Origin of the sequence: uncultured Pseudoflavonifractor sp., assembly GCA_904419835.1 — a bacterium.
Classification (GTDB): Bacteria; Bacillota; Clostridia; order Oscillospirales; family Oscillospiraceae; genus Pseudoflavonifractor.
Map to the genome: position 1 here is coordinate 1 of CAJFTA010000018.1, position 53,361 is coordinate 53,361.

General features: G+C 63.3%; 49 protein-coding genes and 1 other annotated feature. Of the genes, 16 read left to right on the forward strand and 33 right to left on the reverse strand.

What is annotated here, in order from left to right; all coding sequences use genetic code 11:
• Positions 1–227: 227 nt before the first annotated feature.
• The 21 genes from QZY67_RS05025 to QZY67_RS05125 all read right to left on the reverse strand — a co-directional run bounded on the left by QZY67_RS05025 (position 228) and on the right by QZY67_RS05125 (position 24,476).
• Positions 228–2,378: a polyribonucleotide nucleotidyltransferase gene (locus QZY67_RS05025; RefSeq protein ID WP_295368839.1), complete on the reverse strand. Its 2,151-nt coding sequence runs from the start codon at positions 2,376–2,378 to the stop codon at positions 228–230.
• Between the two features lie 212 nt (positions 2,379–2,590).
• On the reverse strand, positions 2,591–2,857 hold the full coding sequence (rpsO, locus tag QZY67_RS05030) for a 30S ribosomal protein S15 (protein WP_006571894.1): 267 nt from the start codon (positions 2,855–2,857) through the stop codon (positions 2,591–2,593).
• Between the two features lie 205 nt (positions 2,858–3,062).
• Positions 3,063–3,845, reverse strand: a complete 783-nt coding sequence (locus tag QZY67_RS05035; RefSeq protein WP_295368840.1) for a putative ABC transporter permease — start codon at positions 3,843–3,845, stop codon at positions 3,063–3,065.
• 217 nt (positions 3,846–4,062) lie between these two features.
• A complete protein-coding gene (locus QZY67_RS05040) occupies positions 4,063–5,682 on the reverse strand; it encodes a hypothetical protein (protein WP_295368841.1) in 1,620 nt (539 codons plus the stop codon).
• A complete protein-coding gene (locus tag QZY67_RS05045) occupies positions 5,675–6,388 on the reverse strand; it encodes an ABC transporter ATP-binding protein (RefSeq protein WP_295368842.1) in 714 nt (237 codons plus the stop codon). Before QZY67_RS05045 ends, QZY67_RS05040 begins: the two co-directional genes overlap by 8 nt.
• 43 nt (positions 6,389–6,431) lie before the next feature.
• A complete protein-coding gene (locus QZY67_RS05050; RefSeq protein WP_295368843.1) occupies positions 6,432–6,869 on the reverse strand; it encodes a hypothetical protein in 438 nt (145 codons plus the stop codon).
• Positions 6,847–7,053: a helix-turn-helix transcriptional regulator gene (locus QZY67_RS05055; protein WP_040646466.1), complete on the reverse strand. Its 207-nt coding sequence runs from the start codon at positions 7,051–7,053 to the stop codon at positions 6,847–6,849. The genes QZY67_RS05050 and QZY67_RS05055 overlap by 23 nt, the downstream gene beginning before the upstream one ends.
• A gap of 166 nt (positions 7,054–7,219) precedes the next feature.
• Entirely contained in the window at positions 7,220–10,042 is a 2,823-nt protein-coding gene (ileS, locus tag QZY67_RS05060; protein ID WP_295368844.1) for an isoleucine--tRNA ligase, read from the reverse strand.
• A gap of 36 nt (positions 10,043–10,078) precedes the next feature.
• Positions 10,079–10,345, reverse strand: a complete 267-nt coding sequence (sepF, locus tag QZY67_RS05065) for a cell division protein SepF (RefSeq protein WP_295368845.1) — start codon at positions 10,343–10,345, stop codon at positions 10,079–10,081.
• 49 nt (positions 10,346–10,394) lie between these two features.
• Positions 10,395–10,624: a binding site (T-box leader), on the reverse strand.
• Between the two features lie 86 nt (positions 10,625–10,710).
• The gene (locus tag QZY67_RS05070) at positions 10,711–11,520 is read right to left on the reverse strand and encodes a DivIVA domain-containing protein (RefSeq protein WP_295368846.1); all 810 of its coding nucleotides are present in this window, start codon (positions 11,518–11,520) and stop codon (positions 10,711–10,713) included.
• 261 nt (positions 11,521–11,781) lie between these two features.
• Entirely contained in the window at positions 11,782–12,267 is a 486-nt protein-coding gene (locus QZY67_RS05075) for a cell division protein SepF (protein WP_006571878.1), read from the reverse strand.
• A 19-nt stretch (positions 12,268–12,286) separates the two neighbouring features.
• On the reverse strand, positions 12,287–13,003 hold the full coding sequence (locus tag QZY67_RS05080) for a YggS family pyridoxal phosphate-dependent enzyme (RefSeq protein WP_295368847.1): 717 nt from the start codon (positions 13,001–13,003) through the stop codon (positions 12,287–12,289).
• A gap of 32 nt (positions 13,004–13,035) precedes the next feature.
• Positions 13,036–14,292 carry an HlyD family efflux transporter periplasmic adaptor subunit gene (locus QZY67_RS05085; RefSeq protein WP_295368848.1) on the reverse strand — a complete coding sequence of 419 codons (1,257 nt, stop codon included), beginning with the start codon at positions 14,290–14,292 and terminating at the stop codon, positions 13,036–13,038.
• 876 nt (positions 14,293–15,168) lie between these two features.
• Positions 15,169–15,402, reverse strand: a complete 234-nt coding sequence (gene hfq / locus QZY67_RS05090) for an RNA chaperone Hfq (RefSeq protein WP_294536407.1) — start codon at positions 15,400–15,402, stop codon at positions 15,169–15,171.
• A gap of 48 nt (positions 15,403–15,450) precedes the next feature.
• On the reverse strand, positions 15,451–16,386 hold the full coding sequence (gene miaA / locus QZY67_RS05095) for a tRNA (adenosine(37)-N6)-dimethylallyltransferase MiaA (RefSeq protein ID WP_295368849.1): 936 nt from the start codon (positions 16,384–16,386) through the stop codon (positions 15,451–15,453).
• 25 nt (positions 16,387–16,411) lie between these two features.
• On the reverse strand, positions 16,412–16,669 hold the full coding sequence (locus QZY67_RS05100) for a hypothetical protein (RefSeq protein ID WP_295368850.1): 258 nt from the start codon (positions 16,667–16,669) through the stop codon (positions 16,412–16,414).
• 13 nt (positions 16,670–16,682) lie between these two features.
• Positions 16,683–18,689 carry a DNA mismatch repair endonuclease MutL gene (gene mutL / locus QZY67_RS05105; protein ID WP_295368851.1) on the reverse strand — a complete coding sequence of 669 codons (2,007 nt, stop codon included), beginning with the start codon at positions 18,687–18,689 and terminating at the stop codon, positions 16,683–16,685.
• Between the two features lie 17 nt (positions 18,690–18,706).
• Positions 18,707–19,417 carry a CPBP family intramembrane glutamic endopeptidase gene (locus QZY67_RS05110; protein WP_295368852.1) on the reverse strand — a complete coding sequence of 237 codons (711 nt, stop codon included), beginning with the start codon at positions 19,415–19,417 and terminating at the stop codon, positions 18,707–18,709.
• Between the two features lie 27 nt (positions 19,418–19,444).
• Positions 19,445–22,054, reverse strand: coding sequence for a DNA mismatch repair protein MutS (mutS, locus tag QZY67_RS05115; protein WP_295368853.1), 2,610 nt, complete (start codon positions 22,052–22,054; stop codon positions 19,445–19,447).
• Positions 22,055–22,263: 209 nt separating this feature from the next.
• Positions 22,264–23,679 (reverse strand): tRNA (N6-isopentenyl adenosine(37)-C2)-methylthiotransferase MiaB, encoded by a 1,416-nt coding sequence (gene miaB / locus QZY67_RS05120; RefSeq protein WP_295368854.1) that lies wholly within the window; start codon positions 23,677–23,679, stop codon positions 22,264–22,266.
• Between the two features lie 161 nt (positions 23,680–23,840).
• Positions 23,841–24,476 (reverse strand): hypothetical protein, encoded by a 636-nt coding sequence (locus tag QZY67_RS05125; RefSeq protein ID WP_295368855.1) that lies wholly within the window; start codon positions 24,474–24,476, stop codon positions 23,841–23,843.
• 194 nt (positions 24,477–24,670) lie between these two features.
• Between QZY67_RS05125 and QZY67_RS05130 the strand changes: the two genes are divergently transcribed.
• From QZY67_RS05130 to QZY67_RS05155, 6 genes are all read left to right on the forward strand, one after another.
• Positions 24,671–25,738 (forward strand): alanine racemase, encoded by a 1,068-nt coding sequence (locus QZY67_RS05130; protein ID WP_295368856.1) that lies wholly within the window; start codon positions 24,671–24,673, stop codon positions 25,736–25,738.
• Between the two features lie 29 nt (positions 25,739–25,767).
• The gene (dtd, locus tag QZY67_RS05135; protein ID WP_295368857.1) at positions 25,768–26,211 is read left to right on the forward strand and encodes a D-aminoacyl-tRNA deacylase; all 444 of its coding nucleotides are present in this window, start codon (positions 25,768–25,770) and stop codon (positions 26,209–26,211) included.
• Between the two features lie 30 nt (positions 26,212–26,241).
• Entirely contained in the window at positions 26,242–26,847 is a 606-nt protein-coding gene (locus QZY67_RS05140) for an MBL fold metallo-hydrolase (RefSeq protein WP_295368858.1), read from the forward strand.
• 28 nt (positions 26,848–26,875) lie between these two features.
• Positions 26,876–28,360, forward strand: coding sequence for a coproporphyrinogen dehydrogenase HemZ (hemZ, locus tag QZY67_RS05145; protein WP_295368859.1), 1,485 nt, complete (start codon positions 26,876–26,878; stop codon positions 28,358–28,360).
• Between the two features lie 2 nt (positions 28,361–28,362).
• Positions 28,363–29,301 carry a nucleoside kinase gene (locus QZY67_RS05150; protein ID WP_295368860.1) on the forward strand — a complete coding sequence of 313 codons (939 nt, stop codon included), beginning with the start codon at positions 28,363–28,365 and terminating at the stop codon, positions 29,299–29,301.
• Between the two features lie 78 nt (positions 29,302–29,379).
• Positions 29,380–30,201, forward strand: a complete 822-nt coding sequence (locus QZY67_RS05155) for an Mrp/NBP35 family ATP-binding protein (RefSeq protein ID WP_294536446.1) — start codon at positions 29,380–29,382, stop codon at positions 30,199–30,201.
• Positions 30,202–30,420: 219 nt separating this feature from the next.
• Here the strand turns inward: QZY67_RS05155 and QZY67_RS05160 are convergent, their stop codons facing one another.
• Genes QZY67_RS05160 through QZY67_RS05170 form a run of 3 tightly spaced genes read right to left on the reverse strand, consistent with a single transcriptional unit; the run spans position 30,421 to position 31,617 of the window.
• Positions 30,421–31,173 (reverse strand): exodeoxyribonuclease III, encoded by a 753-nt coding sequence (locus QZY67_RS05160; protein WP_295368861.1) that lies wholly within the window; start codon positions 31,171–31,173, stop codon positions 30,421–30,423.
• Complete coding sequence (locus tag QZY67_RS05165) at positions 31,170–31,382, reverse strand: DUF6440 family protein (protein WP_295368862.1); 213 nt, start codon at positions 31,380–31,382, stop codon at positions 31,170–31,172. The genes QZY67_RS05160 and QZY67_RS05165 overlap by 4 nt, the downstream gene beginning before the upstream one ends.
• Positions 31,383–31,386: 4 nt before the next feature.
• The gene (locus tag QZY67_RS05170; RefSeq protein ID WP_295368863.1) at positions 31,387–31,617 is read right to left on the reverse strand and encodes a permease of phosphate ABC transporter; all 231 of its coding nucleotides are present in this window, start codon (positions 31,615–31,617) and stop codon (positions 31,387–31,389) included.
• 371 nt (positions 31,618–31,988) lie between these two features.
• On the opposite strand from QZY67_RS05170, the gene QZY67_RS05175 reads away from it, so the two are divergent.
• Complete coding sequence (locus tag QZY67_RS05175; RefSeq protein WP_295368864.1) at positions 31,989–32,966, forward strand: alpha/beta hydrolase-fold protein; 978 nt, start codon at positions 31,989–31,991, stop codon at positions 32,964–32,966.
• An 85-nt stretch (positions 32,967–33,051) separates the two neighbouring features.
• Here QZY67_RS05175 and lexA read toward each other — a convergent pair whose 3' ends face one another.
• The 3 genes from lexA to ytvI form a co-directional block, all read right to left on the reverse strand.
• Positions 33,052–33,669 carry a transcriptional repressor LexA gene (gene lexA, locus QZY67_RS05180; RefSeq protein ID WP_294536436.1) on the reverse strand — a complete coding sequence of 206 codons (618 nt, stop codon included), beginning with the start codon at positions 33,667–33,669 and terminating at the stop codon, positions 33,052–33,054.
• Positions 33,670–34,238: 569 nt separating this feature from the next.
• Positions 34,239–35,576: a trypsin-like peptidase domain-containing protein gene (locus tag QZY67_RS05185; RefSeq protein ID WP_295368865.1), complete on the reverse strand. Its 1,338-nt coding sequence runs from the start codon at positions 35,574–35,576 to the stop codon at positions 34,239–34,241.
• 214 nt (positions 35,577–35,790) lie between these two features.
• On the reverse strand, positions 35,791–36,978 hold the full coding sequence (ytvI, locus tag QZY67_RS05190) for a sporulation integral membrane protein YtvI (protein WP_295368866.1): 1,188 nt from the start codon (positions 36,976–36,978) through the stop codon (positions 35,791–35,793).
• A gap of 460 nt (positions 36,979–37,438) precedes the next feature.
• Here ytvI and QZY67_RS05195 point away from each other — a divergent pair, with 460 nt between their 5' ends.
• The gene (locus QZY67_RS05195) at positions 37,439–38,221 is read left to right on the forward strand and encodes an SDR family oxidoreductase (RefSeq protein ID WP_294537023.1); all 783 of its coding nucleotides are present in this window, start codon (positions 37,439–37,441) and stop codon (positions 38,219–38,221) included.
• 16 nt (positions 38,222–38,237) lie between these two features.
• Entirely contained in the window at positions 38,238–38,567 is a 330-nt protein-coding gene (locus QZY67_RS05200) for a hypothetical protein (RefSeq protein WP_294537021.1), read from the forward strand.
• 242 nt (positions 38,568–38,809) lie between these two features.
• On the opposite strand, the gene QZY67_RS05205 is transcribed toward QZY67_RS05200, so the two are convergent.
• Entirely contained in the window at positions 38,810–39,454 is a 645-nt protein-coding gene (locus QZY67_RS05205; protein ID WP_295368867.1) for a DUF1847 domain-containing protein, read from the reverse strand.
• A gap of 147 nt (positions 39,455–39,601) precedes the next feature.
• On the opposite strand from QZY67_RS05205, the gene QZY67_RS05210 reads away from it, so the two are divergent.
• The gene (locus tag QZY67_RS05210) at positions 39,602–39,991 is read left to right on the forward strand and encodes a hypothetical protein (protein ID WP_295368868.1); all 390 of its coding nucleotides are present in this window, start codon (positions 39,602–39,604) and stop codon (positions 39,989–39,991) included.
• Positions 39,992–40,240: 249 nt separating this feature from the next.
• On the opposite strand, the gene QZY67_RS05215 is transcribed toward QZY67_RS05210, so the two are convergent.
• Complete coding sequence (locus tag QZY67_RS05215; protein ID WP_295368869.1) at positions 40,241–41,443, reverse strand: DEAD/DEAH box helicase; 1,203 nt, start codon at positions 41,441–41,443, stop codon at positions 40,241–40,243.
• A gap of 264 nt (positions 41,444–41,707) precedes the next feature.
• On the opposite strand from QZY67_RS05215, the gene QZY67_RS05220 reads away from it, so the two are divergent.
• The 3 genes from QZY67_RS05220 to QZY67_RS05230 are packed head-to-tail and all read left to right on the forward strand — an operon-like array spanning position 41,708 to position 44,522.
• A complete protein-coding gene (locus tag QZY67_RS05220; RefSeq protein WP_295368870.1) occupies positions 41,708–42,406 on the forward strand; it encodes a glycosyltransferase in 699 nt (232 codons plus the stop codon).
• 8 nt (positions 42,407–42,414) lie between these two features.
• Positions 42,415–44,031 carry a hypothetical protein gene (locus tag QZY67_RS05225; protein WP_295368871.1) on the forward strand — a complete coding sequence of 539 codons (1,617 nt, stop codon included), beginning with the start codon at positions 42,415–42,417 and terminating at the stop codon, positions 44,029–44,031.
• An 8-nt stretch (positions 44,032–44,039) separates the two neighbouring features.
• Complete coding sequence (locus QZY67_RS05230) at positions 44,040–44,522, forward strand: GtrA family protein (protein ID WP_295368872.1); 483 nt, start codon at positions 44,040–44,042, stop codon at positions 44,520–44,522.
• A 54-nt stretch (positions 44,523–44,576) separates the two neighbouring features.
• Here the strand turns inward: QZY67_RS05230 and QZY67_RS05235 are convergent, their stop codons facing one another.
• Positions 44,577–46,190, reverse strand: coding sequence for a CocE/NonD family hydrolase (locus tag QZY67_RS05235; RefSeq protein ID WP_295368873.1), 1,614 nt, complete (start codon positions 46,188–46,190; stop codon positions 44,577–44,579).
• Between the two features lie 402 nt (positions 46,191–46,592).
• Between QZY67_RS05235 and QZY67_RS05240 the strand changes: the two genes are divergently transcribed.
• The gene (locus tag QZY67_RS05240; RefSeq protein WP_295368874.1) at positions 46,593–47,180 is read left to right on the forward strand and encodes a TetR/AcrR family transcriptional regulator; all 588 of its coding nucleotides are present in this window, start codon (positions 46,593–46,595) and stop codon (positions 47,178–47,180) included.
• Between the two features lie 74 nt (positions 47,181–47,254).
• Here the strand turns inward: QZY67_RS05240 and QZY67_RS05245 are convergent, their stop codons facing one another.
• Positions 47,255–48,892, reverse strand: coding sequence for a potassium/proton antiporter (locus QZY67_RS05245; RefSeq protein WP_294536227.1), 1,638 nt, complete (start codon positions 48,890–48,892; stop codon positions 47,255–47,257).
• A 71-nt stretch (positions 48,893–48,963) separates the two neighbouring features.
• A complete protein-coding gene (locus QZY67_RS05250) occupies positions 48,964–49,785 on the reverse strand; it encodes a putative RNA methyltransferase (RefSeq protein ID WP_295368875.1) in 822 nt (273 codons plus the stop codon).
• Positions 49,786–49,977: 192 nt separating this feature from the next.
• Here QZY67_RS05250 and QZY67_RS05255 point away from each other — a divergent pair, with 192 nt between their 5' ends.
• Entirely contained in the window at positions 49,978–51,909 is a 1,932-nt protein-coding gene (locus QZY67_RS05255; protein ID WP_295368876.1) for an Ig-like domain-containing protein, read from the forward strand.
• Positions 51,910–52,070: 161 nt separating this feature from the next.
• Here the strand turns inward: QZY67_RS05255 and QZY67_RS05260 are convergent, their stop codons facing one another.
• Positions 52,071–52,427, reverse strand: a complete 357-nt coding sequence (locus QZY67_RS05260) for a DUF1622 domain-containing protein (protein ID WP_295368878.1) — start codon at positions 52,425–52,427, stop codon at positions 52,071–52,073.
• Between the two features lie 199 nt (positions 52,428–52,626).
• Here QZY67_RS05260 and QZY67_RS05265 point away from each other — a divergent pair.
• Positions 52,627–53,361: ATP-binding cassette domain-containing protein (locus tag QZY67_RS05265; RefSeq protein WP_295368877.1), on the forward strand; the 735-nt coding region annotated here is incomplete at its 3' end.

Consider the following 53,361-nt stretch of genomic DNA (forward strand, 5'->3'; position numbering starts at 1 on the left):
TTATCCCCGTGGACGAGCTGATGAAACAGGAAACGGCATGACCGAAGCCATGCCGTTCCTGCGAAAACCGATATTGCTTTCTTATGACCCCCGACCATGGGGCGGTCATTTTTTTGAGCACGTGGCAAAGCTGCTCAAAACATATAGGCACGTTTCTCTCCCAACGCACCGGGGATACAAAAACCGGGCGGACACGTTGTGCCCGCCCGGTTTGCTTATCCGGTTTCTTACTTGGCGCTCTGGCCGGCGGCCTGCCTGGCCTTGATCTCCTTGAGGGCGTCCTTGTAGGACAGGTTCACGCGGCCCTTCTCATCGATGTCGGTGACCTTGACCCAGATCATGTCGCCGATGTTGACCACGTCCTCCACCTTCTCCACCCGGCGGTCGGCCAGCTTGGAGATGTGGACCATGCCGTCCTTGCCGGGCGCCAGCTCCACGAAGGCGCCGAAGGTGAGGATGCGCACCACCTTGCCGTAGTACAGCTGGCCCACCTCGGGGACGAACACGATGGTGTCGATCATCTTCTTGGCGGCCTCGCAGGAGGCGGCGTCGGGGGAGGCGATGTGGATGGTGCCGTCGTCGTCGATGTCCACCGTGGCGCCGGACTCGGCGCAGATCTTCTGGATCACGCTGCCGCCCTTGCCGATGACCTCGCGGATCTTGTCCACGTCGATCTTCATGGTGATCATCTTGGGGGCGTACTTGCTCACCTCGGGCCGGGGCTCGGCGATGCAGGGGAGCATAATCTCGTCCAGGATGGCGTAGCGGGCGTCCCGGGTGATCTCCAGGGCCTCCTTGATGATCTCGTGGGTGAGGCCGTCGTTCTTCAGGTCCATCTGGATGGCGGTGATGCCGGCCTTGGTGCCGGCCACCTTGAAGTCCATCTCGCCGTGGAAGTCCTCCACGCCCTGGATGTCGATAAAGGTCTGGAAGGAGCCGTCGTCGTCCTGGATGAGGCCGCAGGAGATGCCGGCCACGGGAGCCTTGATGGGCACGCCGGCGTCCATCAGAGCCAGGGTGGAGCCGCAGATGGAGCCCTGAGAGGTGGAGCCGTTGGAGGAGAGGACCTCGCTCACCACGCGGATGGCGTAGGGGAACTCGTCCACGCTGGGCAGCACAGGCACCAGGGCCCGCTCAGCCAGGGCGCCGTGGCCGTACTCCCGGCGGTTGGTGGAGCGGGGGGCCTTGGCCTCGCCCACGGAGTAGGGGGGGAAGTTGTAGTGGTGCATGTACCGCTTCTCTTCCTCTTCCCAAATGGTATCCAGCTTCTGGGCGGCGGCCAGGGTGTTCAGGGTGGCCACGGACAGGACCTGGGTCTGGCCGCGGGTGAACAGGCCGGAGCCGTGGACCTTGGGCAGCACGCCCACCTCGGCGCTGAGGGGACGGATCTCGTTCTTGGCGCGGCCGTCCACACGGTGGCCCTGGAGCAGCCAGGCCTTGACGATCTTCTTCTGGAACTTGTAGGTGAACTCCTCGAGATACTTGTCCATCTCGGGGTACTCCTCCAGGTAGTCCTCATGCCACTTGTCGATCATGGCGTTCCAGCGCTGCTCACGGATGTTCTTGTCGTCGGTGTCCATGGCGGCCTTGGCCTCGTCCATGTACTTGTCCACGATCTTGTCGAACAGCTCCTGGTTGAAGTCGGCGTGGTCGTACTCCATCTTGGGCTTGCCAATCTGAGCCACGATGTCGTTGATGAAGGCCACCTGCTTCTTGATCTCCTCGTGGGCCTTCACGATGCCCTCGTACATGATATCGTCGGGGATCTGGTCGGCGCCGGCCTCGATCATGACCACCTTCTTCTCAGTGGCGGCCACGGTCACGTCCATGCGGGAGGTCTTGCGCTGCTCCTGAGTGGGGTTGAAGACGATCTCGCCGTCGCAGTAGCCCACCTCCAGGCAGCCGATGGGGCCGGCGAAGGGGATCTCGGAGTAGCTCAGGCAGGCGGACACGCCGATCATGGCGGTGACCTCGGGAGAGCAGTCGTAGTCCACGCTCATGACGGTGCAGGTGATGCACACGTCATTGCGGAAGTCGTAGGGGAACAGGGGGCGGATGGGCCGGTCGATGAGGCGGGAGGCCAGCACGGCGGGCAGGGAGGGACGGCCCTCACGGCGCATGAAGGAGCCGGGGATGCGGCCCACGGCGTACAGCTTCTCCTCAAAGTCCACGCTCAGGGGGAAGAAGTCCACGCCGTCCCGGGGACGGGGAGAGACGCAGATGGCCACGTGGACGGTGGTGTCGCCGTAGCGCACCAGAGCGGCGGCGTTGGCCAGCTCGGCGGTCTTGCCCACCTCGATGGAGAAGGGACGGCCGGCGATCTCAGTCTTGAAGATCTTGTGGTTGGGGAACTGCTTGTGGGTGATGACGGTAGACATGGTTGTCCTCCTTTTCGTTGGTATGGGCCAGCGTCCGGGCCGTCTCACCTTTTAGCATTTGAACCCGGGTCCGTATTCTTCAGGCCCATGTTCAACTGCTAAAAAAGCGCTCCGGCCCGGCGGGGCCTGTGGATAGGTTCGCGCCGTCCTCCCGGAGGAGAATGGCAAGATAGGGTGGCGTGGCATAACCACGCCACCCTATCGGGAAGCTCTTACTTACGGATGCCCAGCTTGGCAATGATGGCACGGTACCGCTCGATGTCCTTGGCCATCAGGTAGTCCAGCATCTTGCGGCGCTTACCGACCATCTTCAGCAGGCCGCGGCGGCTGTGGTTGTCGTGGGTGTGGACCTTCAGGTGCTCGGTCAGCTCCTGGATGCGGGCGGTCAGAATGGCAATCTGGACCTCGGGGGAGCCGGTGTCAGTGGGATGGGTGCGGTTGGCCTCGATAACGGCCGTCTTCTCGTCCTTACGGATCATGGATGGTTTCCACCTTTCATATCATTTGCCCGGCGGCTGGGTAACGGGTGGGCGGACCCCCGCGGATACGCGGCTGTTGTCCCGAAACTAAGCGGCAGGCAGCTTCGCACATTGCGTGCTTTGGTAGTCTATCATATTTTGCCCGTGCTGTAAAGGGAAAAAACACAATTTTCAGGACTTTTCCCCTGGTTTTGTCCGGCCCGGCTCACTGTCCGGGCAGGTCGTTGGGCTTGGGCACTCCGGCGGCCTCTCTGGCCTCGTCGGTGCCGATGTAGGTGAGATTGGTGAAGATGCGCTCCAGCTTCTGGTCGGGGTAGTGGGCGTCAAGGAACTCGGCCGCCGGTCCGGCGGCGGGCACGTTGTGCTGCCGCTGGTTCATCCGGCTCAGGGCGGCGGAGGTGAGGGCCACGTCAAAGACCATCAGCACCGCCAGCACCAGGGTGAGGGGGCGGCCCGCCCCGTTGGGGATTTTCCCTATCCAGCGGCACACCGCCGGATAGGCCCACGTGACCCACAGCACCGCCGCCACGCCCCAGAACAGGGAGAACACCAGGTTCACCCGGCCGTTGATGTTGAAGGGCAGGTGGCTGTAATCCCAGAAGCATGCGCCGAAGAGCACCTCCTGGAGCCAGGAGCAGGCGTATTCATACACCGCGCCCAGCACCGTACCGGCCAGCAGGATGAGGAAGGAGCTGCGGCGGGCAAGACGGTGGAAGCACAGCGTGAACAGCACCGCCCCCAGACCCCACACCAGGGAGAAGGAGCCGTAGAGCACGCCGCTGCGGTTCTGGAGCTCCCCACGGGTGAGGAGCATGAACGCCGTCTCCACCAGACAGCCCAGGAAGGAGACGATGATAAACACCCAGAAGAGCTTGTAAAAGTTCACGCCCCGGGCAAAAAAGCCGGGGATATTCTCCGAAGAGACGGCCTCTGTCCGCTCCGCCCCGGAAAAGCCGGACTGCTGCCGTCCGTGCGCCAGTTCTGCCATAGGGTTCTCCTTTCTCTGTCCGTCACCTTGGAACAGTGGGTATCATACCACGGCACAGTGCACAATAACATGAAGGATATATTAAATTTTCATTTAACTTTTCCCTCCGAAATTCGAAATTTCGACCTTCGGAAGGGCTTCTTCTCACTATCCGGCTGCAAAAAATGTCCCTGTCGCCCGAAACGGGCGGCAGGGACGGTTATTTTGACGACAGGGTTTATTTGATGCGGAAGGTCTTCTCCGCCCGGTTCCACACCACGGCCAGGGCGACAGCGCTGTACGCCACGGTACACACCACCACCAGCAGGGTGAACACGCTGGTGGGCTGCTTGATCTGGAGGCACATCCAGCACACAAAGTAGACCACCCAGTTGAGAATGCCGAAGAAGGGATTTTTCACCGCCAGCTGGGCGGTGTAGGGCTGGAAGATGTAGTAGAGGAACAGGGGGTGGACCGAGAAGAACACCGCCAGGCTCAGCACCGCCAGGCAGAACAGGGCCAGCCCGCCCCCCAGGGGCGCCCCGGCGGCCAGGGTGAGGAGGGCCGTGCCCGCGCAGATGGCGGCGGCCACCAGCAGGTTCCGCCCGGCCACCTGGCCCAGCCGGATGGTGAAGTTGCGCAGGAGCACCTTCCGCTCCCGGTACCAGCCGTACCGGAGGAGGGAGATGTCGCAGTTGTAGAACATGGCCTTGCAGATCCGCTGGCCCAGGGTGTTGCAGATGAGGTACATGATAAACACGAAGATGGGCAGGAACCGGGTGGGGAATTCCGCCATCAGGCCGGCCATGGCCTCCCGGGCAAAGAGAACGCCCGCCAGGCCCGCCAGCACCGCCGCGCCCACTGCCCCCAGGGCGTACTTCACCGGCTTGTTCAGCAGCCGCCGGTGGCGCAGGAAAAACAGGCCGTTGAGGTAGGCGTACCCCTTCATGGCCTGAATCCGGCCCCCGGCGTCCTCCGCGGCCAGGTCGGACTCTTTCATCTGCACGTCCCGGAAGGCGGCCTGGGCGGCGTTCTGCCTGGCGGCGGCGGTGGACACGTTCTCCGCCCGGCAGGTTTTCCACACCAGTGCCTGATAATGGGGATAACGGAGAATCCAGACGCCCGCCCAGGCGCCGCATCCCACCGACGCGATGTATACCGCCGGGTTGAACAGGAACCGCTCCATGGGCAGGGGTTCGGGCAGAAGCAGGGGCACATAGGCACCGGCCAGGGCCAGCACCGTGACGGCCATGATGTGCCAGAAGCTCTTGCCCGGCTGTTTCTCCCAGCGGTGCCATATCCACACATGGAAAAACTCGCCCAGGACACGGAAGGCGGCCATCTGCACGGAGAGGAGCAGTCCCTCCCACCAGCCGGGGCCGAAGAGGGCGGCAAAGACCATCAGGGCCGGGGTAAAGGTCACAAAAGTCTGGAGGTGCTCACGGCCGGCGGTGGCGGCCAGGCTGGCCCGGGCGCCCATGCCCATCTGCCGCACGCAGGTGTACTTGACCAGGCTGGCGGTGAGGATATTGGATTGGAGAAAGGCGCCGCCGAAGAAGCTGAGGAAGAACAGGGCGGTGAGAAAGTTCTGCCACAGTCCCTCCGCTCCCAGGTCCTCCCGGATCAGCATGGCGGGCAGCAGGCAGCAGAGGAACAGGTAGATAAACTTTCCGGCAAAGGCGCTGACCAGCTTCAGCACCTCCACCACGGCCATGAGCCGCTGCTTGCCCGCCGAGGCGGCGTACAGCCGGTCGGGGAACAGGCGGCGGACGAGGGGGATTTTCTTCAGCCAGAAGAGAAAGCGGTTGCAGCTCATGGCCGACTGCACCCGGAACACATTACGCATGTCCTTAATCATGGCGTTCCTCTTCTTTCAGCAGCTCCACCACCCGGTTCTCAAACTCAGGCGTGTGGATGATGGACGGGTCCACCTCCTCCAGCGTACCGTGGTGGAGGAGGACAATCTCGTCGCACAGGTCGGCAGCCAGCTGGAGAATGTGGGTGGAGAAGAGGATGATGTGGTCCTCCTTCATCTCGATGAGCAGGTCCTTCATCTCCTTGGCGGCCACCACGTCGAAGGAGGTGAGGGGCTCGTCCAGCAGGATGACCGGCGGCCGGGCGATGAGGAAGCAGAGCATCTGCATCTTGTTCTTCATGCCGTGGGAGTAGTCCTTCATCAGGCGGCAGCGGTCCTCGGCATCAATGCCCACCAGGTCCAGCCAGTCGTCGGGGGTGCGGCCGCTGGGGTCCTTGCCGGCGTTGATCTCCTGGAAGAACTTCACGAACTCCCAGCCTGTCAGGAACTCGGGCACCACCGGCGTGGACAGCACATAGCCCACGTCCCCCTCGGCCAGGGGGCGGCGGGCCCCGGTCCCGTCCTCCACGCAGAAGGCGCCGCCGTCGGGCGGGAACTCTCCGGCCAGGCAGTTCATCAGGGTGGTCTTGCCCGCGCCGTTGCGGCCCAGCAGGCCGTAAATCCGGCCCTGCTGGAAGGAGAAGGACGCCCCCCTGAGCACCTGCTTCTCCCCAAAATGCTTTTCGATCCCTTCTAAAATGAGCTTCATACGTCTCTCGCTTTCCGCCGCCTTCCCGGGCGGCTTTTCCTTGTTACAGCTCCCTCTGGAGCCGCACCAGCTGATACATGTAAATCACGAAATGGGCCAGATAGGCCAGCATCACCACCACCAGGACGGCCATGGGCGCGTCCATCACCAGCAGAATGACCCACTCAGCGATGAAGATGGGGGTGGCGGCCAGCAGGGAGCGGTAGGCGGCGATGCCCCGGAGCATCTGGTTGCGCTCGTCCTTCTCCTCCCGCTCCGCCGCCCGGCGGGCCTTTTCATTGCGGCGGTAGTGCCGGGCGAAGAGGGCCTTGACCGTCAGCAGCCCGCCCAGCGCTCCGCCCCCGCCGGCCAGCAGTCCGCCGGCCAGCCGGGGCAGCTCCAGACCCAGGCTGTCCCCCGCCAGCACCAAGAGCACGGCCAGCCAGCTCAGCCCCGCGCCGACCCAGTACAGAACCTCCCTATTCCTCTCCCTGTTCTTCATAGAGAAAGACCTCCTCAATGGTGGTTTCAAACAGCCGGGCGATTTTGAAGGCCAGCAGGATGGACGGATTGTACCGCCCATTCTCCAGGGACCCCACCGTCTGCCGGGACACCTCCAGCGCCTCGGCCAGCTCCTCCTGGGTCATGCCTCTGGCCTTCCGCAGCTCCTCCAGCCGGTTTTTCAAACCCTCGCCTCCCTCTGAAATGGAAAGCTCACTTTCCGTCCTGTGGCCTTAGTATAGTGCCGCCGTCGCATTTTGTCAAGTTAACTTTCCATTAAAATCATCTTTACAAAAAACCAGGCGCCCGCATCTGTGAGCGCCTGGTTTGGGATATGCTGTATGGGAATTTTTACTGCTCCGCTTTCACAACGGCTGCGCAGCGGGGGCAGAGCTCGGGGTGGTCGTGGTCCTCGCCCACGTGCTCGTTGTACATCCAGCAGCGGGCGCACTTGGCGCCGGAGGCCTGCTCCACCTGGACGGTCAGGCCGGGGACGGCCTCGCCCTGGTAGCCCTGGCCGGAGCCGATGACGGCGTCCACGTGGGAGACGATGCAGATGGTCTCCAGGTCGTGGGTGTCGAAGCCGCCCAGGGGGCCGCGCCACAGGGCCTGGGCCTCGTCGCCGTCAAAGTACAGGGTAACGGCGGCCTCCAGGCTCTTGCCGATGCGCTTCTCGCCCCGGGCGATCTCCAGGGCCTTGTTCACGTCGGTGCGCAGGGCCATGGCGGCCTCCCAGCGCTGGGCCTGGTCCTGGGGCAGGGCCAGGGCCTCGTCAAAGTCGGGCATCTCGTTGAAGAGGACGCACTCGGCGTCGGCGGTCTTGTCGTGGGGCATGGCCTGCCAGATCTCCTCGCTGGTGAAGGCCAGGATGGGGGCCACCAGACGGGTCATGCCGTCCAGAATCCGGTACAGAGCGGTCTGGGCGGAGCGGCGGCCGGCCTCATCGCCGCAGTAGAGGCGGTCCTTGATGATGTCGAAGTAGAAGTTGGACAGGTCCACCACGCAGAAGTTGTACAGGCTGCGGTAGACGCCGTGGAACTCGTACTTGTTGTAGAAGTTGCGCACGGTGCGGGCGAGCTCATTGAGCCGGGACAGGGCCCACTTGTCCAGATCCATCAGGTCGGCGTAGGCCACGGAATCGGCGTCCGGGTCAAAGCCGTTCAGGCTGCCCAGCATGTAGCGGGCGGTGTTGCGGATCTTCAGGTAGGCGTCGGACAGCTGCTTCATGATCTCCTTGGAGATGCGCATGTCCTGGGTGTAGTCGGCGGAGGCCACCCACAGGCGGAGCAGGTCGGCGCCGTAGTCCTTGATGACCTCATCGGGGGACACGGCGTTGCCCAGGGACTTGTGCATGGCCTTTCCCTCGCCGTCCACGGTCCAGCCGTGGGTGGTGATCTGCTTGTAGGGGGCCACGCCGTTGACGGCGATAGAGGTGAGCATGGAGGACTGGAACCAGCCGCGGTACTGGTCGCCGCCCTCCAGGTACAGGTCGGCGGGGTACTTCAGGTAGGGACGCTCGGCGGCAACAGCGGCCCAGGTGGAGCCGGAGTCGAACCACACGTCCATGATGTCGGTCTCCTTGGAGAAGTGGACCTTGCCGCACTTGGGGCACACAAAGCCCTCGGGCAGCAGATCCTTGGCCTCCTTGTCAAACCAGATGTTGGAGCCGTGCTCACGGAACAGCTCGGCCACATGGGCGATGGTCTCGGGGGTGACGATATCAGCGCCGCAGTCGTCGCAGTAGAAGATGGGAATGGGCACGCCCCACACCCGCTGACGGCTGATGCACCAGTCGTTGCGCTCGGAGATCATGGAGATCATGCGCTCCTTGCCCCACTCGGGCTTCCACTGGATGGAGTCGCAGGACTTGACGGCGGCGTCCTTGATGGCGTCCACGGAGCAGAACCACTGCTCGGTGGCCCGGTAGATGATGGGGTGCTTGCAGCGCCAGCAGTGAGGGTAGGAGTGGGTGATGGACTCCTTGGCGACCAGGAAGCTCTCCTTCTCCAGGTCCTCCACCACCATGTCGTTGCCCTTGGCGTAGAACTGGCCGTTGTAGCGCTCGTCGGTCATGACGCCCTTGGCGTTGACGGGCACGGGGACGCCGATGTGGGTCAGGCCGGCCTTGTCGTACTGCTGGCAGATCTGGAAGTCCTCGGCGCCGAAGCCGGGGGCGGTGTGGACGCAGCCGGAGCCGGCGTCCAGGGTGACGTGCTCACCGTTGAGGATGACGGACTCACGGTCGAACAGGGGGTGAGTGGCGGTCATCAGCTCGAACTCGCTGCCCTTCATCTCGGCCAGCACCTTGCAGGCGTCGTAGTCGATGTGGGCGGCCTTGCACACCTTCTCGGCCAGCTCCTTGGCCAGGACATACACGTCGCCGGAGGGCACCTGGAGCAGGACATAGTCAAAGTCGGCGTTGAGGCAGATGGCGAAGTTGCCGGGGATGGTCCAGGGGGTGGTGGTCCAGATGACGAAGTAGGTCTTGGACAGGTCGGCGTACTGGCCCAGCTTGCCCTTGTCGTCCCGGACGGGGAACTTGACAAAGATGGTGGTGCAGGGGTCGTCGGCGTACTCAATCTCGGCCTCAGCCAGGGCGGTCTGGTCGTGGGGGCACCAGTACACCGGCTTCATGCCCTTGTAGATGAGGCCCTTCTCGGCCATCTTGCCAAAGACCTCAATCTGCTTGGCCTCAAACTCGGGCAGCAGGGTAATATAGGGGTTCTCCCACTCGCCCAGGACACCCAGTCGCTGGAACTGGCCGGTCATCTTGGCGATATACTTCTCGGCGTACTCCCGGCACTTGGTGCGGAACTGGGCGGTGGTCATCTCCTCCCGCTTCACGCTCTTGTCCTTGAGCACGGCGGACTCGATGGGCAGGCCGTGGGTGTCCCAGCCGGGCACGTAGGGGGCGCACCAGCCGGTCATGTTGCGGTGCTTGACGATCATGTCCTTGAGGATCTTGTTCAGGGCGGTGCCGATGTGGATGTTGCCGTTGGCGTAGGGAGGGCCGTCGTGGAGGACGAAGGTGGGCTTGCCTTCGTTCTTCTTGATCAGCTTGTGGTAGATGTCCTTCTCCTCCATGGCCTTGAGCATGTCGGGCTCACGCCGGGGCAGGCCGGCCCGCATGGGGAAGTCCGTCTTGGGGAGGTGGATGGTCTTGTTGTAGTCCATGGGTTGTTTCCTCCAGATATGATTGTTGTGGCCGGATCAGTCCTCCGGCGGGGTGATCAAATAGGTCCACGCAGACAGCTTGCGGATGCTGCCGCCGGCCAGCCAGACCGCGCCGCACAGGAAGTCCAGGATACGCTGGGCAGCCTCCGGTCCGGCCTCCTCCAGGTCCGCCAGGAAGGCGCCGCCGGCCCGTACCTGCTCCGCCAGTTCGGTTGCATCCGAGAAGCCGCCGGCACGGTGCAGGGGCAGCCTGGCCAGTTCCTCCGGGTCGGGGGGCTCCAGCCAGTACAGTTCCTCTTTCATCCTGTCTCCTTTCCGGTGCCGAGGGAACAAAAAAGCGCCCCTGTCTCCAAAAAGAGACAAAGGCGCAAACCTCTGCGGTACCACTCTTCTTGCCGCAGGCATGCTGCGGCCGCTCAAGCCGGCGGATAACGGCGCCGCCCGTACCGGCTTAGTGGGGTCAGACCCGTTCAGCCGGAGGCTCCGAGGTGATTTTCGTCCGTCCGCCTCTCCGCCTTTCACCAAAACGGCGGCTCTCTGGGCAGGTTGGGCCGGATTACTCCTCCTCTTCCTCGCGTTTGCTGTATAAAAAGAAAAACACGGAGAAACACCCGCAGGGGCGTTTCTCCGTGTATCTTACCTGTTTTCCCCGGCTATGTCAAGGGGAATCACTTGATTTCGTAATCTTTTCCGAATTTCAGATTGCTGAAGTCGATGCGGCGGGTGGGGGAGTCGTCCTCGTCGTCATCGTCCTCCTCGCTGCGGCGGCGGGCACGGCGGTCGCCCCGGTCATTCCGGTCGCTCCGGTGCTCCCTGCGGGGCTCAGGCTGCTCCTCCCTGTCCTTCCGGTCCATGCCCAGAAGCTCGGCGTACAGGCCGCCGTCCTCCTCCCGGCTGTCCCGCTCCGCCTCGCCCTGGGGCTCCTCATCCTCCACCTGGGGCAGCTCTCCGGTCTCCTCCTCCACAATCTTCTCCATGGAGGACTGAATGTCCCGGGCGGTCTGCTCGGTCTGGCTGGGGACGGGCGCGGTCAGCTGGGACAGGCCGTTGAGGTAGTCCATCTCGTGCTGATAGAGTTCCTTCAGCTTGGCCACGTAGGCGGCGGTGGCCTCCTTGGCGGCGTTCAGGCGCAGCTGCTCGTTCTCCAGCTCCCGGCGCAGGCCGTCCACCTTGGCCCGGGCCTCGCTCTCGGCGGTGCCGATGAGCTGCGCCCGCTTTTCCTCCGCCTCACGGACGATCTCGTCCGCCGTCCGCTGGGCGGCCAGCAGGGCCTTGCGCATGCCCTCCTCGGTGGAACGGTACTCCTCCACCTTCTCCACCAGCACCTTCATCTTGCTCTTGAGCAGGGCGTTCTCCTTGTAGAGAGCGGTGTAGTCCTCGGTGAGCTGGTCCAGAAACTCGTCCACCATGGCCATGTTGTAACCGCCGAAGTTTGCCTTGGCAAACGCGTGCTGAGAGACTTCCTGTGGTGTCATCATATCCAATTCCCCCGTTTCTCTTTAAAAAGGGTGCAAAATCCCTGCCCGCTGCCCTGTGCGGGTTCTTATGCGCAGTTAAGTACGGCTCAGAAATACAGCCCGTTGTTCGCCCCAGCCGGCGCTCCGCGCCGTCCGGGGACCCCGTCCCTGCATCTGCCCGGGCGGAGTGAATCCGCCCGGCATCAAGGTTTTGGCTGCGCCAAAACCCTTGGCACGCCGGACTCCCGGCGGGACAACGTGAACCGTTTTCCCTCTGCTCCGTTAAAAGTACAGCCCGTTGTTCTCCAGCTCGTCGATTAAATCGCCCAGAATGTCCACGTTATAGGGCGTGATGATGTAAGTAGAGATAGCCACCTTCTTGATCTTGCCCTCGTTGGCGTAGGCCACGCCGGACAGGAAGTCCAGCAGGCGGCGGGCGATGTCCTTGTTGGTCTGCTCCAGATTGAGCACCACGGTGCGCTTCTCCCGCAGGTGGTCGGCAATCTCGGCGGCGTTCTCAAAGCGGTCGGGCTTCACCAGCACCACCTGGAGCTGGGTGGTGGTGTGGATGTTGACCACCTTGTTGCTCCGGCGGGGCTCCTCCTGCTGGAAGATGCTGCCCGAGTTGTCCATCTTGGCGGAGGCGCTCTTCTCCCGGCGCTCGGCCCGGTCGCCCCGGGTGACCGGCTCATAGTCCTCCTCGTAATCCTCGTCGTCCTCGTCCTCATAGGGACGGGCAAGGCGCTTCAGTTCGTCAATAAAACCCATGGTCGGTTACCCCCATCAATCAGCCTTGGCGCTGCGCTGCCATGGGCGGCCGCGGGCCGAACAGGGCGGTGCCCACCCGGACGTGGGTGGCCCCTTCCCGCACGGCGTCCTCATAGTCGCCGCTCATTCCCATGGACAGGCAGTCCATATCAGTTACATTATGGTCCAAAGCCGTTCTTATGTCAACATAAAGGCGATACATTTCGGCAAAAAAATGTCGGTTTTCTCCCGGCGCCCGGGCGGCGGGTGGGACGGCCATCAGCCCCCGCAGGCGGATGTGGGGCATCTGTACGGCCAGCCGGGCCAGATCCAGGGCCTCCCCCGGGGCCGCGCCGCTCTTGGATGCCTCGCCGCCCACGTTGATCTCCAGCAGGATGTCCTGCACCAGGTCCAGATGGGCCGCCCGGGCCTCCACCGCCTCCAGCAGGCGGCGGGAGTCGATGGACTCGATCATATCCACCCGGCCCACCACATATTTGACCTTGTTGGTCTGGAGATGGCCGATGAAGTGGAGGGCGGCGCCGGCATAGGCGTCGTCGTCCAGATGGGCGGTCATCTCCTGGACCCGGTTCTCGCCGCAGACCGTGATGCCGGCGGCAATGGCCTGCCGGATGGTGTCCGAGGTCTGGACCTTGGTGGCGGCCACCAGGGTGACCTCCGCCGGATCCCGGCCCGCCTCCAACGCGGCGGCGGCAATCTTTCTCTTTACAGCTTCCACACGTTCCGGCAGCGTCATCGCTCCGCACCTCCATATTCAGGCGGGAGGCCTCAGCCTCGCACCACTTTTCCGTCGTACAGGTCCTCGCCGGAGAGAATGAGCTCGTCCCCGGCCCGGAGGGACCGCTTGGCCTCGTTGTTGTCCCCGGAGGCGACCTCCACCGGGTTGACCAGGTAGTAGTCCTCCTCGTCGTCCACAATGTCCACCGGCTTGAACTCCGCCCGGGCGCCAACCACCACGTACACGCCCCACTGGCCGTCCTCATTCTGATAGAGGGCGTTTTTGGGGATGCGGATGCCGGTGGTGCTGCTGTACACCAGGCTCACCGTCTGCTCCCGGAGGAGGGTGGTATCCGACAAAAACTCCTTGCTGGAGAGCACCACCGCCACCTTGCCGTTCTCCGGGTCGCTGATGCGCTCCACCGTCATGTCCACCTGGCCGGACCAGTCCCGGGAAAAGCGGACGGTGACCTTTTTGTCGGAGTCCCGCAGGTTGGCCAGCTCTCCCGCGTCGGCCTCGTCCAGCACACAGACAAAGTACCACTTGGCGCTGGTGATCAGCTTCCCGATGGCGCCCTCCTCCGGGCTGACCGCGGTCCCGCTCAGCTGCTCCAGCTGGGCGGGAGTGATGGTCTCCAGCACGGCGGGGGTGATGACGCTCTCCCAGCCGTCCACCATACCGGAGAAAATGCCGGAGCGGTCGGTTGTCACAGCGGTGGTGTCCTGCCCGGAGGCGGCGACCAGGGCCTGAATCTGTGCCTCCAGCTCCGCCTTGGCGCTCTGAAGCTGGGTAATATCCCCGGTGGAGGAGTAGTCCCGCTTATAGACCAGGGTGCGCAGCTCCATGGTGTCGTCCTCCAGCTGGGTGAAATCCCGGCTGGCCACGGAGGACCGCAGGGACGCAATCTGGTCCAGGATCTCCTGGGACAGCTTGGCGTTGTCCGACAGGTCGTCCGTATGGCCCAGGGAGTAGTTGATCTGCTCCAGCTCCTGGGTGAGGGCGCTCAGCTGCTGCCGCCGCTCCAGGGCGGAGGCGTCCTGGTAGAGATAGGCCACCGTCTGTCCCACCCCCACCCGCTCCCCCTCGGCGGGCAGCACGTCAGCCAGCCCCGACCGGGCGGGCAGCACATACTCGTCCCGCACCAGGAAGCCGGTGGCCTCAGTGGCCTGATCCAGCGTGTAGGTGTAGCAGGTCATGGTGACCATCCGGTCGGTAAAGCTCTGCCAGGCGTACACAAACAGGTACACCAGCACCGCGCCCAGCAGCGCCAGCATGACCACGCGGTTGACGATTTTGCCCTCTTTCATGGGTCGCGCCTCCAGGGAATAAAAAATCTGTCTGTCAAAATCGGACTGTGTCAATATCAGCCTCCCTCAGGGGGAAGGCGCCTGCTTCTCGGGGTCCCCGCCGAAGCCCAGCGGAGCGAAACCGGGGTCCCCGCGGAAGGCGGAACGCCTTTCGCTGGGAGAGGAGCCGCAGCAAAATGAGCGAGCTTTCGCCTTTCGGCGGAAGCGAGGGGTATGGCGCTTGCGGCGACGAGGGGAGAGGACGAGCAAGGGAGCGGCGCGAGGAATGGCCGCTTAGGCCGTTCCGAGACTGAGCGGACTTTGTGAGGACGCGCTGAGCGATATGAAGCTTACGAGGACGCGGCCCTTCGGGGAGGTACTTTTCACCGGCGAAAAGTACCCAAAAGCCGCCGGGGACACAGGGGCGGAAGGGCCCTGTTAGGGCCAAACGCCCCCGTTTCCCCGGACCCCTTTCTTGGGGCCCCCGCCGAAGCCCAGCGGAGCGAAACCGGGGTCCCCGCGGAAGGCGGGACGCCTTTCGCGGGGAGAGGAGCCGCAGCAAAATGAGCGAGCTTTCGCCTTTCGGCGGAAGCGAGGGATATGGCGCTTGCGGCGACGAGGGGAGAGGACGAGCAGCGAAGTGAACGAGGCCTGCCGCTTGCGGCGGGATGAGCGATACGAAGCTTGCGAGGACGATGTCCTGCGGCGGTGGGTTTCAAGCAGCCACCGAACCTGAAAGCCGTTGCTTGCCGGTTCAGTGCTCTGCATGCCGTTCCCCTTCTGCCCGGGCAGCGTCACCTGCCCAGACTTGAAAGCTTCTGCAATTCATTGGCGATCTCAATGCCGCACTTGGTTTCTGCTCCTTGGCTCAGTCTTTGCTCGAGCGGGCCTGCCGCATTAAACACTCACGCTCTGGCTCATATCCACGGGCCGCTCAGGGGTAATCGTAGAGATTGCATGCTTGTAGATCATCTGCTGCTTGCCGTCTGTGGTGAGGAACACCACAAAGGCGTCGAAGCCGGCCACCTGGCCCCGGAGCTGGTAGCCGTTCATCAAGAAGAAGGTGACGTTGGCCCGGGTGCGGCTCAGGCGGGTGAGGAAGAGGTCCTGGAGATTGTTTGTCTTCTGCATACTAAGTACATTCCTTTCTCTCTGGTGGGACAGGCCCACGGAATGCCCTTATAGTAATCCAGTTTCTTCCAAATATGCTGTCGAATTTTGCAATGCCATTGAAAAATCTGGTATTTTCTCCCAGGTAATCCACTTCACTGACGGCTCCCGGCGGAACCAGGTCAGCTGCCGCTTGGCGTACTGCCGGGAGCGCAGCTTGATCTCCTCGGCGGCCTCCGCCGCCGGGCGGCCCGCCCGGAGGGCGGCGGCCATCTCCTTGTACCCGATGGCCTGCATGGCGGTGCAGCGCTCGGGCACGCCGGAGGCGAGCAGTCCCTCCACCTCCTCCACCAGCCCGGCGGCCATCATCTGATCCACCCGGCGGTCGATGCGCGCCCACATGTCCGCCCGGTCGGCAAAGGTCAGGCCGATGCGCGCCGCCTCATACCGGGGCGGCAGGGCGGCGGTGCGGCGGTCGTGCTCGGTGATGGTCTCGCCCGTCTCGTGCCACACCTCCAACGCCCGGATGATCCGCTTCTCGTCGGCCAGGTGGAGCCTGGCCGCCCGCTGGGGGTCCACCTGCTCCAGCTCCCGGTAGAGGGCCGCGATGCCCTCCTTTGCCGCCCGGTCCTGAAGTATCTGCCTCCACTTGCCCGTAAAGGCGGCAAAGGTCCGGCCGGCCAGCAGGTTGTCGATATACATGCCGGTGCCCCCGGCCACAATGGGCAGCTTTCCCCGGGCGAGGATGTCCTCCACACAGGCGGAGGCCTCCTCCACATAGCGGGCCACCGAGTAGTCCTCGCCGGGGTCGGCCACGTCCAGCATGTGGTGGGGCACCCCGTCCATCTCCTCCGCGGTGGGCTTGGCGGTGCCGATGTCCATGCGGCGGTAGATCTGCATGGAGTCGGCGCTCACCACCTCGCCCCCCGTCCGCTTGGCCAGGGCCACCGCCAGGGCGGTCTTGCCCGAGGCGGTGGGGCCGCAGATGACCAGCAGCTTGGCCACGGTCACAGCTCCTTTCTCTCCCGGATCAGCCCCACCGCTCCGCCCGCTCCAGGGCGGAGAGAATGGCGGCGTTGGTCAGCTTTTCCGCCATCAGCTCCCGGAATTTCACGGTTTTTTCCTTTCCTGCCTCCCGCAGGGCCTGAAGCTCCCCGGGGATGGCCGCCTGCCGGGCCTCCAGATCGGCCCACATGCGCTCCAGGGCGCCCAGGCGATTTACCCCCGCGTCATAGCGCTCCGGGGACAGGACATAGCCCGTCCCCTCCCGGGTGGTCAGCGGCTGCATACCCATTCTCCTCTCACGCCCGCTTAAACTGCTTCTCCAGCTGTCCGCGGGTCAGCTCAATGGCCACCGGGCGGCCGTGGGGGCAGTACTTTACCTCCCCCCGCATCACCGCCGCGGCCACCTTCTCCAGCTCCTGGGGGCCGTTCTTCTGTCCCCCCTTGATGGCCGCCTTGCAGGCCATGGTGTGCATCAGCTCGTCCCGGGCGGCGTCCGGGTTGGCCCGGCCGGTGGTCAGCAGCTTGGAGGCAATCTCCTCCAGAGTGGCGGGGATGTCCTCCGGGTCCACATCCGACGGGGCGGCCCGGACGATGACAGCCCCGCCGCCGAAGTCCTCGGCGTCAAAGCCGAACCGGGCCAGCAGGGGCAGGTTCTGGAGCAGCGCCGCCCCCTCCTCGGCGGGCGGGGTAAAGACAGCCGGGGTCAGCAGGTTCTGGACCATGGGCTTGTAGCCCTGGGCCTTGAGACGGTCGAAGTTCATCCTCTCGTGGGCGGCATGCTTGTCGATGAGCAGGATCTTGTCCCCCTGCTCCACAATGATATAGGTATTGAGCACCTCGCCCGCCACCCGCCAGGGGAGTTCCTCCTCCTGGGGCTGCTGGGGTACGGGCCCGTGCTCCGCCGCAGGTACAGGGGCCTCCTGCACCGGGGGAACGGGCTTCTCCTCCGGCAGCTTCACCGGCTCCTGGGGGATGACTTTCTTTTCCGCAGCGGGCGCGGGCACATGCTCCGGCCTTACAATTGGCTGTTCCGGCGCAGGCCGGGGCTGCTCCCGAACAGGCGCCTGGAAAACGGACCTGCGCTCCGTGGGCCGCGCCTCCGGCTTGGGCCGGGAAATGGGGGCCGCAGGGGCAACCGTTTTGGGGGCGGTGAAGTCGTGGAGGGACAGCCCGCCCTGTTCGCCGGCGCCGCTCCGGCGGTACTCCGCCGCCGTCATGGTGCGGAAGGCGGTCTGGTTGGGGGTGACGGTGTCGTGCCCGGCGGCGGGGGCCAGCCGCCCGGCGGGGCTGCCCACGCTGGCCTGGACATGGCTTTTGTCCCCCTCCAGGGCGGCAAGGGCGGCGTAGTACACGGCGGAGAACACCTGCCGCTCGCTGCCGAACTTGACCTCCTGCTTGGTGGGGTGGACATTCACGTCCACCCCGCTCAGGCGGCAGGTCAGGTGGAGGACGCAGGCGGGGAACTTGCCCACCATCTTCTGGTTCTGGTAGGCCTCCTCCAGGGCGGCCATCATGGTGCGGCTTTTCACATACCGTCCGTTGACGAAAAAATGCTGGTAGCCCCGGGTGGCCCGGCAGCAGGCGGGCAGGGAGGTAAAGCCGGTGACGCTCATATCCTCCCCGGAGCCCTTTACCTCAATGAGGCCCAGCGCCAGATCCCGGCCCAGGACGGAGTAGACGGCGCTCTTCAGCTGGCCGTCGCCGGGGGTGAGCAGCTCCTGCTTGCCGTCCCGCAGGAATTTGACGGATACCTCCGGGTGGGCCAGGGCCAGATGCTGGACCATGGCGAACACGGCGGCCCCCTCGGCGGCGTCCTTTTTCATGAACTTGAGCCGGGCGGGGGTGTTGAAGAACAGGTCCCGCACCACCATGGTGGTGCCCACGGGGCAGCCCGCCTCCTCCCGGCTCACGGTCTCGCCCCCCTCCAGGCTGAGGGCGGTGCCCAGGTCCTCGTCCGCCGTGCGGGTGAGGAGATCCACCCGGGACACGGCGGCAATGGCCGCCAGGGCCTCGCCCCGGAAGCCCAGGGTACCGATGGCCTCCAGGTCCCGCTCGGTGCGGATTTTGCTGGTGGCGTGGCGGAGGAAGGCGGTCTCCGCCTCACCGGCGGCGATGCCGCAGCCGTTGTCGGTGACCCGGATGAGGGACATGCCGCCCCGCTGAATCTCCACGGTGACGGTCTCCGCCCCGGCGTCAATGGCGTTCTCCACCAGCTCCTTGACCACGCTGGCGGGCCGCTCCACCACTTCACCGGCGGCAATGAGGTCGGCGACATGGGGGTCAAGCTGTTGAATGTGTGGCATAGCGAACTCCTTTTCCATCAAAGCGATACGCCCCGCACAATGGTGATGAGCTGAGCGGCGTTGAGGACCATGTGCAGCCCCACGGCGCTCCAGATGGAGCCGCCGTTGTCGTAGCACCAGCACAGGGCCAGGGACATGGGCAGGTACTCCGCCGCCAGCAGCAGGTACCGCAGGTCCACCCCGGCGGGCTGGAACATGTACCGCCACACGCAGGAGATGGCGTACACCAGGACGGTGACCACATAGGCCAGGGCCCGGCTCTCCCGCCGGAGGGCGCCGAAGAGAAGCCCCCGGAACAGGGTCTCCTCGATGAGGGGCATGAGCACCACCAGCAGCACGGTGGTGGCGGCGGGGGAGAGCTGGTACTCCTGGAGGTACTGCATGGGGATGGGGTTTTCCACCGGCATGGGCAGCAGTCCCGCCAGGAAGCCCAGCGCCAGCGCCCCCGCCAGGCCGGTGACAAAGGCGAAGCAGTTCTCGGGCAGCCAGTCCACCAGCAGGGAAAAGCCGTGGCGCAGGAAGGACCAGAACACCAGCAGGGCCAGGGCGAAGAGGAGGGCGTAGTACACTACATTGGCCTCGGCCGCCGGGGCCTCCGCGTCCCCCAGCAGCGCCCGCTGGGCCCAGGCGTTCAGGTAGGGGAACACAAAGAGGTACAGGGCGAAGAACACCCACCCCCGCCTCCGCTCCGAGGCGGTCATCTGGGGCCGCCAGCTTCTCTGTGTCACAATACGTCCCTCCTCTCTGCAAAATGGTTATAATCTCTGCTTCAGTTCGTAAATCAGGTTCATGGCCTCAATGGGGGTGAGGGTGTTGATGTCCACCATGCGCAGGCGGTCCAGCACCTCGCCGCCCCCCATGTCGGTAAGGGAGATCTGGCCGTCGTCCGCCTTGGGGGCGGCGGCAGGGACGGCACAGGGGCCCTGGCCGCTCTCCAGCTCCTCCAGAATCTCCCGGGCACGGGTGATGACCCGCTCGGGCACACCCGCCAGCCTGGCCACCTCCACGCCGTAGCTCTGGTCGGCGCCGCCCCGGACAATCTTCCGCAGGAAAATCACGTCGCCCTTGCGCTTCTTGGCGGCGATGTTGTAGTTCTTCACGCCCGGAATCTGTCCCTCCAGGCAGGTAATCTCGTGGTAGTGGGTGGCGAAGAGGGTCTTGGCCCCCAGCCGCTTCCTGTCGGCGCAGTATTCCAGCACCGCCCGGGCGATGGACATGCCGTCGTAGGTGGAGGTGCCCCGGCCAATCTCGTCCAGAATCAGCAGGGATTTGGAGGTGGCGTTCCTGAGCAGCTCGGCCACCTCGGTCATCTCCACCATGAAGGTGGACTGTCCGGCGGCCAGGTCGTCGCTGGCGCCGATGCGGGTAAACACCCGGTCCACAATGCCGATGTGGGCCGACTTTGCGGGCACAAAGGAGCCCATCTGGGCCATGAGGGCGATGAGGGCCACCTGGCGCATGTAGGTGGACTTGCCCGCCATGTTGGGGCCGGTGATGATGGCCACCAGGTTCTCCCCGCCGTCCATGTGGGCGTCGTTGGGGACGAAGAGGGAATTTTTCAGCATCTTCTCCACCACCGGGTGGCGGCCCTCCTCAATGTCCAGCCGGTCGGACAGGTCCACCACCGGCATGCAGTAGTGGTTGTCCGCCGCCACGCAGGCGAAGGAGGAGAGCACGTCCAGGGCGGCCACCGCCCGGGCGGAGCGCTGGATCTCCCGGACCCGTGCCGCCGTCTTTTCCCGTACGTCGCAGAAGAGCTGGTACTCCAGGGCAACCAAGCGGTCCTGGGCGGAGAGGATGGTGTGCTCCATGTCCTTGAGCTCCTGGGTGATGTACCGCTCGCAGTTGGCCAGGGTCTGCTTGCGGATGTAGGTGTCGGGCACTTGGTTATAGTAAGACTTGGACACCTCGATGTAGTAGCCGAATACCTTGTTGTAGCCCACTTTCAGGCTCTTGATGCCGGTCTTCTCCTTCTCCCGGGCCTCCACCTCGGCCACCATGCCCTTGCCGTTGGTCATGATGTTGCGGAGATAGTCCACGTCGGTGTTGTAGCCCGCCCGGATGAAGCCGCCTTCCCGAACGGAGAAGGGCGGGTCGTCGTCAATGGCGGAGGTGATAAGCCCCCGCAGGTCGGCCAGGTCGTCCAGCTCCTGCCGCAATGAGGGCAGCAGCCCGGCGGAGAAGGGCTCCAGCAGAGCCCGCAGGTCGGGCAGCTTCCCCAGGCCCGCCGCCAGCGCGGCCAGATCCCGGCCGCCGGCGGTGCCGTACACAATGCGGCCGATGAGCCGCTCCAGGTCGGTGATCTCCCGCAGACAGAGGACAATCTCGTCCCGGGCGATGGGGTCGTCCACCAGAGCCTTCACCGCCTCCAGCCGCCGGTTGATGGCCACAGGGGAGAGAAGGGGCTGTTCCAGCCAGGTGCGGATGAGCCGGTGGCCCATGGCGGTCCTGGTCTTGTCCAGCACCCACAGCAGGCTGCCCTTCTTCTCCTTGCCCCGCATGGTCTCGGTCAGCTCCAGGGTGCGCCGGGCGGTCAGGTCCAGCTCCATGGAGGGCCGGGCGGCGGCGGAGTGGACGGTGAGGGCGGCGATATGGGACAGGTCGGTCTTCTGGGTCTCGTAGAGGTAGGAGAGCAGGCCGCCGGCGGCCTGGACGGCCAGGGCCTCGGCGGCGTCCCCCTCCCCCGGCAGGTCGGCGATGGTGCGGGCCAGGGTCTCCCGGGCCACGTCGGGCCGGAACCGGGCCTCCCCGCCGTTCTCGCAGCGGCACTCCAGCTTCTTGGTCAGGAACTCCGTGAGGGCGGCGTCGGCAAATGCCCCATCGGACAGCACCGCCTCCCGGGGCCTGTAGGCCCCCAGGTCGTTGAACAAATGCTCGGCCCGGGCGGAATCGGTATAGGGGGTGGCGGAGAACTCGCCGGTGGACAGGTCGCACACTGCTAGGGCCGCGCCGTTGGAGTCGGCGTACACGGCGCAGATGTAGTTGTTGCGGCCCTCCTCCAGCATGGAGGCGTCCATGAGGGTGCCGGGGGTGACGATGCGGATGATGTCCCGGTCCACCAGACCCTTGGCGGTGGCGGGGTCCTCCATCTGCTCGCAGATGGCCACCTTGTACCCCTTGGCGATGAGCCGGGCAATATAGGCGTCGGCGCTGTGGTAGGGCACGCCGCACATGGGGGTGCGCTCCTCGGCGGGCTTGCTCCGGTCCCGGGAGGTGAGGGTCAGCTCCAGCTCACGGGAGGCTACCTTGGCGTCCTCATTGAACATCTCGTAGAAGTCGCCCAGCCGGAAGAAGAGCAGGCAGTCCGGGTGGAGCTCCTTCATGCGGATGTACTGGCGCATCATGGGGGTGGTTTCAGCGGGCATGGGTACGCGCTCCTTTTCTCTCTGAGAGTTTCGAAACAGCGGTGAAACCGCTGTTTCGAGCAGGCTGCAGCCCGCCGCGCGCACGCTTTGGCCCGGAAGGCCAAAGCCCACACTTGCGGGCTGAGCTGTGTTTTCCCCGACGCGCATGTCGCCGGGGAAAACCGATTGCAATTCATTCGCGCCTGCGGGCGCGAACTCTGCGAGGCTGCTTACTCCGCCAGGTCTCCAAACAGGGCCCAGGTGGAGCAGCCGGTGATGGTCAGATTCTGATAGGTGCCGATGAGCTTCTCGTCCCCGGTGAAGTGGACCAGCCGTCCGCCGGGTGTGCGGGCGGTCAGGTTGTTGCGGGGGTCGTCGCTGCGGCCGTCCACCAGGCAGCGGATGGTCTTGCCCTCATAGGCCTGGTGCTTTTTCAGGGAAATCTCGTTCTGCAGGTCCACCAGCCGCTGGAAGTTGGCCGACTTCTCCTCCTTGCTCATGGGGTCGGGCATCTTGGCGGCGGGGGTACCCTCCCGGGGGGAGTAGATGAAGGTGAACAGGGCGTCGTACTCCACCTCCCGCAGGAGGGACAGGGTGTCCTCAAACTCCTCGGTGGTCTCCCCGGGGAAGCCCACGATGATGTCGCTGGTGAGGACGATGTCGGGGATGCGGGCGCGGAGCGCCCGCACCTTCTCCAGGTATATTTCACGGGTGTAGACCCGGTTCATGGCCTTGAGCACCCGGTTGTTGCCCGCCTGGACGGGCAGGTGGATGACGGGGGCCACCTTCTCGCACTGAGCCATGGCGTCAAAGAGCTTCTCGGTGGCGTCCTTGGGGTGGCTGGTCATGAAGCGGATGAGGAAGTCGCCGGGGACGGCGTTGACCTTCCGCAGCAATTCGGCGAAGTCCATGGGCTCTGGCAGGTCTTTGCCGTAGGAGTTGACGTTCTGGCCCAGGAGGGTGATCTCCTTGTACCCGGCCTTTGCCAGCTCCTCCACCTCGGCGAGAATGACCTCCGGGTCACGGCTGCGCTCCCGGCCCCGGACATAGGGCACAATGCAGTAGGAGCAGAAGTTGTTGCACCCGTACATGATGGACACCCAGGCCTTCACCCCGTTCTGCCGCACCACCGGGATGCCCTCGGCGATGGAACCGGGGTCGTCGGCGGTCTCAAAGATGCGGCCCCGGCGGGTGAGGATGCGGTAGAGGAACTCGGGGAACCGCCACAGGGCGTGGGGGCCGAAGACCATGTCCACATGCCGGTAGGAGGTGCGGATCTTGGCCGCGTTGTGGGGCTCCTGCACCATGCAGCCGCACAGGCAGATGATCTGGTTGGGGTTTTTCCGCTTGGTGTGCACCAGGGCGCCCACGTTGCCCAGCACCCGCTGCTCGGCGTGCTCCCGGATGGCGCAGGTGTTGATGACGATGACGGCGGCCTCCTTCTCGTCCTGGGTGAAGCCGTAGCCCATCTCCTTCAGGTAGCCCCGGATGCGCTCCGAGTCGGCCTCGTTCTGCTGGCAGCCGTAGGTGTCCACAAAGGCCAGGGGGGCCTTGGCGAAGCGGGAATTGATCTCTTTGATGGCCCCGCAGTAGCCCCGCTGGCGGGCGATGTCCTCGGGGGGGATATGGGTGGTCTTTCGCTCCACGGTACTTCCTCCAAATCATAGTGTCTGAATATAGAATTATAGCATTTTCCCGCTTTAAAAACAAGGATGCGCCCTGTTTTTTTACACAGGGCGCAGAAAAGGGGAGCGCCTGCCCCATGGCAGACGCTCCCCCGTATGTGCTCCTCAGCGGATTTGCGCCGTCACCACTCCGGCGGCTGGATGCCGTACCGGATGGCCAGGTCCCGGATGTACGCCACCAGCGGCTCCGCGCCGTAGACCCGGCTGTAGGCGGTCTCAATGCAGTGAATGCCGCCGTAGTCGCCAAAGCCCTTCTCCCCCAGGGCGCAGAGCACGGACATGAACGGCCCGTTGTGGCTGGTAACCCGCACGTGGATGTACTCGTTTTCCGGCGAGGTGTGCACGCCCGCTCTCACCGGCGGGAAGTTCAGGGCGTCGTCCCCGGAAATGCGGAACATGCTCCGGCGGAACAGCAGGCCGTTGCTCAGCTCCACAATCTCCCGGGCCTCCTCCTCGGTGATCTCCAGATCATCCCCGCCCCCCAGCGACACTTCGACGAACACAGGCATCTGACCGGTGCGGACCTCCTCCTCCGTGTAGAAGGGCTCCATCCGTACCCGCTCCGGGTCGGCGGGAAAGCGGTAGGGGAAGTAGAACCAGACCAGATAGGCCGCGCACAGGACCATGCACCCGGCGGAGATGAGGCGCTTTTTCTTCTCCCCCTTGTGGAGCAGGAAATAGAGCAGGGCGATGCAGATGGCCACCACCGCGCCCATGGCGATGTAGACAATCATGGGGACGTTTTGTATCAGCGTCATGTTGCGTCTCCTCCCTCCGCTGTTGCTGCCATTTTCCCGGGGCCTTCTCTATGATTATTATATCATGTTTTCACAGCGGGCCTCAATAGCCCCGGACCCTTTTCTCTGTCCCAAAGCCGCCCCTCCGGCGTTGACGCTTCCGCTTTTCAAGGGTATAATAAATTGAAATATTGTGTTGGAAAGGCGGCGCAGCCATGAAAGCCCTGATTATAGAGAGACAGGCAGTCAAGCAGAACATCGCCGTGGTCAAAGCCCGGGCGGGCAGCGCCGCCATCTACGCCGCCCTCACCGGGGACGCGGGGGGCGCGGGCCTGGTGGACATGGCCAGGCTCCTGCGGGACGAGGGCATCGGCCGCTTTGCCGTGTCCGAGGCGGCGGACGCCGCCGCATTGCGCAAAGCGGGCTTTGTGGACGAGGAAATCCTCATGCTCCGCTCCACCGCCGACCGGGAGGAGCTGGAGCAGCTGGTGGACGTGAACGCGGTGTGCACCATCGGCTCCATTGACGCAGGTCTGGCCCTCAACGGCCTGGCCGAGAGCCGCTCCACCGTGGCCGAGGCCCACATCCAGGTGGACACCGGCCTGGGCTTCGGCGGCTTTTTGTGCGCCGAGCCGGAGAAGGTGCTCTCCGCCTACCGCAACCTGCCCAACGTGGCCATCTCGGGCATCTACACCCAGCTCCACTCGGTGAAGGCCGACGGGAAGGATGCCGCCGTCCAGATCCAGGCCTTCCAGAGCCTGCTGGAGGCCATCCGCGCCGCCGGGTTTGAGACGGGCACGGTCCACGCCGCCGGCTCCTTCGCCCTGCTCCACTACGACGACGCCCTGCTGGACGCGGTGCGGGCCGGGTCGGTGCTGCTGGGCCGGTGCCGCCGCACCAAGGGGGACGGCCTCCAGCGGGTGGGGTACGGCGAGGCCTCCCTGGAGGAGGTCCGCTGGCTCCCGGCGGGCCACACCGTGGGCGGCGAGCAGCCCGTCACCCTCAGGCGGCCCACCCGGGTGGGGGTGCTGCCGGTGGGGTACCAGAACGGCTTCGGCGTGGCCCGGGTGCGGGACCCCGGCTTCTGGGCCGCCATCCGCCGGTGGCTGCGGGGCAGGCGCCTCACCGTCCGCATCGGCGGAGAGAAGGTGAAGGTCATCGGCCGCATCGGCGCCATGGAGACCCTGCTGGACGTGACCGACATGAAGTGCTCCGCCGGGGACCTGGTCCACTTTGACATTGACCCCATGTACGCCCGGGGTTTTGTCCGGGAGTACCGCTGATTTTCAGATAAAGAGAGGATTTTGACGGCATGCGCGCGGTTGTCACCAGAGTAAAAAACGCCTCGGTGGAGATCGAGGGAAGAATCAACGGACAGATTGGCCAGGGCTTCCTGGTGCTGCTGGGGGTGGCCCCGGAGGACACCATGGCCCAGGCCGAGAAGATGGCCGACAAGGTGTGCGGCCTGCGGGTCTTTGAGGACGAAAACGGCAAGATGAACCTGAACCTGGCCGCCGTGGGCGGCAGCCTGCTGGTGGTGAGCCAGTTCACCCTGTACGCCGACACCAAGAGCCGCCGTCCCGGCTTCACCGGTGCGGCCAAGCCCGATGTGGCCATCCCCCTCTATGAGGGCTTTATGGACGCCTGCCGCGCCCGGGGCTTCCAGGTGGAGCACGGCGAATTTGGGGCGGACATGCAGGTGTTCTCGCAAAATGACGGCCCGGTCACCATTCTTTTCGACACCGACCATATGTAACACCCCATGAACGCAAGCGAGGTGCTGAACATGATTTTCAAGCAGCTTTCCGTGCCCCCCATTGGCACAAACTGTTATATTTTCGGCGATGACGCCGCCAAACTTGGCGCCATCGTGGACCCGGGCGGGGATGCCGCCGGGATTCTCGCCGCCGTGGGGGACCTGGGTCTGACGGTGTCCGCCATATTTTTGACCCACGGCCACTACGACCACGTGGGCGCCCTGCCCGAGCTGCGCAGGGCCCTGCCCGGCGTGCCGGTGTACCTCCACCCGGCGGACAGGGCGATACGGGACGGCGCCCTCATCCCCGACCCCGGCCCCACGGAGGACTATGTTGACGGGGACCGCGTCTCGGTGGGCGGGCTGACCGTGGAGGTCCTCCACACCCCCGGCCACACCCCCGGCGGCGTGAGCCTGAAGGTAGGGGACACCCTCTTCACCGGGGACACCCTGTTCCGGGGCTCCATGGGCCGCACCGACCTGCCCGGCGGCAGCTACGACCAGCTGATGGACTCCCTCAGGCGGCTTGCCGCCCTGCCGGGGGACTACAAAGTCTGCCCCGGCCACGACGCCCTCTCCACCCTGGAGACCGAGCGAAAGAGCAACTACTACATGCGGGAGGCCCTGGGCCAGTGACCCCCTCCCGCCGGAAAGGTACGCATCCATGAAACTCTATCTCACCGGCCACGATTACAAATACGCCTGCGAGCAGATCATGCTCACCCTCTTCCCCGGCCAGCGGCCCCTCTACCCGGAGGAGCCGGCAGACGAGGGGGAGGACCAGGCCCATATCACCCTCTTCCGGGGGGCGCAGTGGGCCACCGGCCGCACCGCCCTCACCTGGGAAGGGAAATCCGCCGTGGGCGCCTGCCGGGTGAAGACCGCGGGCGTCACCGGCCAGGTGGAGCTGGATCGGGCCTTGCAGAAGGCGCTGAAGCTGTCCTTCTACCGGGCTGCCGTGCAGGTGCTGGGGAAGGAGCCCCCCTGGGGGGCCCTCACCGGCGTGCGGCCGGTGAAGATCCCCACCAAGGCCCTGCTGCGGGGGGAGACTCCGGCCCGGGCCGAGGCGGTGCTGCGGGACACCTACCGCGTGACCCCGGTCCGCCGCCGCCTGGCCATGGACTGCGCCCGGGCCAGCCTGGCCGCCCTGAGCAGCCTGAAGGAGGACGAGATCTCCCTCTATGTGGGCATTCCCTTCTGCCCCACCCGCTGTGCCTACTGCTCCTTTGTGTCCGCCGACGTGGGCAAGGCCCTCAAGCTGCTGCCCCCCTACCTGGAGGCGCTGTTCCGGGAGGTGGAGGCCGCCGGGGACCTGCTGGAGCGCCAGGGCCTCCATGTCCGCACGGTGTACATCGGCGGCGGCACTCCCACCACGCTGTCGGCGGAGCAGCTCGCCGCCCTGATGGGCCACATCCGCGCCCACATCGACCTGTCCCGCTGCACCGAGTACACCGTGGAGGCCGGCCGGCCGGACACCATCACGGCGGAAAAGCTGGCCGCGCTCAAGGAGAACGGGGCCGACCGGGTGTCGGTGAACCCCCAGTCCATGCGGGATGAGGTGCTGAAGGCCATGGGCCGCTCCCACACGGCGGCGGACATCCTCCGGGCCTATGAGCTGGTGGAGGCCTCCGGCATCCCCTGCGTGAACATGGACCTCATCGCCGGCCTGCCCGAGGACAGCCGGTTGGGCTTCCGCTCCACCCTGGACCAGGTGCTCGCCATGGGTCCGGCCAACATCACCGTCCACACCCTGGCCCTGAAGAAGGGCTCCCGGCTCATGACCGAGGGGGGAAGCCTGCCCACGGCGGAGGATGTGGCTGCCATGCTGGACTACGCCTGGACCACCCTGCGGGGTGCGGGCTACGTGCCCTACTACCTGTACCGGCAGAAGTACATGTCCGGGTCCTTTGAGAACGTGGGCTGGACCAAGCCCGGGTTTGAGAACCTCTACAACATCTGCATGATGGAGGAGCTGCACACCGTGCTGGCTCTGGGCGGCGGCGGCGTCACCAAGCTGGTGGACCGGACCGCCGGGCGCATTGAGCGCATCTCCGACCCCAAGTACCCATATGAATATATCAACACCATTGACAGGATTATTGCCGACAAGGAGAAGCTGGCGGACTTTTACGCCGCCGAAAGGAGGTAGCTATGTCCTACTCTCTGCATGAGATCAACGACCGCATCCGCGCCGACGCCGCCGGGTTCCTGGCCGAGTGCGACGAGAGCTTCCACCGCCGGGTGGTCTCCGCCGCCGACACCATCGCCAAACGGGCCCAGGCGAGCCCCATTGTGCTGCTGTCCGGGCCCTCCGGCTCGGGCAAGACCACCACCGCCCTCAAGCTGGAGGAGGAGCTGGAGAAGCGGGGCATCTCCACCCACACCATCTCCATGGACAACTACTTCAAGACCATGAACCCCCGCACCGCCCCCCGGACGCCGGAGGGGGACATCGACTACGAGTCCCCCAAGTGCCTGGACATGGAGCTGCTGGGCGAGACCTTCGCCAGGCTGGCCAAAGGGGAGGAGGTCATCATCCCCAAGTTCGAGTTTGCCCGCCAGATGCGCAACGACGCCCGGGGCACCCCTCTGCGGCTGGAGAAGAACGAGATCGCCATCTTCGAGGGCATCCACGCCCTCAACGACGACATCGCCGGCCGCCACCCCCAGGCCACCAAGCTGTATATCTCCGCCCGCAGCAACGTGTGCGACGGGGACAGGGTGGTGTTCAAGGGCACCTGGATGCGGCTGACCCGCCGGGCCGTCCGGGACTACAACTTCCGGGGCACCGACATCGCCGCCACCCTGGACATGTGGGCCAACGTCCGCCGGGGGGAGAAGCTGTACATCTCCCCCTTCAAGAACAAGGCCGACGTGATCATCGACTCCTCCCTGCGCTACGAGGTCCCTGTCATGAAGCACTATGCCCTGCCCATGCTCCAGGCCGTACCGGCGGAGAACCAGCGCCGGAGCGAGCTGCTGGACCTGATCCACGCCTTCGACGCCTTTGAGGCGGTGGACCCGGCCATGGTGGCCAGGGACTCCCTGCTGCGGGAATTCATCGGCGGCGGCAGCTACAAATACCGCTGAGTAACGGCTTTTTTCCGCTGTTTTCTCATACACCAACCGAAACCGTGAAATTTTTTAAGATAAAGGAAGGATTTTTCCATGTCTGAGTGTACGCACGACTGCTCCTCCTGCGGCGAGAACTGCGGGGAGCGCACCGCGCCCCAGAGCCTGCTGGCCCCTGCCAACCCCCTGTCCAAGATCGGCAAGGTCATCGCCGTGGTCAGCGGCAAGGGCGGCGTGGGCAAGAGCCTGGTGACCTCCTCCCTGGCCGTGGCCATGCGCCGCCGGGGCAAGAAGGTGGCCATCCTGGACGCCGACATCACCGGGCCCTCCATCCCCACCGCCTTCAACCTCCACGAGCGGGCCACCGGCTCCGACCTGGGCATCAATCCCGCCGTGTCCGAGACCGGCATTGAGGTCATGAGCCTGAACCTGCTGGTGGAGCACGAGACCGACCCGGTGGTGTGGCGGGGCCCCGTCATCGCCGGCACCGTCAAGCAGTTCTGGACCGACGTGGTCTGGGGCGACGTGGACTACATGTTCGTGGACATGCCCCCCGGAACGGGCGACGTGCCCCTGACCGTGTTCCAGTCCCTGCCCGTGGACGGCATCATCGTGGTCACCTCTCCCCAGGACCTGGTGAGCATGATCGTCACCAAGGCGGTGAAGATGGCCGGCCTGATGGACATCCCCGTCCTGGGCCTGGTGGAGAATTACAGCTACTTCAAGTGCCCCGACTGCGGCAGGGAGCACGCCGTCTTCGGCGAGAGCCACATCGACCAGGTGGCCGGGGAGCTGGGGCTGAAGGTATTGGCCCGCCTGCCCATCGACCCCGCCGTGGCCGCCGCCTGTGACAAGGGTGAGATTGAGAAGTTCGAGCCCAACTATCTCATGGGCGTGGCCGAGGCCCTGGACCAGTAAGTTTTCCACATGAAGCCGCCGGAATGGGGACAAATTCCCCTTCCTCCGGAATCAAAACGCAGAGCGCCCTGCTGTGGTTTCCACAGCAGGGCGCTCTGCGCATTGAAAAACCTCCGTCGAAACGCACCCGCCTGAAGCGGGCAGTGGAGCACGAGGGGGCGGCCGCCCGCAGGCGGCCTGCAATCCCCCTCGAAAAAAGCTCACGCCTTTTTCGAAGTCTTAGAAGATATCCAGCTCCACCGGGCAGTGGTCGCTGCCCATGATCTCCGGGTGGATGACGCTGTCGTTGATTTTGTCCGCAATGGACCTTGAGACAAGAAAGTAGTCGATGCGCCACCCCGCGTTCTTCTCCCGGGCGTGGAACATGTAGCTCCACCAGGAGTAGGCCCCGGTTTTGTCGGGGTACAGGTGGCGGAAGGAGTCCACGAACCCAGCCTCCAACAGCTCCGTCAGCTTGGAGCGCTCCTCGTCGGTAAAGCCCGCGTTGCCCCGGTTGGACTTGGCGTTTTTCAGGTCGATCTCCTGGTGGGCCACGTTCAGGTCCCCGCAGTAGATCACCGGCTTTCTGCTGTCCAGCCCCAGCAGGTACTCCCGCAGGGCGTCCTCCCACTCCATGCGCCAGTCCAGGCGGGTCAGCTCCCGCTGGGCGTTGGGCACGTAGCAGTTGACCAGGTAAAAGTCCTCAAACTCCAGGGTGATGGCCCGGCCCTCCCTGTCGTGCTCCTCAGAGCCAATGCCGCAGGTCACGTTCAGGGGCTCCAGCCGGGTGAACACCGCCGTGCCGGAGTAGCCCTTCTTCTCGGCGCTGTTCCAGTACTGCTGGTAGCCGGGCAGGTCCAGCTCCGCCTGGCCGGGCTGCATCTTGGTCTCCTGAATGGAGAAGATATCCGCGTCCAGGGCGGAAAAGGCGTCCAGAAAGCCCTTCCCCAGGCAGGCCCGCAGGCCGTTTACATTCCACGATACCAGTTTCAATCCAGGTCCTCCAGAGGCTGCGCGCTGTCCCAGATCACCGGCCTGCCGTCCCGGTCCAGCAGGGGAGTGAGCCCGCCGCCGTACCCGTTGACCACCTGGAGGTAGAGCACGCCGGTGAGGGTGTCCACCAAAATGACCGTCTCCATTGCAAAGCCGCCCGCCGGGGCCTCCCGGCGGATCACCTGAAACCGCTTGTCCGTTTTTGCCATTCTCTTATTCCTCCTCGTCCCCGGTCACGATGGCCCGGAAAAAACGGCCCATCAGGGGCAGATAGGTCAGGCAGAACACCAGCCCTGCCAGCACACCGGCGCTCTTCCGGTGCTTTCGGGCGGCGCCCAGGCCGATGAGCACACCCAGGGCCCCCAGGCACAGCTTGAGCAGGGCGATGTCGGTCAGGTCCATCTTTTTCAGGTACAGGTTTCCCGCAGCAATGAGCTTTTTCATGGCTTAGCGCTCCTTTCCTTCCGCCGGGCGGAAGTATATCTGAGCTGTATTATACCACGGCCATCCGGGCCCAGTAAATCACTCCCCAGAATTTTTACCCTCTGCTCCGGGAAACGCCCGGCCCACAAGACATTGTTTTTATATAATCTGCACAATTTTTCTCATCTTTAACGGCGGCTGCTTATGAAACAATATTTCAGTTTTAGAAATTGACTTTTCAAAAGCCCAAGCGTATTTTAAATGCAAGAGCGGCAGGTGGGGACGCCCGTTTCCGCCGCAGTATGGCCGCCTCCGCCCTCCTGATCCGGGCCCGGCGGGAGGCAGGCGGCAAAGGAATAAAGCATCTGTTCCATTGGGAAGGAGCATATACAATGAAGTTGAAATACAATAAAATTTCCGCTCTTCTGCTGGCCGCCGCCCTGCTGGCCGGTACCGCCGGCTGCGCTCAGCAGCCCGCCGAAGGGGCGGGCAGCCCCGCCCCCTCGGCCCCGGTGAGCCAGTCCGTCCAGCCCTCCGCCAGCGCCCAACCCGAGGAGGAGTACGCCAGCTACTGCCTGGCCCCCACGCTCTACTCCGAAACCTTGAAGCTGGACTGGAATTATACCATCTACCTGCCCCGGGGCTATGATGACCCGGCCAACGCCGACAAGACCTATCCGGTCATCTACCTGCTCCACGGAGCCTTCGGCAACCACCGTAACCTGGTGGAGCGCTTCTCCACCCCCGAGATTATGGACAGCCTGATTGAGAGCGGCCAGATGCCCGAGGCCATTGTGGTGTTCCCCGACGGTTTCAACTCCTACTACATCGACGGACCCGCCCTGGACATGGAGTCCGCCTTCATCAACGACCTGTTCCCCCAGATCGAGTCGCTTTACCGTGCCGACACCTCCAAGGAGGGCCGGATCATCGGCGGCATCTCCATGGGCGGCTACGGCGCGGCCCGCTTTGCCCTGAAGTATCCCGAGCTCTTCTCCGCCGCCCTGCTCATCTCTCCCGCCGTGTGGGCCGAGCCCACCAAGGGCAACGACCTGTACGACAACTGGCACGTGTTCCCCGAGGGCGACGCCAACTTCTCCCAGAGCCTGTGGGAGTCCTTCTATCCCGCCTCCTACCTGGAGGACTACACCGCCAAGAACAGCCCCGTGTCCTTCTACGTCATCAGCGGCGACGCGGACACTACCGTGGACATCTCCGAGGTCCAGGGCTTCTATGATCAGCTCCTCACTGCGGCCCCTGACGCCCAGCTCTCCGTGGAGCCCGAGGGCGTCCACGCCTGGACCTTCTGGGAGCCCGCCACCACCAAGGCCCTTCAGTTTGCCGGATCCGTGCTCCAGGGCCAGGAGTAAGCGCCCCCATCGTATACAAAAAGCAGCCCCGCCGCCCGCAGCTCATGCGGACGGCGGGGCTGTTCTTCTGTTGGAAAAAGCTGTCTCAGTACTTGCGCACCACGGCCACAACCTTGCCCAGGATCTCCGCCCCCGCGCCGTCAATGGGCTGGTAGTCCGGATTCTCCGGCATGAGCCAGGGGTGCCCGTCCTTCCAGCGGAGGGTCTTGACCGTGGCCTCGTCCTCAAAGAGGGCCACCACAATCTCACCGCTGTGGGCCTCGGGCTGGCGGTGGACCACCACCAGATCTCCGGGCAGGATGCCCGCCCTCAGCATGGACTCTCCCCGCACCTTCAGGGCGAAGTGCTCACCGGCCAGTCCGCCGGTGTCAAAGGTGAGATAGTCCTCAATGCACTCCTCGGCCAGGATGGGGGATCCGGCGGCCACATTGCCCACCACGGGCACCCGATTGGCGCTGGGGTTCTCCTCCTCGGCGATGGGCCGCCCCGTGGAGCCGCTGACGGTGATGGCCCGGGTCTTGCCCTCGGCCTTGATGATAAGCCCCTTCTCCTCCAGCCCCTTCAGGTGAAAATGAACCGTGGAGGGGGACTTGAGCCCCACCGCCTCGCCAATCTCGCGGACGGACGGGGGATAGCCGTGGTCGGCCTGGAAGGACACGATATAGTCGTAAATCTGCTGCTGCTTGGGAGAGAGTATCCTCATTGTGAGCCCTCCTTGTCTGGTCTGCCGGCGGCAGGGGGCGCAGCCCCATAAAAGGGACTGTGCGCCGTGTTTTCTTTTCGTCTCGGTGTATGTCATTATACCACATGCTTTTCAAAAATGCAAACATTCGTTCTAAATTGTTTCTTCTTTTTTTCGAAATTTATGAAATAACGCAAGACAGCCGCAGCTCCCGGATTGGATTTGTTCTCCGCCGGTCTGCACACCGCCTGTGCCGCCGAAAACCAACTTCCTGCGCCGGAGGAAAACCAAGCGGCGCGGTGAAGCTTTCACCGCGCCGCTCTCAGCGTGTCGAAAAACCTCCCAGAAGGGGAAGCCTCGCAGAGTTCTGTCATCCGCAGATGACGGAATCAAATGAAAATCCGTCATTTTCGGGGACATGTGCCTCGAAAATGACACTTCTCATGAAATTTTTGCCGACAATTTCATAATTTCATCAGAAATCGAGGTGAAAATTTCATGAAGCTCCTGTCGAAAAAGTGGCGGAAGCCACTTTTTCGACAGACTGAAGCGGCGCGGTGAAGCTTTCACCGCGCCGCTCTGTTTTTCTGTTACCAGCCAAAGGGCCAGAAGATGCCGCCGCCGTTTCCGTACTGCTGCTGGTTGCTGTACTGCTGGTTCTGCTCCTCCTCAAGCTGGTCATGGAGCTCCTGGGAGGCCGCCACCCGCTCGTCGGTGCGCTCGTCAAAGGTGATGGTCAGGGTCTGGACCTGGCCGGAGCGGCTCACCGTCAGGGTGGCGGTGTCGCCGGCCCGGTAGTCGGCCAGGGCGTTCTGCAGGTCGTCGGAGGAGGTGATGTCGGCGTCGTCCAGCTTGGTGATGATGTCGCCCTCCTGGAGGCCGGCCTTGGCGGCACAGGAGTCCTCCACCACGCCCAGGACATAGGCTCCGGCGGGGGTGCCGTACCGCTGGGCCTCGCCGCTGACGCTGGTGTTGATGATGCCCATGTAGGGCTTTCCGGTGACATATCCGTACTCCATGATGTCGGTGATCATGTTCCAGACGTTGTCAATGGGGATAGCGAAGCCCACGCCCTCAACGGAGGCCTCGGTGGAGTCGCCGTTGTTGGAAAGCTTGGCGGACACGATGCCCACCACCTGGCCGTACTGGTCAAAGAGGGGGCCGCCGGAGTTGCCGGAGTTGATGGCCGTGTCGGTCTGGATATAGTTCATGCGGCGGCCGTCGCTCATGGTTACGTTCCGGTCCAGGGCGGAGACATAGCCGCCGGTGAGGGAGAAGGTCAGCTCGCCCAGGGGGTTGCCGATGGCGTAGACCTGATCGCCCACCACCAGGTTGTCGCTGCTGCCGATGACCACGGTGTCCAGGCCGGTGGCGTCCACCTTCAGCACGGCGATATCGTTCTCCTCATCGCCCCCCACCAGGGTTGCGTCGTAGCTCTTGCCGTCCACCAGGGTGACGGTGATCTTGCTGGCCTCGTCAATGACGTGGTAGTTGGTGACGATGTAGCCGTCCTGGCTGATGACAAAACCGGAGCCGGAGGCGGCGGTCTGGACCACCTGGCCGTAGACATTGGTGTTGATCTCAGTGGTAATGCCCACGGTGGCTTTGACGTAGGTGGCGTAAATCTGGGCGGCGGTCAGGGGCTCCTTGGTGGTGACGTTGGACACGCTGACCACCGTGGGGGTGCGGTCGCCCTGGTAGACGGTGGTGGTTCCCTTCACCCCGCCGGTGAGGGCCATAATTCCAGCGGCTGCGCCGCCGCCCAGCAGGGCGCACGCCAGGCAAAGGGCGGTTACCTTGGGCCAGACCCGCTTCTTCTTTTTGGAGGGGCGCACATCGTCCTCAATGCGGTAAGAGGTGGCCTCAAAGGTCTGCTGGGGCTGCTGCTCCTCGGGACGGTTTTCAGGATTGAAATTACTGTAGTACATAACTGTCGCTCCTTCTATCACGAGATGCTCTCTCGGCGGGTTTCTGACCCGTTTCCTTTTTACGGGACTAAGCATAACCGGAATTTATGTCCAAAGCGTGAAGAAAGATAAAATGAAATTTGAACTTTCACCGGCTGCCGTAATATTTTTCCCGGCGGAGCGCTTTTTTCGCTTTAGGCTTAAAAAAGTTTAAGGAATCGGCTCAGTTGTGCCATTATGTCCCCTTATTCTCCCGCTGAGTTTCAGGCGCGGGGCGGTTTTTCAGAATGGCGGCCAGGTCTCCGGCGGCCAGACGCAGGTCGGAGAGGGTCCCGTCCAGCACCCCCAGCCGGCCGATGTTGATGATCACCATGCACAGCACCGGACCCAGGATCATGCCGGCCACACCGGCAATTTTCATGCCTACATAGATGCTGATGAGGGAGAGAATGGGGGACAGGCCGGTCTGGTCGCCCACTACCTTGGGCTCGGCCCCCCGGCGGAACAGGGCGATGATGCCCCAGATGACCATCAGCTCCACCGCGTGGCGGTATTCGCCCAGGAACAGGTCGGCCACCGCCCAGGGGACCATGACGGTGCCCGAGCCCACGATTGGGATAAAGTCCAGCACCGCCAGCAGGAAGGCCAGCAGCACCGAGTAGGGCTGCCGAATGACCACAAAGCCCGCCAGCAGGATAAAGAAAATAGCCACGGACAAAATCAGCTGGGCCTTCACATAGCCGCCGAAGGCGGCCACCGCCGTGCGCTTGACGCTGCCGAAAAAGTCCCGGACGCCGGGGGAGAGGCGGCCGGTGACCATGAGGCGGAGGCGGGGATAGTCGGAGGCGATGAAGTAAGCGGCCATGACAAAGATGACCAGCCCAACCGCAAAGGAGGGAATGCTGAAGGCAAAAGAGCCCGCCGCACTGCCCACATGGCTGAGCATGTCAGGGATCATCTGGTTCAGCCAGTCCACTACCTTGTCCAGCGCGCCGGTGACCGCCTCGTTCACCTGAGCGGGCAGGCCGGAAAAAAGGCCGAAGAGAAATTCCTCCAGGCCAGCAATGGCGGGCTGAAGGCTGCCCGCCCAGATGGAGGGCCAGTTCATCACCAGGGAGGCCACCTCGCTGACAACGCTGTACACCAGCGCCGCCAGCACGCCCCCCGCCACGGTGAAAATCAGAATCAGCAGCACCAGGGACAGGGCCTTCCGGGACCCGCCGAACCGCCGCTGCACCCTGAGAATGACCGGATTGAGCACCCAGGTGAGCACCAGCGCCAGCACAAAGGGCATCAGCAGCCCCAGCAGCGGCGGTGCGCCGTACACCAGAAACAGCACCACCAGAATCGTCCCGGCCAGCCGGATGCCCAGCCGCAGCCACAGCCGCCCCCGCTCCCGCCAGGTCAGCTCTTTCCCATTCACAGCAATTCCTCCTTATGTATTTCCCGGCCCTTCCCCGCAGGAAGGGCCTCCGTGCGGCGCCCCGCCGCAGTATATGTCCCATTGTAGCACGGCGCTCCGGTGGGAACATCAAGAATCCATGAATATTTTCAAAAACTTTGCAAAACTTTCCCTGGCCCGCACCCGCCACATTCAGGACAGCGAGGACGTGTTCCAGGAGGTATTTGCCCGCGTTTTTATCCTCGTCCTTGAGCGGGAGGGGCCGTTTTTTCGTTTGTGAAATATCTATCGAATATATTACTTTTTCATCTAAAATTGTTTTATTTTTCTCAATTGTAAGTTAAAAAATAAACTTATTAAACAAGTGTTGACTTTTCTGGAAAGACAGGTATACTCAAGTTAAGGACAAGAGAAAGCATTTTTATATCAATCTCTCTCCTCCCACCGAACCGGCAAAATATGAAAGAGTGAGGCGTTGAACATGGGTATTTACGTGGTAACCGGCGGCTCCAGCGGTATCGGGGCCCAGATCGTGTCCAAGCTGAAGGAGCAGGGACACGAGACCGTCAACATCGACCTGAAGAACGGGGACATCTCCGCCAACCTGGCCACGGTTGAGGGCCGGGATTCCGCCCTGCGGGCGCTGTACGACCGCTATCCCGACGGCATTGACGCCATGATCTGCAACGCGGGCGTGTCGGGCGCCAGCGGGAATATCCCCCTTATCATCTCCCTGAACTACTTCGGCGCCACCGCCATGGCCTCCGGCGCCCTGGAGCTGCTTCAGAAAAAGCGGGGCTCCTGCGTGGTCACCTCCTCCAACACCATCGCCCAGGGCGCGGCCCGGATGGACGTGGTGGGCATGCTGAACAACCAGGCCGACGAGGAGCGCATTCTGGCCCTGGTGAAGGACTACGACCCCAAGACCGCCCATTCCTTCTACGCCGCCACCAAGTACGCCCTGGCCCGCTGGGCCCGCCGCATGAGCGCCGACTGGGGCGCCCACGGCGTGCGCATCAACGCGGTGGCCCCCGGCAACGTGCGTACCGCCATGACCGCCAAGCTCTCCCCGGAGCACATGGTGGCGGTGGAGGCCCTTCCCGTGCCCATCAACTACGGCACCAACGACCCGCTGATGAGCTCGGAGGACATCGCCAACGCCATCATCTTCCTCTCCTCGCCTCTGGCCCACGGCATCAACGGCGTGGTGCTCTTTGTGGACGGCGGCACCGACGCGCTGCTCAATTCCGAAAAGGTCTATTAAGAGGGGGTTTATTGATATGCTGATTGCGGATTTCATTCACGCCATGGAGAAAAAGGACTACAAAGCCATGTCCCAGTGCTTTGCCAGCCAGTGCCGGCTGTTTGACTACTGCACGCCCGAGGGTACGCCCAACTTCTTCGTCTACGGCCGCCGGGCCATGGACATGTTTTACCACAACAAGTTCATTCTGGGCGGCTTGTCCGTGTCCAGCCCCCGGATTGTGGACGAGCGGACCGTCAACTTCTACATCAGCTACGGCGGCATCATCAACCACGCCGTGGCCAACATTGAGAGCTACGATCCCACCACCGGCCTCATCAAGGAAATGGTCATCCGGCCCGCGTAAGACAGTCGCAAAAGGTGCAAAGCACCTTTTGCGAGCGGGATGCAGGCTGCCGCGCGCAGAACCTGTCCGCCGAAAGCGGGCGGGTTCCACGCTTGCAGCCTGAGAAGAATTTTCTCCGCCGCACATGCCGCCGGAGAAAATGGATTTTACCTGATTCGCGCCTGCGGGCGCGAACTCTGCGAGGCTTTCCCCATATGCAGAACATCCCCGCCCCGGAGCTTCCGGGGCGGGGATGTTGTCGTTTACGCCTTCTCAGGGCCGTAGAGGCTTTTGTAGTAGGACTCCGCCGTGTACAGCGCGGCGGCGGGGTTGTGGCCGGTGACCCGGTCCTTGGTCACCAGAGTAGTGCACAGGGCGTGGGAGTACTTGTAGAACAGGCTGTCGTGGCCCACACACAGGCCCACCACAATGTTCAGCTCCGTGCCCTGTTTATTGAGCAGCTTGGCCTGGAGGATGGGGTTGCACATGTTGGGGCCGATGGACTCGCACTCGGGGGCGATGCCCACCGCCGTCTTGCGCACCGCCCCCGCCTTGCAGGCCGCGCCGTACACTTCAAAGCCGTGGCTGCGGAGGATGCCCGCGGCAATCCGGGCCTCATGGAGCAATCCCACGCAGGTTGCAATGCCCAGCTTGTGATAGCCCATCCGGCGTGCAAACTCCACAATCTCCCGGATACGGGTCCAGCGGCAGTAGCCCTCGTACTCCACATCCGCCGCCGTGGTCATGACCCTGTGGTTTTCCGCTTCGTGGTAGGCCTCCATGGCCTCGTCCATGGCCTGCTTGTCCATGTGCTCGGTCAGGCAGAAGGGGGGCCGCCCCTCCGACGTCTGACGCTTGCAGCCCGCAACGCCGCAGTCGGCGCAGGAGCGGATGATTTCCTTGTCCATTGCGCAGCGCTCCTCTCTGTCATGCTGAATAAAGAATTGTAAAAAATTGATAAAATTATTTACAAATTTCGATATTTTTCATATAATATATCCGAAGAATGGTCCATATAAAAGCAGCGTCCGCCAACCCAAGAAAGGAGCCATGACATGAAGCAAGCTTCCCTTGAGCGCCTGGCCCGCCGCCTGGCCGCCGTCCTCGTCCTGCTGGGCATTGCCGCCCTGATTCTGTACGTCTGCTATATGGACGCCAACGCGGGAAAAATCACCTTTGACGCCGTGGTAAAGGAGGATACGCTTCTTCTGGGGGAGAGCGGACAGGACTACGTCTACATTCTGGTAGAGGACGGGGAGGAACAGCGTATTAATATCTCTCAAGACACCAGAATCACTGATGAGGATGGCCAGGCGCTGAACCTGACCGAAGGCGTGGAGCTGAAGGCGGGGCAGCCCATCCGGGTCAGGGCGCAAAGCCTTATGATTTACGAGCCGGTGTATACCTATGTCAACTGCTTCAAAATTGTAATTCTCTCCCCGTAGGCAAGTCAAACGGCCCGGCGCGAAACGCTTCGCGCCGGGCTTTTTCCATTTGCCGTAAACGCCTCGCAGAGTTCGCGCCCGCAGGCGCGAAGGAAATGAAATCTGTTTTCTCCGGGGACATGCGCCTCGGAGAAAACACTGCTCAGGCCGCAAGTGTGGCCCTTGTCCGCCTAATGCGGCCAAGGGCTGCGCGCAGCGGACTGCATCCCGCTCGAAAAAGGTGCGCTGCACCTTTTTCCGACTGTGGCTTTATTTTCTGGGGTCCTGGACGGGGCTGCCGTCGGCGGGCACCAGGCAGCCGTCCCTGTCGTACTTGAGGACGGTGATGTCCGAGCGGGTGTTTTTGGCGATCTGCTCCATCCTCATCTGCTCGGTGATGCCCACCACCAGGGAGTAGGCCACGCCGTGGCGCTTTGCCCGGCCGGTACGGCCGATGCGGTGGATGTAGTACTCAATCTCGTCGGGCACGTCGTAGTTAAAGACCGCGTCCACGTCGTCGATGTCCAGGCCCCGGGCGGCCACGTCGGTGGCCACCAGCACCCGTATTTTCCCGTCCCGGAAGGCCTGGAGGGTCTTTTCCCGGATGCGCTGCTGGATGTCCCCGTGGATGGCCTGGGCGGAGATGCCCCGCATCTGGAGCAGGCCGGAGAGCCGGTCGGTCATGTTCTTGGTGTTGCAGAAGGCAATGGCCCGCTCGTATCCGCCGTGGGTGAGGAGGGCTACCATGGTCTCCAGCTTGTCCCCCCGGCCCTCCAGGTCGATGCGGTACTGCTGGATGTCCGGCCTGTTCTCCTCGTCGGGCCGCACCACGATCTCCACCGGGTCCCGCTGGTACACCCAGGAGATGTCCATCACCTCCCGGGAGATGGTGGCGGAGAAGAGGCCCAGGTTCTTCCGGGACTTGATCTGGTCCAGAATGCGGGTCACGTCGTGGATAAAGCCCATGTCCAGCATCCGGTCGGCCTCGTCCAGCACCACGGTCTCCACCTTGTCCAGCTTCACCGTGCGCCGCTTCATGTGGTCCATGAGGCGGCCGGGAGTGGCCACCACAATCTGGGGGTGCTTCTTCAGGGTGGTAATCTGCTTCTCAATGGGCGCGCCGCCGTACAGGCACACCGAGCGCACACCCTCCTTAAACTCACACAGGTCCCGCAGCTCGTCCTGGATCTGGAGGGCCAGCTCCCGGGTGGGGGCCAGCACCAGTGCCTGCACCGCGTCGCTCTCCGGGTCGATGTGCTCCACCATGGGGATGCCGAAGGCAAAGGTCTTGCCCGTGCCGGTGGGGGCCTTGGCAATCACGTCCCGCCACTCCATAAAGTAGGGGATGGCGCCCGCCTGGACCGGGGTGGCCCGGACGTAGCCCTTTTTGTCAATGGCCTTCATGACCTCGGCCGAGAGGCCCAGGTCCGCGTAGTTGACAACTTCATTTACCTGTTCGCCGTTGATTTCCATGCTGATATTCCTTTCTTTTTGCCCTGATTCAAGGTCCCCACAAGGCGAAAAGAACCCTTTCAGCCTCAACGCCCGCCCACCCGGCCAGGCGCGACCCCAAATCAACGGAGAAATGGATATTTTCTCCTGTATTCGGTCAATAGTGTAACATATCAGGCGCAAATATGCAACGGATATTGGCGCCTGTGTTTCTTGACATTCGGGAGGCGAGCGGATACAATGTTACTCTGTTATAGTATGAGAACTGGAAGGAGGCGCGGGAGCATGAAGCTTTCCCTGGTCATCCCCGCCTATAATGAGAGCAGCATCATTGAGGCCACCCTCCGCACCGTCACGGCCCGGCTGGCGGAAATGGACCCGGACTACGAGCTGCTCATCGTGGACGACGGCAGCACCGACAACATGGCCGATCTGGTGCGGCCCTTTGAGGACGGCCACGTCCGCCTCACCGGCTACCACCCCAACGGCGGCAAGGGCAAGGCCGTCCGGACGGGTGTGCTGGAGGCCAGAGGGGACTATGTGTTCTGCACCGACGCCGACCTGGCCTACGGGCTGGAGAATATCCCCGCCATGCTGGACAAGCTGGCGGCGGGGGCAGACCTGTGCATCGGCTCCCGGCGGCTGGACAAGTTGGGCTATCAGGGTTATCCCCCCATCCGGCTGCTGACCTCCAAGGTCTTTGGCCTTCTGGTGCGGCTCTTCTCCGGCCTGCCCTACGACACCCAGTGCGGCATCAAGGGCTACCGCCGCGCCGCCGCCCGGGCCATCTTTTCCCAGTGCTCCACCGACGGCTTCGCCTTTGACTTCGAGGTGCTGCTCCGGGCCCGGAAGCTGGGCCTCACCGTGGAGCAGGAGGCGGTCCATGTGGTGAACCACCGGGAATCCAAGATCAACATTCTCCGGGACAGCGCCCGCATGTTCCGGGATATCTTCCGCATCCGGCGGCTGGTGGCCCGGGCATGAGGGGACGCATGTTGCAAAAGGAGCGGCCCTGGCTGGTCTTTGCCCTGATCTTCGCCCTGGTGCTGCTGCGCTTCTGCTACTACGGCTTCACCTACTACCCCCAGCTGGACGACTATATCCAGCTCCACAACCAGTCCGCCTACTACTCCGCCAAAGCGGTTATCCTGGATATGGGCCTTCTCTCCTCCCGGCCTCTGGCCTCGGTGATGGACTACTTCTTCTGGTCCCGCTTCTGGTCCTTCCTCATGGCGGCGGTGGCCCTCATCTCCGCCATGTACGCCGCCTCGGCCTGCCTGTTCCGCCGGGTGTGGGGGGAGTACTTCGGCACCGGGTATCTGTTCCTGGTGGTGTACGCCCTGCTGCCCCTGGGCATGGAGGGGACGTACTGGATTTCCGCGTCCAACCGGGTGGTGCCCTCCCTGTTCTTCGTGGCCCTGGCCATGTACCTGTTCCAGAAGTGGTGCCGGACGGGCAAGGCCCTCTGGCTGCCCCTCTACTTTGTCGCCCAGCTCATCTCCTTCTGCTTCTACGAGCAGGGGCTGGTGCTGTCGGTGACCGGGGTGCTGCTGGTGGGCATCATCGAGTTTTTCCGGGGCAACCGCAAAAAGAGCCTTTTCTCCCTGCTCACCTTTGTCAACGCGGGCATCTACTTCGCCTTCACCGGGTACTTCTCCACCTCCACCGGCCAGCTGGGCAGCCGCCTGAGGCTGACCCTGCCCTGGCAGGAGGGGTGGGACAAGGTGTTTTTCTCCGCCGCCGGTCAGACCGGCGAATCCTTCCTCATCGGCGGATACAAGACCCTGGTGGACGGCTTTCGCCGGGGGCTGGCGTGCATTGCCGAGGACTTCAGCCTCCTGTGGGTGCTGGTGCTGATGGCCCTGTGCGCGGCGCTGTTCCTGTTTGCCCGCCGCTTCACCGCGGAGCGGCCCGCGGGAGAGGCCGCCCTGCCCAGGCGCTGGGCCCTGCTGGTGGGCTTCCTGATGGCCCTGGCGCCGGTGACGCTGTTCTTCGTGCTGTCCAGCCCGTCGGTGGCATTGCGGAACACGGTGTTCTCCTTCTGCGGCATCGCCCTGTTCCTGGACGAGGCGTGGAGCATGCTGCTGACCAGGTGCCCTGCCCGGGGGCTGATCACCGGCGCGGTGTGCGCGGTGTGCGCGGCGGTGTTCTCCGTGGCGGCGGTCAGCGAGCTCCACGATTACCGCGCCACCACCCAGGCCGACCAGCGGGCGGCCAGGGCCATCACGGCCGCGGTGGAGGGGGACGAGGGCGCCATCGCCGTGCTCAACCTGGAGCCCAACTACCTGAGCGAGCAGAACTTCCTCTACCATGAGCACATCCACGGCGCCACCGAGAGCGCCTGGGCCCTGGCGGGCCTGCTGTCCTGGGCGGCGGACACCCCCGCGTTCCCCGCCGCCACCCCCGTGCCCATGGGCGGGCGTTACACCGGCAGCCTCACCGAATTCGGCGCCCTGCTGTGGTATGACCACAAAACCGGCACCGTCCAGTCGGTGATGGCCGTCCCCGCCGGGGAGGGCGTCTATGAAATCCAGACGGCGGGCGGCGATACGCTGGCCGCCGCCCAAGAAGAAAACGGCGCCGGCCGCCTTGTGCCCGCCGGAAGCTAAGGTGAATCATGAAAGAAAAAATTCTCCATCTCATAGAGGTCTTTGACCTGAAGCGGTTTATCAAATTCGGCTTCATCGGCGTACTCAACACCCTGGTGGACTTTGTGGTCTTCTACCTCCTCAACCGGTTCGTCATCAAGGACGGCCCCACCGTGGTGCTGCTGGGCATGACTATCGTGGCCGGTCCCTATCTCTCCAATGCCATCTCCTACGTGGTGGCCAACATCCACAGTTTTATCTGGAACAAGCTCTGGACCTTTCAGAAGAAAGAGCCCCTCACCCGCCGGGAGGTGGGCCGGTATATTGTGACCAGCTGCGGTTTCCTTATCATTTCCTCCATCGGCCTGTCCATCTTCATGTCCATTCTCAAACTGCCCGCCTTTGCCGGGCTTATCCCCGCCGGACTTATTCCTCTGGCCGCCAAAATTCCCAACACCTGCGTCACCATGTTCTACAACTACCTGATGAACAAGTTCTGGGTGTTCAAGTGAGCAAAAAGGTTCCCTCTCCAGTGGAGAGGGAACCTTTTTTTGCTCATTTCATCATTATGCATCCAGATTTTCGGTGCAGTAGCGGATAAAGGAACTGCCGGTATATACCGTATTCTGTGCCACCACAGGCTGGCTGATCTCCCACTGGTTGCCTGCCACATTGGTATGGATGGAGTACATGCCGGCCGCGGAGGAGGAGACGTCTACCCGGATAGAGTCGCCGGGATTGAGCTTGCACACCACCGGCCCGGTCTCAAATTCCAGCGTTACCTGTTCGCCGGGCGTATAGTCCCCCAGCTGATAGCTCAGGGAGGTAATGTCCTCCCGCAGGTTGTAGGCCACGCCGTCCTTGACCACGTAGATGCGGACCAGGAAGCAGGTATCCTCGCAGTCGGAAGAAACCTCCAGCTGTGCACTCAGGGTGCCCTTGATATAAGTCTCTTCCTCCACAGGGGCGCTCAGGAAGGTGAGGATGTCCTGCCGGCTGCCCGGCTCAGCCTCCGCCGCCAGCCCATTGTAGCCGTTGGTACCGTTGCCGCCGTTTTCGTCACTGGCCTGGAACACAGCGGGGTTGCTGGGGTCGTAGGTATAGGTCATGGCCGTCACTTCCCCGGCCTGCTGGTCCAGGGTGTTCTGGTTCAGGTAGAGCACATGCTCCTGACTGCCGTCGGTCAGCGCGTCCGGCTCGGTAAACCACTGCTCCCCGTCTACGGGGTAATAGGTCACAGCGCCCAGCTCCACCGCGGTGGGTTCGGTACCGTTACGCACGCTGTCAAAAAAATCTACCACGTAGTCGGCATAGTAATTGGGTGTGGTGGAGGTTCCCACATTAAGAGGCCAGTCCTCGCTGCCGGTATAGCTGTGGCCAAACTGGCTGACCAAAAAGGCCGACTGAGCTTTCTGTTCGGCAGAGAAGCTGTTCCAGATGGCGTTGCTATCCTCGTAGAAGATGTCATAGAAGTTTTCATAGAGCAAAACCGGGATGTCAATACCGGCAATGGCATCGTAGATATAGGAGCCGGCAGCCTCTGTCCGCCACCAGTCTCCGTCCTCAGGATGAGTAAGGATACCGGTCCAGTACGCATCCTGCTCACTGTACATCTCCACCGGCCAGTCGATGTAGGGGAATGTGTTGAACAGCGTCATATCCATGGTGTTGCCCAGAGCAGTGCCCTCAAAGCCGGCCGGTCGGTGCATCATGGCCTGCCAGTAGCCCATAAGGCCGATTTTGATGAATCCGTTCTGGTACCATGCATCATACCGGGTGCTCACCGGGCACTGCATGGAGATGGCCTTGATGTCATCGTGAGGTGCATAGAGGTGGGACATGGACGTAAAGCCCATGTAGCTCATACCATTGCAGAAGAGTTCCCCGTTGTAGAAGTCCTGCTGGCGGATCCAGTCCATTACCTGCAGTTCGTCATCTGTGTCGTGGATATAGGCCAGGAAGCTTTCGTACTGGCTGTTGGCAGTGCCTCTGGTCTGGATCATGACAAAGGCGTACCCCGCCTCCACAAAGGCCGAGCTGTCCGCCACACAGGATTCAAAGTACTCGGCGGTAAACTCCTCCGTTGCCGCCTGATAGCAGTTCTGGGTAATGACGGTGGGGAATTTCCCCTCCTTCTCCGGGGTGACTACCAGGCAGCAGATTTCCGTACCGTCCTCCATGGGTACAAACTCCACAGTGGCATAGCCGCCGCAGCATGGAATTGCCTCCTGCGCCGCTACGTTGGGAGAGGGTACAGGACTTACCGCCTCGGTGGGCGGTAGAGATGCAGAAGGGGACGAAGGTACTTTTGTGGTTGGAGTCTCACACGCGGAAAGTGTCAGCGCAAAAGATATTCCCAGAGCTGCAATGACTGCTTTTTTCATGTTTCCTCCTTTTCTGTCCTCGGCTTATGACTTCTTTCTACTTACTCCGACAGGAGTGTTGTCAAGGTTCTTGCCCTGTAGTATAATTTTTGCATAATTTTATCGTCTTTACAATCGTTAATTTGATGCATTTTGTTCAGAACAATCTTGCCGCCTGTCACAACAAATTTCTCTGTTTTGTCGGAAGGAAGGTTTACCATGTACCGCAACAGAACAAAAGAAAAACTCTACCGCGCCTTGTATAAGTTGGCCACAGACCGGCCCGTGGCTGAGGTATCTGTTTCCAAGCTGGTATCTACGGCTGGGGTCAACCGCTCCACGTTCTACTACCACTTTGAAAGCACTCAGGCGGTGCTGGAGGAAATGATTTCCGACTTCTGCAAGCAATATCTGCGCATTCTCTCCATACCCCCGGGAGAAACCGCCCATAGCATCAGTTCTGAGCATCAGCAAAAACTGGAAGATGAGGTATGCGCCTATGTGGCTTCCACCTCCGACGACATCCGTTTCTTCCTCTCCACGCACAACTATCTCACCTTCCGGAAGCAGTTCTTTCTCTGCTTCCAGGGCTACTGCCGGGATCACCAGGTTGTGCAGACGCTCCCCGGTGGGAAGGTACGCCCACTTAAGCGAGGAGTGGTTTATGATTATTACCTGCGCATGCTGGCCGCCCAACTACTGGAAATTTTGGAATACTGGGCAGAGCGAAATTTCAGCGAGGGTCCTGAGGATTTTATCCATCTGTTTGATGCGCTCCATAGCTCCACCATCTCGCTTCAGGGCTGACCGCGGCACATGTAAAAGGGGTTCTCTCTGGCGGCGCCGGAGAGAACCCCTTCCCGGGCCTTCCGCCCGGCATCTTATGCTTCGGGCGCCCCGTCCTGGAGCTTGGGCCTGGCGCCCGACTCGGCCAGAATCAGCACATCCCCGGGCTGGATGACCGTGCTCCCCGTGGGGATAACCGTCTCCTGGCCCCGCTGAATCAGCACAATCAGGTACTTGGGGGCATCGGGCGCCGAGGCGATGTCCGCCAGGGTGCGGCCGGATAGCCGGTGCCCCCGCTCCACCGCCATCTCGCTCAGGCGCAGGTGCTCCCGCTCCTCAAAGGGGTAGGCCGCCAGCACCAGCAGATCCCCCTCCTCCAGCCTGGTGCCGCCGTTGGGCACAATGGTGCGCTCCCCCCGCACCACCATGACAACCAGCAGATCCGACGGGAGGGACAGCTCCCGCAGGGCGCGGCCCAGCCAGGGGTGGCCGGACCCCAGGTGGATTTTGATGAAGCTGATGTCGCGCTCCTCCTGGTAGTCGGTGAAGGTCTTGCTGATGTCTCCGTGCTCGTCAATCATGGACAGGGCCCCCGCCACCCGGGGCAGCAGGGTGCCCTGGATGAGCATGGAGAGGAGGACGATGCAGAATACCAGGTTGTAGAGGTTATAGGTGGTCTCAATGCCGCTGAGCACCGCCGAGATGGCGAACACGATGGAGGCCGCGCCCCGCAGTCCGGCCCAGGACACCACCCCCACCTGCCCCAGCGAGGGGCGGAAGGGCAGCAGCAGTACGCCGGTGACCAGCGGGCGGGCGAGGACGGTGAGGAAAATCATAATCGCCAGGGCGGGCAGCAGAACCTGGGGCAGCTGGACCGGCGTCACCAGCAGGCCCAGCAGGAAGAAGATGATCACCTGGGCCACGCCGGTGACCACGTCAAAGAAGTGAACCAGGTATTTCTTCTGGGCCATTCTGGCGTTGCCCAGCAGGATGCCGCACAGGTACACGCTCAGGTACCCGTTTCCGCCCCACATGGCGGGCAGGGCGTAGGAGAGGAGCACCACGCCGAAGAGGAACACGGTGCGGCTCTGCTGGGTGGCGAGCAGGCTCTTTCCCAGAATCCACACCGCTATACGGCCCATCAGCAGCCCAGCCCCGATCCCCAGTGCCAGCTGCTGAACCAGCAGCAGGGGGATGGACACCTGCCGGCCGGACAGGAGGGCAATGCAAACGGCGGTCAGCATGTAGGACATGGGGTCGTTGGAGCCCGACTCCACCTCCAGCAGGGAGTCTGTGTGGTTCTTGAGGGCCAGCTTCTTGGACCGGAGGATGTTGAACACCGTGGCCGCGTCGGTGGAGGAGACGACTGATCCGATGAGCAGGCTTTCCAGCCAGGGCAGCCTGAGGACAAAGTGGGCGAAGAGGCCCACCGCCCCGGCGGTGCCCGCCACCCCCAGGGTGGACAGCACCACGGCGGGGGCCGCCACCGGCCGGGCGGCCTTCAGGTTGGTGCCGAAGCCGCCGTAGAACATAATGAACACCAGGCTGGCCGAGCAGATCAGGTTGACGGCCTCGTAGTCGTCAAAGGGAATGCGCAGCAGGCCGTTCTCCCCAAAGCACATGCCCAGGGCAATGAAGACCAGCAGCGGCGGGATGGGCAGCTTCTCCACAAAGCGATCCATCAGGATGCAGATTACAATGACAATTCCAATCAGGAGGAAGGCAGCATTCATTTCAAAACCTCGCAGTGTGTGATGTCTCCGGCCCGCTGGGCGCGCGTATGCCCGCCGGGGCCGGAGCATGCTCACCGGCGGCGGAACACGTGGACGCAGAAATTGGCCCGCACGGTCAGCTCCTCCAGATCGGAGAGCCGCGCGCCGCCCTCTTTGGGCGTCTTCCAGTAGTAGGGGGTCATGCGGAACAGGTCGGCCAGGTCCTGGCCGCGGGGAATAATGGTTTTCCCGGCCTTCACAATGTCCAGATAGTCAAAGCCCTCGTAGGGAATAGCCTCCTCCGGGTTCCGATAGGGCCTGTCGTAGAGCACTTCCTTCAGCTCCCACAGGTGGTCGGCGGCTGGCACCACATAGAGGAACACTCCGCCGGGGACCAGGACCCGCCGGAATTCGTCCGCTGCCAGGGGGGAGAAGCAGTTTACCAGCAGGTCTGCGCTCCCGTCCTCCAGCGGCAGATGGTAGGCCGAGGCCACGGCGAACTCCACGTCTCTGGTCCGCCTGGCCGCCCAGCGGAGGCAGAACTTGGAGATGTCCACCCCCGCCATGGTCACGCTCCGCCCGGCGGCGGCGAGGGCGTCATGGATGCCTGCGGTGTAGTACCCCTCGCCGCAGCCTGAGTCCAGTACCCGGGGCGTGTCCCCGGCGTATTGGAGGGCCAGCTGCTCCAGCGCCTCCCGCAGGTGGATGTAATAGCCGGCGGAGAGGAAGCGGTTCCGGGCGGCGGCCATCTCCTTGTCGTCCCCGGGGGCTTTGGAGTGCTTCTGATTGGCGGGGAGGAGGTGGACATACCCCTCCCGGGAAATATCAAAGCTGTGCCCCCTGGGGCAGGCGTAGGCCCCGTCCCGCCGCTCCAGGGGGGCGGCGCAGAGGGGGCAGCGGAACATACTCTCCATAAAATTCCTCTTTTCCGGCGGCCCTGGGGCCGGGATATGCTCTGATGTACTTTTGTATTATAGCATGATGAAGCGGACTGCCGCAAGCCGGAGGGACTATGCAGGCAGCATCGTTTACTTTTCACGGCCGTCTCGCTAAAATAGACCTATAAGAGGAAGCATATTCCCAGCGTTTTGGAAAGGATGGTTATGATGAAGAGACGCTTTGTACCCCTGCTGCTGGCCCTGGCCCTTGTCCTGGGCCTGGCCGCCCCCGCCGGAGCGGCGGGGACCAGCCCGATGGACGTCACCGACCCCAGTCTCATCCTCCCCGTCACCGCCGGGCAGGCGGCGGCGGAGAAGCTCAACGCCATGGGGTTGTTCCAGGGCGTTGGGACCACCGCCGGCGGCGCCCCCGACTTTGACCTGGCCCGCACTCCAACACGGGTGGAGGGCGTGACCCTGCTGGTGCGCCTGCTGGGCCAGGAGTACCAGGGCAGCCACGGCGGCTGGAAGAGCCCCTTTACCGACGTGCCGGGCTGGGCTGTGTCCTACGTGGGCTACGCCTACAGCAAGGGCTACACCAAGGGCACCTCGGAGACGGTTTTCGGCTCCATGCTGCCCATGGACGCCGCCCAGTACCTGACCCTGGTGCTCCGGGCCATGGGATATGAGGACGGCACCGACTTCCAGTGGGACAGCCCCTGGACCCTGTCCAACGCCCTGGGCATCACCGAATACGACCCCGCCAGCCCCGGGACCTTCACCCGGGGGACCGCCGCCGTCTGGGCCTGGAACGCCCTGGGGGCCATGTGCGCCGGCGGCGATGGCCTGCTGGTGGACCAGCTGGTTCGCAACAAGGGCATCACGCCCCAGCAGGGCGTTGACGCCGGCCTGCTCAAAAACTGCAAGGGCGGCGTGGCCCTGAGCCACAACATCCTGATCTGTAATCTGGCTGACAATATCATCCCTGCGCTGTGGCTGTGCGGCCTGCCGGAGGACGCCCCCGACCCGGAACTCACCTGGACCTCCTCCAATCCGGAGGTGGCCACCGTCTCCCCTCACTCCCAATCCATATGGATGGAAAATGAACACCTCATCGGGAATATTCACAAGGTGTCCTGCGGCACCACGGTCATTACCGCCACCTCCGCGGACGGCGCCATGTCCGCCTCCGCCACCGTCACCGTCATCGATACCAACAGCTACCTGGAGCTCTACGACGGCAGCGGGGAGCCGGTATACCGCAGCTATGAGATGTGGGCGGAGGATCCGGAAGAGTTTACCGCCAAAGTGATGCCCGAGCACACCGCCGCCGACAAGCACATCTCCTGGGAGCTGGAGGAAATCGTGGATCGGGAGTATGTGCCCGCCCCCGCCTCCGCCGCCGTGCTGGAGGTGCTGGACGCCGACCCGGAGGCGGGCGCCTCCACAGTCCGCGTTACCTTCCATCGGGCCGGGGACTTCATCCTCCGTTTCCAGACGGCGGACGCCAGCGGTTCCGTGCGGCTGGAGGTCAACGAGGCCTCCCCCGACGTCATCATCGACTGCGAGGATACTATCCGGGTGGGCGACTGGATGGACGTCAGTGTTGAGCAGGTCAAGTCCTACGACCCGTCCCTGGGCGTGCAGCTGTGGGAGAACTCCAACCCGGAGGTGGCCCGGCTGGGCGTGGCCTCCAACTTCAGCTCCGGCCTTGTGGCCGGCGTGGACGGTCTCAAGCCGGGCACCACCACCATCTCCGCCATCCTCACCGACGGCACCGTCATCTCCAAGACCATCACCGTCATTGAGGCCCTCTCCCCCATGGAGCTGTCCCTGCCCAGCTTCCCCGTCACCGTGGAGGGCTACGGCTCCAACGGGGAGCTGGCCTATCAGGTCACTGTCACCGGGGGTTCCTATGACTACGGCGACGGACTCCGCCTGCGGCTGGAGGGTACGATAGACTACATGCGCCCCGGAACGTCCCAGATTCTCCTCTATTTTGAGATCACCGACGACGCCACAGGAGAGCGGGTGACCAGGGCCGACATCATCCTGGACGGGGCGGAGGGGGCCTTTACCTATGTCCCCTCCGGCTACAGCCCGGACAGCTATGTCATCCTCTCCGAAGGCCACGCCTACACCCTGGAGTTTGTGCCCTGAAGCCCTTTTCCCCCGCGTAACCTGCGCCCCGGAAGTCTTGCCCCGCAAGGCTTCCGGGGCATTTAATTCCATGCGGGGCGGGCGCTTTCCGCTCAGGCTTTCTGAAACGCTGAGACCGGCGGCGGCCCTTTGACCCGCCGCCGGTCTGGCTGCTGTTCCGTTTATTCTGTTTTCTCCCCACGGTCCGGGCAGCCCGCCTCGGGCAGGGCCGCCTCCTCGTTCTTAATCTCCCAGTGGATGAGGAAGGTGAGGGCCGCCCGCAGCAGGATGATGGCGCCCACCAGGGCGATCTCGCTCAGGTCCCGCACCACCACGGTGCGGAGAATCTCGCCGCCCAGCTTGAACTCCAGGGCCATGGCCAGGCCCTGGGCCAGCTTCAGGCGTGTCTCCGGGTCCCGCTTCACGTAGTGCACCACGCCCAGCACGCCGGACACCAGCAGCACGGCCACACCCACCCACTCAAACAGCATGATGCCAAGCTCCACGGCGATTTCCAGGGCGGCATGCAGATACTCCATCCACTCCATTGTGTTCCCTCGCTTTTCCCATATTGCCCCCGGAGGCGGCTTTTTTGCCATTATACCGGGTGACAGGAAATTGCACAAGGGATTTTCTGCCGGGCAAGAGATTTTTCCTGCGGTTTCTCTATCCTTTTTTCCGCAAATGTGATACAATGTCTGCCGCATGTAGATATTACTATATTTCAAGGAGTGCGACATGATCACAGTTACCGACCTGGGCCTGGCATACAGCGGCCAGCCCCTCTTCTCCCATGTGGATCTGCAGTTCGTCAAGGGCAACTGCTACGGCATCATCGGCGCCAACGGCGCAGGCAAGTCCACCTTTCTGAAAATTCTCTCCGGCGAGCTGGAGCCCACCAGCGGCGAGGTGTCCATCCTGCCCAGAACCCGCATGTCCATCCTCAAGCAGGACCAGAACGCCTACAACCAGTACACCGTCATGGACACCGTCATCATGGGCAACCAGCGGCTCTACGACATCGGCAAGGAGAAGGAGGCCCTCTACGCCAAGGAGGAGATGACCGAGGAGGACGGCATCAAGGCCTGCGAGCTGGAGGAGGAGTACGCCGAGCTGGGCGGCTGGGAGGCCGAATCCGACGCGTCCCGCATTCTCCAGGGCCTGGGCATCCCGGTGTCCATGCACTATGACGTGATGGAGAACGTGGACGGCCGCCTGAAGGTGAAGGTGCTGCTGGCCCAGGCCCTGTTTGGCAGCCCGGACATCCTGATGATGGACGAGCCCACCAACAACCTGGACATCAACGCCATCAACTGGCTGGAGGACTTCCTGCTGGACTTCCCCGGCACCGTCATCGTGGTCAGCCACGACCGCCACTTCCTCAACACCATCTGCACCCACATCGTGGACATCGACTACAACAAGATCAAGATGTATGTGGGCAACTACGACTTCTGGTACGACGCCTCCCAG

Bases quoted from the DNA above. Each gene is read 5' to 3' on its own strand.
- QZY67_RS05025 (WP_295368839.1), bottom strand. From the start codon at position 2,378: ATGTCTACCGTCATCACCCACAAGCAGTTCCCCAACCACAAGATCTTC.
- rpsO (WP_006571894.1), bottom strand. From the start codon at position 2,857: ATGATCCGTAAGGACGAGAAGACGGCCGTTATCGAGGCCAACCGCACC.
- QZY67_RS05035 (WP_295368840.1), bottom strand. From the start codon at position 3,845: ATGGCAGAACTGGCGCACGGACGGCAGCAGTCCGGCTTTTCCGGGGCG.
- QZY67_RS05040 (WP_295368841.1), bottom strand. From the start codon at position 5,682: ATGATTAAGGACATGCGTAATGTGTTCCGGGTGCAGTCGGCCATGAGC.
- QZY67_RS05045 (WP_295368842.1), bottom strand. From the start codon at position 6,388: ATGAAGCTCATTTTAGAAGGGATCGAAAAGCATTTTGGGGAGAAGCAG.
- QZY67_RS05050 (WP_295368843.1), bottom strand. From the start codon at position 6,869: ATGAAGAACAGGGAGAGGAATAGGGAGGTTCTGTACTGGGTCGGCGCG.
- ileS (WP_295368844.1), bottom strand. From the start codon at position 10,042: ATGGACTACAACAAGACCATCCACCTCCCCAAGACGGACTTCCCCATG.
- sepF (WP_295368845.1), bottom strand. From the start codon at position 10,345: ATGAAAGAGGAACTGTACTGGCTGGAGCCCCCCGACCCGGAGGAACTG.
- QZY67_RS05070 (WP_295368846.1), bottom strand. From the start codon at position 11,520: ATGATGACACCACAGGAAGTCTCTCAGCACGCGTTTGCCAAGGCAAAC.
- QZY67_RS05075 (WP_006571878.1), bottom strand. From the start codon at position 12,267: ATGGGTTTTATTGACGAACTGAAGCGCCTTGCCCGTCCCTATGAGGAC.
- QZY67_RS05080 (WP_295368847.1), bottom strand. From the start codon at position 13,003: ATGACGCTGCCGGAACGTGTGGAAGCTGTAAAGAGAAAGATTGCCGCC.
- QZY67_RS05085 (WP_295368848.1), bottom strand. From the start codon at position 14,292: ATGAAAGAGGGCAAAATCGTCAACCGCGTGGTCATGCTGGCGCTGCTG.
- hfq (WP_294536407.1), bottom strand. From the start codon at position 15,402: ATGCAGAAGACAAACAATCTCCAGGACCTCTTCCTCACCCGCCTGAGC.
- QZY67_RS05100 (WP_295368850.1), bottom strand. From the start codon at position 16,669: ATGCAGCCGCTGACCACCCGGGAGGGGACGGGCTATGTCCTGTCCCCG.
- mutL (WP_295368851.1), bottom strand. From the start codon at position 18,689: ATGCCACACATTCAACAGCTTGACCCCCATGTCGCCGACCTCATTGCC.
- mutS (WP_295368853.1), bottom strand. From the start codon at position 22,054: ATGCCCGCTGAAACCACCCCCATGATGCGCCAGTACATCCGCATGAAG.
- QZY67_RS05125 (WP_295368855.1), bottom strand. From the start codon at position 24,476: ATGACGCTGATACAAAACGTCCCCATGATTGTCTACATCGCCATGGGC.
- QZY67_RS05130 (WP_295368856.1), top strand. From the start codon at position 24,671: ATGAAAGCCCTGATTATAGAGAGACAGGCAGTCAAGCAGAACATCGCC.
- dtd (WP_295368857.1), top strand. From the start codon at position 25,768: ATGCGCGCGGTTGTCACCAGAGTAAAAAACGCCTCGGTGGAGATCGAG.
- QZY67_RS05140 (WP_295368858.1), top strand. From the start codon at position 26,242: ATGATTTTCAAGCAGCTTTCCGTGCCCCCCATTGGCACAAACTGTTAT.
- hemZ (WP_295368859.1), top strand. From the start codon at position 26,876: ATGAAACTCTATCTCACCGGCCACGATTACAAATACGCCTGCGAGCAG.
- QZY67_RS05150 (WP_295368860.1), top strand. From the start codon at position 28,363: ATGTCCTACTCTCTGCATGAGATCAACGACCGCATCCGCGCCGACGCC.
- QZY67_RS05155 (WP_294536446.1), top strand. From the start codon at position 29,380: ATGTCTGAGTGTACGCACGACTGCTCCTCCTGCGGCGAGAACTGCGGG.
- QZY67_RS05165 (WP_295368862.1), bottom strand. From the start codon at position 31,382: ATGGCAAAAACGGACAAGCGGTTTCAGGTGATCCGCCGGGAGGCCCCG.
- QZY67_RS05170 (WP_295368863.1), bottom strand. From the start codon at position 31,617: ATGAAAAAGCTCATTGCTGCGGGAAACCTGTACCTGAAAAAGATGGAC.
- QZY67_RS05175 (WP_295368864.1), top strand. From the start codon at position 31,989: ATGAAGTTGAAATACAATAAAATTTCCGCTCTTCTGCTGGCCGCCGCC.
- lexA (WP_294536436.1), bottom strand. From the start codon at position 33,669: ATGAGGATACTCTCTCCCAAGCAGCAGCAGATTTACGACTATATCGTG.
- QZY67_RS05185 (WP_295368865.1), bottom strand. From the start codon at position 35,576: ATGTACTACAGTAATTTCAATCCTGAAAACCGTCCCGAGGAGCAGCAG.
- QZY67_RS05195 (WP_294537023.1), top strand. From the start codon at position 37,439: ATGGGTATTTACGTGGTAACCGGCGGCTCCAGCGGTATCGGGGCCCAG.
- QZY67_RS05200 (WP_294537021.1), top strand. From the start codon at position 38,238: ATGCTGATTGCGGATTTCATTCACGCCATGGAGAAAAAGGACTACAAA.
- QZY67_RS05205 (WP_295368867.1), bottom strand. From the start codon at position 39,454: ATGGACAAGGAAATCATCCGCTCCTGCGCCGACTGCGGCGTTGCGGGC.
- QZY67_RS05210 (WP_295368868.1), top strand. From the start codon at position 39,602: ATGAAGCAAGCTTCCCTTGAGCGCCTGGCCCGCCGCCTGGCCGCCGTC.
- QZY67_RS05215 (WP_295368869.1), bottom strand. From the start codon at position 41,443: ATGGAAATCAACGGCGAACAGGTAAATGAAGTTGTCAACTACGCGGAC.
- QZY67_RS05220 (WP_295368870.1), top strand. From the start codon at position 41,708: ATGAAGCTTTCCCTGGTCATCCCCGCCTATAATGAGAGCAGCATCATT.
- QZY67_RS05225 (WP_295368871.1), top strand. From the start codon at position 42,415: ATGTTGCAAAAGGAGCGGCCCTGGCTGGTCTTTGCCCTGATCTTCGCC.
- QZY67_RS05230 (WP_295368872.1), top strand. From the start codon at position 44,040: ATGAAAGAAAAAATTCTCCATCTCATAGAGGTCTTTGACCTGAAGCGG.
- QZY67_RS05235 (WP_295368873.1), bottom strand. From the start codon at position 46,190: ATGGAGGACGGTACGGAAATCTGCTGCCTGGTAGTCACCCCGGAGAAG.
- QZY67_RS05240 (WP_295368874.1), top strand. From the start codon at position 46,593: ATGTACCGCAACAGAACAAAAGAAAAACTCTACCGCGCCTTGTATAAG.
- QZY67_RS05245 (WP_294536227.1), bottom strand. From the start codon at position 48,892: ATGAATGCTGCCTTCCTCCTGATTGGAATTGTCATTGTAATCTGCATC.
- QZY67_RS05250 (WP_295368875.1), bottom strand. From the start codon at position 49,785: ATGGAGAGTATGTTCCGCTGCCCCCTCTGCGCCGCCCCCCTGGAGCGG.
- QZY67_RS05255 (WP_295368876.1), top strand. From the start codon at position 49,978: ATGAAGAGACGCTTTGTACCCCTGCTGCTGGCCCTGGCCCTTGTCCTG.
- QZY67_RS05260 (WP_295368878.1), bottom strand. From the start codon at position 52,427: ATGGAGTATCTGCATGCCGCCCTGGAAATCGCCGTGGAGCTTGGCATC.